Here is a 57,671-nt window from a genome sequence, read left to right on the forward strand (position 1 = left end):
ACTTCGAGGTAGAAATCAACAAACTCCAATATGGATTTTCCTTTGGGGCGGGAGCTTATTTGGGAAAAAGACTTGTAGAATTAAGGTTTTATCAATCTCTCAATGATTTTGTCAATAGTCCGGTTATTCCCAACAGTATCAATCAGGTTCAACTCATTCTAGTATACTAATGAAAAATGTCCTTTTAATTTTCGCTTTTTTGACGCTTCTGCTGTTCAATTCCTGTATGACTGACAGAGAAGCTGAAAATTCATTTTACCTCAATCAAATCAATAAAATTCAAGTGATCTCCTCCAAAACCATCTTTTTTACAGAAAACAGAGAGGAAGATTTCAACCTGACTGTTAGTTTTTTTGACCGGGATAACAGACCTTTTTTGAATAATATTGACGTGCCTTACGTGATTTATTTGGGGGACTCTGTGATCAAAGAACCTTCTCTTGACCTTTCCAAGCCAGGCAAATACAAGCTTAGGGTCATGTTTCCCACCCGTGAACTGACATTTAGCAATGAGGTTGAGATTGAAGTAGTGGAGGGAGATTATATCCAAGAACTGGTCTTGGATTTTTCCAACGAGACCAGAAATCAATTTACACTAGTCAACAACGAACCCTATGATTTCACCCTGAGGGCTTTTGGACCTGATGGGGAAATACCCGGAGTGGAAGAACAAATCAAAAGGAACCTTTCCTTACAGGTCGGAAATGTAAATACAAACCGATTGACTGGCATTCCAATCACTCAAATCGGGTTGATCGATGTGCAAGCCTCTGTTTTTGGTATTGATAGCAATATTCTAAAAATCAATTCCCGACAGGATGTTTCCTATCCAATCAAGGAATTTCAGGTGGTATTCCATGTTTTTTCGAATCTTTTCACCCCTAACCAATCTTCTTTTGAAAGTCAGATAAACAGTTCGAATATTGCTTTTAGCGGTGGCATAAGGAGTTCTTTCAGAAGGAATTTAAATGCAGTGGATGCCGGATTCAGGTTTAGATTGGCAGACAGAAATCCAGATGGCAGTCTGATGGAGACAAAAGGCGTCAACAGGATAATGACAAACAAGGTTTTTCTAGATGCCCAAGACCAAGAACTATTGCAATTAAAGTTTAACAGCCTTTGGGACCCTTCTCAATATATCAATGTTTTTATTGAGGATCTTTCTAGCCTTCAAGCCGCAGGATATGCTTATTTACCTTTTTTGACAAGTCCTGTAGTAGGTGGACTTAATCCAATTTTGGAAGAAGACACAGAGTTATTTTACCCTATAATGGTAGCATTGGACTACAGGTTATTCAATGGCCAATACAGGGACGACAATGTATTGGCGCATGAATTGGGTCATTATCTTGGGCTTTATCATACCTTTCAGGATTGTCAGACGGGTGATTTTTGTGATGATACCCAATCACATACCCTTCCTTCAAATCAATCAATACGGTTCAGTAACAACAGAACAAACTGTTCAAATGAACCTTATATCTCCACAAATTTCATGGATTACATCAGCGTAGTGGACAATTTCACTTTTGACCAAAAGGAACGAATGACAAAAGTGTATGAAAACGCACTCTTTATGCCCAAAGACTTCAATGCCCCGGATTCGAGAATAAAGCCATTTAAAAGAGGACAACTTGATCCAAGCATCAAGCCCATTATTTGTAACTTTTGATAGAATCAAGTCATCATAATTTGTAATTGAAAATCCGGTTTAACCTTCATTTCCGGTTGAAGAGTTTATATTCCATGGTTCTCTCTAAAACAGAAATGAATTAAAGGATTGGATTTCGAAGATTCTGCGATTGTGTCTATATTGGTATTCTATGGCAAGATTCTTCCGCAATATCCGTCAACAGCTTTTGGTCGAAAACAGGTTTACCCGATACCTCATTTACGCTATTGGCGAAATTTTTTTGGTTGTGGTGGGGATCATGATTGCAGTGTATTTCAATAACAAAAACACGGACAAAAAAACCAAATCCGAAACAGACAGGCTTGTTGCTGACCTTGAAAAAGGACTCAAAACCAATCAGTTTTTACTGGATAGATTTTCTGGCCGCTTTGATGCACAGGATTCCATGATGGGATTGCTGATAAATGGGGAGTTGACGGAAGAGAATTTTAGAAGAAACAGGATTTTGAATGACCTGATGGGAAACAGTACCCAATACGCCTGGCTTCAAGATGAAAATATCATCACCATCCTCCAAAAAGAAAGGGATTTTGATCCTACCTATAACCAACTCATCAAGCTGATAAAATCATACAAATCAAGACTCGATGACCTGGAAAAAACTGCCGAAGAATTGAATGAACTAGGCAATTGGAATGAAAAACTTATGGCTGATAATTTTGATTGGTATTCAGGTACAACAAAAGAAGACCGGGACAAAAAAGTCCAATATATTCTCCGGGATCCGTTCTACAAAAACCGCCTCAGTCTATTCCGGAAAAAATTCAAAAATCAGATTTCCAATATTACCTCTATGGTGGCTATCCGTGCAGCCATTATGGGAGAAATAAAGCGGCTAAATGAAGGACTCAATAATGCCCAGCTAGATGAATTTTTTAAGACATTAGGCATGCAGCCTTTCCCTCAATTAGACTGTTCTGAACTAAACAGAGAATGGGAGGACGACTTTTCAGGATTGATTTTTTTCCTTTTCTTCAATAGTACAGATGAATCAGTCACCATATACCGCCTCAGGGAAAATGTGGATGCCTGGGAATCGTTCAAAATCAATCCGGGAGAATATGAAATCTTTGGTCAGGTGCCTGGCCGAGGATTTATGATTGGTTCACCTGATTCCTGTCAGCAATTGTTCGTAGCCAAAAAAAGAGGATATCTATTGATTGAGTAGAAAAAGCCCAATCAAAACCACACATTGATCCAAAACCTAAACTCAATTATTTTTTAAGAATTTTGTGATATGCATGTTTGTTTCCATAACCTATACTCAACATATATACTCCTGAGGGTAGGTTAGAAATATTTATTCTATAACCTTCTGGATATTCCTCAAAGTTGACTGCGTGAACTCTACCCGAAATATCAATTAAATCAGCTGATTTTATAAAGCCACTGATCCCTTTTACAAAAATTTGGTTTTCAGCCGGGTTGGGATAAACGATCAATTCACCGCCAATTTCCATCTTTGCACTGTTTACAATAAGTGTAATTTCATCAGAGATTTCACTGGTACAACCATCGATGGTTACCTGTACAGAAAATACCCCAAAAGAGGTAACTTCCAAGCTCTCGCCTTTAGCACCTGAAATTGGTATCCCATCAAGGAACCATTGGTTACCTACAGGATAGCTTGAATTCAACATTACTGAACTGCTTCCTATACCGGACAGGTTGATAGTCGGTTTTGATGGGTTGATACAAAATTCTCTGCTGATCGATGCCGCAGGAAGGTACTGATCATTTCCATTTTGGCTTGCGATGATGGTGGCTTTACCCGGTTTTAATAGCGTAACTGTTTTTGCCTCTATACTCAAGTGATCATATACACTCTCAAAAGAAACTTCCAAACCGGAATCAGAAACAGCAGTCAATGCAAATGGGGCATCTCCCATGGTTTTGTCCTCAATCTGCCCAAATGTAATTGACTGTTCAAGTTGGACCTGTGCAATTTCACCCTGCCGGATATTATCAAAATACCAAGTATAATCAGCAGAACCATTGCCGACATTACCCAGATCAAAGATCACTACTATTTTTTTGTAGCTGATTGAAGGGTTGAATCCGCTCATATCAAAAGTAATATCAACCCACTTTTTTGATTCAGGAATCGTAACTTCTTTTTCGAATGCCTGCCCTCCATCAAACTCATTTTCAAATTTCAGTAACATTCGGGTATTGACCCTTGGTGCCCAGACAGAAACGGTAAAGTCAGTACCCTTGGAGAAATCAATGGCTGAAGTTTTGGTGAGAAAAGATCCTCCCCAAATTTGCCCTGGCTTCTTCACCATCTTTGCCACTTTAGGACTTTGGTTTCCATTCAAATCCGGATTGTTGATTACCGAAAGGTCACCGCCGTCAAAATTCGTAATCAGGCTATTCCAAGCATAATCTTCCTCAAATGTTATTGGAAAATCTATAACAGGCCCATCTCCTCCAGAACCTCCACCGCCGCCACTAGTACCCTGACAGGTACCCACCACATAAGAAATCCTTTGACCTGAATTATTTTTCTCACCCTGTGTGGGATGAGAATAAGTATAATAAAAATAGACTGTGCTGCCTTCAGCTGCATTCAATCTAAATGGCTCGTTAGGTTTTACCCCATATCCGGGGAAATTTCCATTGGCTGATGTTCCGTAATACAGGATCAAAACTTGATTACCCATTCCTGAGACAGTCGGGATAAATGTCAGAGTGGGATTACTCACATCGTCAGAAAATTCATACCTGAAATCGCCATTTTGGGAAATGCCACTACAGGATGGTGCTTCAGTAAAACGTATCGTTACCGGCGAAGAAGTTGCGGTATTTCCATCATTGTCTGTTGCGAGGGCAGTCAATGCATGTTGTCCGACATCACCCGACCAACTTACTTTCCAAGGCTCTGATGTGGCTAATCCGATACTGTTTTCTCCTGCAAAAAATTCTACCTGATCCACTGAACCATCAAGATCATTGGCAACTGCTACAATATCAATGGGACGTCCTTCAATAGACTCCTGATTATTGGATGGTGAACTGATTGCTACAACTGGCGGAATGTTGGCATCTTTGCTCACAATTACCAAAAGCTTGTCAGAATCATCATATTCCCCATTGCTTACCGTCAATTTAAAACTATAAATCCCCTCTGATAAACCTCCTATGACTGTACTTGCAGCATTTGGCTCGCTTATAGTAACCACACTAGGGCCATATTCCTGCTCCCAAAGGTAGGTCAATTCCCCTCCATCAGGATCCGAACCTAAGCCTGTCAAAGTAGTGCTTGCTTCCGGTAAAATCACAACAATATTGGATCCCGCCTCTGATATAGGCTGACTATAAGGCAACTCTGATTCATAAGTGAAGGTCATTTTCCCAAAGTTCAATTCTCCATTCCCAAAGGAAAGACGTAAAATATTTTCCCCTCCGACGAGTGGAATCCCCTCTACTGATTGAGTTTTCCATTTGTCCCAACCTCCTGTACTGCCAACAACAATATTATCTGTGATTTTTTTGCCATTTAATTCGAACCAAAATGGGCCTCCACCACTGGCATTGCCGGAAGCATAGCGTAATTCCATTTTGTACAATCCTGCTTTTTCCACATTCACAGTATATTCTACCCATTCCCCACTGACTATCCATCCTATGGTGGCACCTTCTCCTGTGATAAAGGCCGCATCTACACTTTCTTCTTTCCTGTAATCTCCCTCATTGTTGACCGAAACATCTGAATAGGAAATTCCCTGCCCTTTGCCTCCTTCAAAAACATCATAATTTCCCGCCTCGATAACTCCCGGAAATGCCCAAGCTGTTCCCAAATAAGGAACTTGGCCTCCAACAACCACAGAAACGATATTGGAGACTCCCAATTTTTCTCCTTCAAAAACCTTCGCATAAAAATCATGCACTCCCAATGGAAGTTGGGCGGCTTTAAGATTAAAAGGTTCTTCGGTCAGTTCTCCGATCTTTTCAGTCCCTCTAAAAAATTCAACTTTTGTTGGGGTGCCTTTTTCTATATTCAAACTCAGATCCACGCTGCCATTGACATAAGCTTGGTTAAAACTGACTGAAAGCTCACTTTCTATGTCCACATCATTATTGGTAACCATGGTGCGGGCCGGGGCCTCCAAGCTAGTGCCGTCCGAAAAAAGGACAGTGATGGCGCTTTTTTCATAGTTGTTGACCACATAGGTCCTCAATCCATCTTTGATAAAAACTGCTGCAGTAGGATAATTTGCAGTGACAGAAGCATCAACCCTTCCCAATGCATTCATAGCATGAAGCCAATAATAAGTTTGGGCATCGGAAACTCCGAATTTCAGGTTTCGGTTAGGATAACTGTCATATAGAGAAATGGCTTTCTGAGGATCTGTAAATGCCAGATATTCCCAAATGATGTCATGCCACAGGTTGTCATTTGCCTCATTTCTTATAATTCCTGTATTGGTTTCGATTTCTTTCCAAAGTTTGGTGGCATACTCAGGATGATGTCCAAGGTATAGCGAACCCCCATGAATAGGATACAATTCTATGCCATAAGATGCTGCGATATCGTTGGTCCAAAAAGTCCCGTTATCGTAGGAATTTCCCCATACCCTTGAAACCAAACTGTACTGCTGTGTAGGTCCAAAATTGCGCTCATGGATATCAAACCAATATTCCTCTATGGCAGTCTGCTCTGTGGTATAAAGATAAATCCCTAAATCCCTGATTTCTTTATTGCCTATGATGGCCCCCCAATGGATCAATGAAGAATTGAACTGCATACTTTCTGAAGTGGATTCCTGATCATTTCCCTGAGGAAAACTCGCAAATCCATTTGCCCAACAATGCCCTGCATAGGGACTGAAATTTCTGAGAAAGGGAAACATTTCATCATTTCTGTCGGGTGAAGCGGCATCTCTGACCAGGAGATTGACCATCTCACCCCAACCTTCAGCCCATCCCGGTTCGAACTGTTCTAAGAATGCTGCCGCATGGATAAAATAGCCCCAATGAAAATGGTGGTCATTCAGATTGGTATCCTGTCCATGTCCTGCCGGATAGCCAAGCATGGCAGACCAATCTTTGTTATAGTAAAATAAGAATGCCACCTGTCCGGAATTCGCTGTAAGCCAATCCTCCAATCTTTCTTTGATGGTCGCAATCATCTTGTCCCGAGATTCCAGATTACCCATCTCGTGGGCAATTCTAGCAGTCTGAATCAAACGGTTCATCATCTGTCCCTCATTGTAGGAATCAGTCCAGGTGCTCAGACCGTCATTTTCGAGCTGTTTTACTTTTTGGTCCAACTCCGCTACACTAAAGCCCTCACTGTAAGTGGCCTGATAGGGAAGAGTGGGTAGAATTCCGTAGTAGGTATTTTCCACACTAAAGGTGGTGCTTGCCATGGTTTTGATTTCTCCCCTGACAGAAGTATAGCTCAAAAGGTCAGGTCTCGGTGAATCCGGAGCCAAATTATCCCACTGATGAGGCAATAGTCCAATCAATGGAAGGGTCTCTTCACCTTCTTTGATATCAGTTTCGATAGTAAAATCAGTTCGGATAATGGAAGTTGATTCGTCAAAATTCCAGGAAGCAGTAGTATTGGCAGGGAAAACATAAGCGTATTTCCTATAAGAAAGTGCAGCTTGTGAAAGGTTGGTGGTGGTCAGCGGCAACATGGCCATGGACCAATAATCTTTCCCGTTCAATGTCGATGAAAAAACTTTGCCGCTTTGGGTCCATGTACTTCCTGAAGGTGCATAAAAAACAAAATCCGCTCCATTCCTGGCATTTTCAATCATCAACATTTCACCCGAAATAGTTGCATTCCCTAGGTTGACAGTTATCTGAAGGTTGTCGTCTGTTTCTTTATTGAAATACAAAAATGGCATGGCGATACCGGAGGTCACCTGCAAATGTTCGCCTCCATCATTCCAGTCTATGGTTACCGTCCAATCCGAATAATCAGCAACCGTTGCACGTTGGGCATTCAATCCTGCCAATCCGACCACAATGGGTTCTTGATCATCATAAACACCCCAAGGAATATAACTGACTACCAATCCTGCCGGCTTTGTTTTTAAAGCCATAGGATAATTGAAAAGGTTACTCACATGATTGCTTTGAAGCAATAAGGACCACCAATCGTTTGTCGGCACAGGTTTCCCGATTGCCTTCTCACTGAGTTGGGGTGTGCCGGGAGGAAATCCATTCCTTCCTGCTGCATCTGTACCGGGAAATGTTGTGGTGTAACTTCCATTTCCTACAGATACAAATTGTGCAGATAAATTTTGAGCTGAAATGAAAAATATTAGAATAAAAAGGCAAAAAAATATTTTGAAAGGATCGGCAGGCATAAACTTTGGTTTTTATTGGGTCAGGAGTGATTAATCAATTATGTAAACATATTCATACCCATAGCCCAAATCAAAAAATCCACTACATCATAAGTACTACATGCCTGAAATTAAAATACTACAAGGTCATCTTGACTTCCCAAAAAATAAGGATCAAAGTCAGCTGAAAATTCCATCCATTCAATTACCGTAATTCAATTTTGATTTGGGTTCTAATGATTATTTGATCCATCAATCTCCACCCAATCGTATTCCATTTAATTGACCAATTGAACCAAAGAATTGTCTTTTTTTCAATTCTTTTAAAAATTCACTTTTTTCAATTGGAGTTTCAAAGTATCTTTTGAAAGATGAAAAACCGGTGGCGTTTTTCTTTAAATACATAACCCTATGCAAAACCACTTCAAACAAAGCAGCAAAAAATTCCTTGGGATTTTTACATTCTCATCTATAGCCCTGTTATTGGTTTTTTCCATTTCTCATACAAATGCCCAAGACGGTAAAACCTGGTTGCAGTTTGAAGGAAAATCAGGTCCTGGCAAAGGAAAACACATCGTCCTTGTCAGCGGCGATGATGAATACCGATCAGAGGAAGGGATGCCCATGTTGGGCAAATTATTGGCTGAACATTATGGGTTTACCTGTACGGTCTTGTTCCCGATCGAACCCGAGACAGGCAACATTGTCCCTTCCTACCAAAACAACATCCCCGGCTTGGAACATTTGGCAAAAGCCGATCTGATGATCTTGCTTACCAGATTCCGAGAATTGCCGGATGAGCAGACCAAATATTTCAACGACTTCATCATGGCAGGCAAACCGATCATCGGAATGCGGACTTCAACGCATGCCTTCCACTATGAAAAGAACAAAAACAGTCCCTATACCAAGTTTGATTGGAGAAACAAAAGCGTAGGTTGGGAAGGTGGATTTGGGCAAAAAATTCTCGGAGAAACTTGGGTAGCCCACCATGGCGAACATGCCAAAGAAGGTGCCCGTGCATTAATCGACGGTCCTGCCCAACTTGCAGACCATCCTATCCTTCGTGGAGTCAATGATATTTGGGCGGCGTCAGATGTGTATACTGTCAAGAACCTGACCCAAGATGCGCAAGTGCTCGTCTATGGCCAACCCACCAAAGGCATGACTCCCGATACGCCTTTGATCTGGGAAAAATCTGTGATGCCTATGGCTTGGACCAAAGATTATCAAATAGAGGGCGGAAAAAAAGGAAAAGCATTCGCTACCACGATGGGCGCTTCGGTGGATTTGCAAAGCGACGACTTGAGGAGACTGATCGTGAATGCTGTTTTTTGGGGATTGGATATGTCAGATCAAATCACACCTGACCTGAACGTGTCCATCGTTGGTAAATACGAACCGACCATGTTTGGTTTTGGAACATTCAGAAAAGGAATGAAAGTGGAGGATTTTAAGTGAAAAAAGACAAGAGATATGAGACTTGAGATTTGAGACCCATACAACTAGAAATAGAAGATGAAACATTAAAAAAACAAAAATTCCAAAAGACTTATCCTTGTCATCTCGACGAAGGAGAGATCTTTTCTAAAAATTTACCTGATAGGAAAGTGTAAAAGCCCTTGACGGTAACCAAGTGGACGCTGCATCAATCCCTGATGAATAATAATTGTCATAGAATTCAATATGCTCATCAAATTGCCAAACAGGCCTTGTACTTAGCCTTGCTTCAGGATCAGCAGCGGAATACGAAGTGATGAAAAACAGGTTATTTGCGATCAGGGAAATTCTGCTTGACACTTTTTTATTTTTGATCAAAAAATCCAAATCCCTCGAAACTGACAAGTAATGCAGTGAAATAAATCCGGATTCTTCGATAAAGTAACTGCTGAACCTATTATAATCAGTCAGGCCCTGATCTTTAAGATTCTGAAATGAGCGGAGCGCATTTTGATTAAAAAACGTCACCCCACCATACATCAGGTTGGTTTCATTGGCATTGACATGCCCAAAAACTCCCCTGAAAAACGCATCCAAATGCCATTTTTTCCATTGCACCTGATGGTTCCAGCCCATCCACCATCGAGGAATTGTTTGACCTTGGGGCACATAATCAGTCCTCCAATCCTGTTGGTTATTGTCCTGTTTCAGGATCCATTGTCCAGTGTTGCGGTCTATTCCCAAATAATCAAGCGCCCGGCCTGTCCCGATTGGCTCGCCAGTCCTAAGGGTATTGTATTGGGTTAGTGGACCTCCTCCAGGAACTCTTGTTTCCCCCGTGTCGCTTCCTTCCAGGCTCGTGAATTCAGCATCCAAGTCTTTCCATTCAGATTTTATAAAAGTGGCATTGATACTGCTTTGGTAAAATACATTACCGATTTTTACTGCATTTAACCCGATAACCCACTCAGAACCTCTATTCCTTATCTCCCCAAAATTCTGATATGTAAACGGATAATAGGAATTCCAGTCAGTATAATCCCAATCATATGCCCGCATCAGATTGATAAAATCTGAAGACCTGCTGGTAAAAAACCTCAATTCCCCTGACAGCTTATTCTGGAAAAAGGAACCACTCCCGCCTATTTCCCATTGATGGGTGTCTTCCCATTTCATATCCGGATTGGCGAAGTGGGTGAAATTCACATAAGGCTCAATTTGCAATATGGTTTTGCTCAGTCCAGTCCGGTCCGGAATTAATCCGGTATGGGAATAGGATGTAAAAACCTGGAATTTTGGACTGAGGCGGTATTTCATATCCAGTCCAAAAAATTGCCCCCAACCTGCATTTTCACCCAAATTAGAAGAACTTTCCGGTTGGTAGAGGAAGTCAAAGTATAATCTTTCCTTCCAATTGGACTTCACAAAAAAACCCAAGGCATTTAAAGTATATTTACCGATTTGAGGAGTCATTGTCTGCTCCACGACTGTATTCTCGGGTTCATAGGGTCTATATAGATTGCTGCCGGATTGGTCATAGGAAATCTTTTGGGAGGTAAATCTTACACCGGGTTTGAATGTTAAGTCATTTGTTTGGATCAAATAATCGGATGAAAACTCCAAATAAGTTCTGTCATCCTTTCTTGTTTTATTCCTCTGAAAGGTTCCGGCATCACTGCTCAAACCAATAATTCCGTCAAAGTAGAATTGGCCTTTGATTGTCCCAACTTTGCCTAATCTTCCCCTTATTGTCCATTGGGGAAGTGGATTGGCAGTAATATTAGCCTGAAACATTTCCATTTTGGAAGCCAATGTATTTTGATCCGCATTCATTCTCAGCCAAGGATTTCCTCTAAAGCCTGTATAAGTACTGACTTGCTGATCCAAGGCTAAAGTAGGATTCATTCCCACCGCTGCCTGAAAAAAATCGGTATTGCCAATTTCGGAATCTCTGTCAACCACCAATGTCGAAACTCCTACTTTGACTTTGCTTTTCAAAAATGAATAATCAATAGCACCATAAACACTTAATTGTTTGAAGCCGGTTTCCTTTTGGATACCTTCCACATTACGGTTACTGAGGATAACTTTAGAATTTAAATAGCCCGTCCGGTAACCGAGTTTCAGACCGGTATTGGTTGACCAAGCCGTTTGTGTCAACCCTTCCAACCAATCCGTATCACTGTTTCCAAAAAATGTCCCCGGCGGCGCCTGATTCCTGTATTCCTGTGCATTCAGGTTGTCATAAGGTCTTTGGTAATTTTCCATACTGACATTTTGAAGAAAGGTTACCGAAAGCCCTTCCTTCCCATTACTTGAAATGGTAGCATCAAAAACTCCGGCTGCGGCTTGTAAACCCATTTCTGCCAACCGACTCCCTCTCCTGACCCCAATAGAATCGATCAAAAAAGGATCTACCATATGCCAAGCCAAACCGGGCATTCCGTCCAACATCGGCATCGGCTGCATTCTGTTCTTGAAAGTATGGTACCCACGGTAAATCATATCAAAGTTGCCATTGGGATTTGATCCCGGTCTTGAGACCAAGAGTCCCGGAATCTGACTTTGTATGGCCTGCGGCAAAGAAAGAATCAAGCCCTGATTGAATGGTTTTTGCTCGATCTTGAGGCTGTCAGATTCTTGGGCTTTAGCAAAAAAAGCCAACTGAAAAAAACTGATCGCGAAAATCAAAAACCGAAGCATTATTATTTGGTTTGGTTTGAAAATTGATATTAAATTTAAGTTTTTTAGTTGATTTATTTTTATACAGAAGTAACTTGAATTTCTTATTTTTAGCAAAACCCTATTAACCCATGAATAAAATCGGATTTAATGTTTTGGCTTGGTCGGCAGCGATGTCTGATGATCTCAAACCAATTTTGGACAGGCTGAAAAAAATTGGCTATGATGGTGCTGAGTTTTTTGTTGGTTCTGACGACATCCCTGCATACAAAAGAATCGGCGAGCACTGCAAAAATATTGGCTTGGAAGTCACCACGGTTTTTGTGCTCAGTCCGGAAGAAAACCTCGTCAGTCCGGATAACGATGTCCGCCAAAAGGGCCTTGAAAAAATCAAGTGGACCATCGACCGATCGCATGACTTGGGCTCGCAGGTGCTTTGTGGTCCTTTCCATTCTGCTTTTGCTACTTTTTCCAAAGCCGCCCCTCAGGATATCGAGTATGCGCGCAGCGCTGAAATCCTCCATCAGGCAGGAGATTATGCCGCACAGGCAGGAATCCTGCTGACACCTGAGGCGCTCAACAGGTTTGAATGCTACCTCTGCAATACCATGGAGCAGCTTTCGCACCTGCTGAAGATCGTCAACCACCCCAATGTCAAGGCGATGTTTGACACCCATCATGCCAATATGGAAGAGAAAAAACTGGGAGAAGCCATACACCGCATCGCACCTTACCTTGCCCACTTCCATATCAGTGAAAACGACCGTGGCACGCCGGGTTCCGGGCATGTGCCTTGGGATGAGACTTTTGCCGCTTTGGCTGCGATCAAGTACAAAGGTTGGCTTACTATCGAAGGATTCACAAGGAATGATCCTGACTTTGCCAATGCGATCGGGGTATGGAGGCAGTTTTCAGAACCTTGGGAAATGGCTGAAAGTGGGTATCGATTTATTAGGGAAATGGGAGAAAAGCATGGGCTGTAGGTATTTGTTATGCAATGACTAGACTTTGGTAATTTCACAATTACCCAAAAAAATATGGGAAGAATTCTGATTTTAACCATCGCTATTATTCTAAGCTTAGATCTCCTTGGTTTTTCTCAAGATGACCGGCCCAATATCATTTTCATCCTCACAGATGATCAAAGATGGGATGCTTTGGGATTTGCGGGAAACCAATTGATCCAAACCCCTGAAATGGACAGGCTTGCCTCAGAAGGGATATTTTTTGAAAATGCCTTTGTAACCACTCCTATCTGTGCAGCGAGTAGGGCCAGTATTTTGACAGGAACTTATGAAAGGACACATGGCTATACTTTTGGACAAGGTGAAATCAAGCAGCCATTTATTGATCAATCCTATCCTGCTATGATGAGAAATAGCGGTTACAACACCGGCTTTTTCGGAAAATTCGGTGTCAATTATTCCGGTTTTGAGGGGCTTTTTGATATTAGCGAGAATTATGACCGATTGGATCGCTACAAAGATAGAAGAGGTTATTTTTATAAAACCCTTGGTATGGATACAGTTCATTTGACCCGATATACAGGCCAAAAAGCCATTGAGTTTATCCGCCAAGCTCCCCAAGAAAAGCCATTTATGCTTTCTTTAAGTTTCAGTGCCCCGCATGCCCATGATCCGTCAGAGGAGCAATATTTTTGGGAGAAGGAATTTGATTCATTGTATGCATCACAATATTTTACCGAGCCTCCTTTAAGTGATCAGGAATATTTTGATGCGCTGCCTCCCTATGTTTGGGAAGGTGAAAACCGTAACCGCTGGTATTGGAGATTCGACACAAAGGAAAAATACCAAAGGAGTATGAAGGGATACTTTAGGATGATTTCTGAAATTGATCATGAAATAGGGTTGATAAGGGAAGAGTTATCAAAACAGGGAAAGGATAAAAATACAGTTATCATTTTTATGAGTGACAACGGCTATTTTTTGGGAGAGCGTCAACTGGCTGGAAAGTGGTTGATGTATGATAATTCCCTCCGGGTTCCGATGATCATTTATGATCCCAGATCCGTCCAAGGCCGAAAAGTAAAAGACCTGGTTTTGAATATTGATATAGCACCCACCATTTTTGACCTTGCCGGTCTTGATAAACCAAAATCTTGGCAAGGTCTAAGTTTAGTCGGGTTTTTAGAAGAAAACAGTCCTAATTTGGGTCGGGAGGATTTTATTTGTGAACACTTATGGCAGGTGGAAATTATACCGCCAAGTGAAGGCCTAAGGACCAAAGACTGGAAATATTTCCGTTACATCAATGATCCTCAGCATGAGGAATTATATGATTTGAAATCAGATCCCTTAGAAAAAAATAACCTTGCGTTGAATCCTACATTTAATGGCAGATTAATAGAAATGAGGAGAAAATTTGATAACAAAGAAAAGGAATTGAGAAATTAAACCTGGATAGATCCATTAGGATTCTTCAACCAATCCCCCACCCTCTCATTAAAATCCTCCAGGTTTTCCCAATGGAAAGCATGGCCACTTTTCTCATAGATATGCAATACCGAATAAGGAATTGCCGTAGCCACTTCCTTGGTCATCCATACAGGCGTAAAAATATCCTCTTCACCACCCAAGACTAAAACCGGGCAATTCACTCTTGCCAAATCCGAAAGTACATCATGAGCCACACAGGCCGCAGCCTGTCCTTCCAATCCGATCAGCGGTTGGGGATTCGGATCCAAAGCGGCATTTTTCCTGTCTTCCAAAAGTCCTGCGTTAAATTCCTGATTGTCCCATGATTGCTTGGAAAAAATCAACAACTGGATATACACGCTGAATTCTTCAGGTTTCAACCTTGCCTTGCAGTCCTTCATGTGTTGGAAAATCGCCTTGGCCGCATTGTCACAGCGTGCCCAAGGACACATCAGCACCATGGCCTTGACCCTTGCAGGAAAATGGATCGCCATCTGTTGGGCGATGATGCTGCCCATGGATACGCCGGCTACTTTGACCGCACCCAAACCCAAGTGATCCAACACGCCGATGCAATCCTGCGCCATCTGAAGGGAAGTATATGGACCTGCAGGTTTGTCGGATTTGCCGACTCCCCTGTTGTCCACGAGGATACAGCGAAAGGATTTTGCCCAATGGGCGACATGCTTTTCCCAGACGCTTCCCGGGGCAGTGATTCCCATGATCAAAAGCAGCGGCTCTCCCGAGCCTTTTTCCTCAAAGTAGATGTTGATTCCGTTGGTGGTGATGGTTGGCATTTTGAAAGAATGGTTATTGGTTATTGGTTATTTGGTACTGGTTGTAATGGTTCTAATTGTTCTAGTTGTTCTAATGGTTCCGGCATATAAGACTAAGGTAAGTGATAGTGCCTTTATCGATGGTTTCGGATTGCCATAATATTCAGAATGCGGTTTCCCGTCTTGAATCTTATGTTTTGTGTCTCGTCTCTCGCTTCTCGTCTCTCGCCTCTCTTTCCCTAAATCTCATGTCGCATGTCTCATGTCTCATATCTCATATCTCCCATCTACCTACCCCTTCAACCCCGGAACAAGCGTTTCCTGAATCCATTTCCCGTCGTGCAAAGTGACAAAGTCAGGATCTTCCAAGGCTTCTTTTCCCTCGTCTTCGCAGATGATCCAACCTTTATAGCCGATTTCCTTGAGCCATTGCGTGATCCCGATCAGGTCGACTTTTCCTTTTCCCATCAGTGCAAACTCCGGATTGCCATCCCAATCTTTGTAATGCACATGGTTGATGATGGATTGGTATTCTTTCATTTTGGCGAGGGGATCCATGCCGCCGTTAATGATGTGGCCGACATCGGGACACCAACCTGTGGCAGACAGGTCAAGTCCCTCTAGGATGACTTTGTAATCGTCTTCTGTCCTCGTGATGGAGGTATGGGGAGAATTTGGGTGGAAACTGCTTTCTACCCCCTTTTCTTTGGCCCTTCGGGAAACAGTGTTCACGATATCTGTCAGGCTTTTTCTCCGCTGCACAATGTCATGCCTGCCGGTTGGAATCTGAACTGTGCAAAGGACCGAGCCAGGAAAACGCTGCAGCAAATCGATCGCATTGTCTGCGACCTTCCGCTCTTCCTCAGTTTCTTCTTTACCGTTCCAGTCCAAAGCCAAGGCTACCGCAGCCAGTTCAATACCCTGTTCCTTGAGTTTTTCCTCCAACAAAACCGGATCAGACAATTTGCCCATCCAGGAAAAAATAGGTTGGATCCCGGTAAAACCTGCTTGGGAAATGATCTCGATCATATGTCCCAACTGGTCTTTGTAGGTTTCCCCGTTGTTGTTCATATACCAGGTATAGACCTCAGCACCGAATTTGAATGGTAGTTTTTGCATGATTTTATTTTTGGGGTTTTTAATTGTTATCGTTCTTAACTCGACATTGGCTTACCTTAACTTCCAATCAAAATTTAAATAATGTCCGTGAAGACACGGACATGGGCGGGGAGCAAAGTTTTGATTTAAATAACAGCATTAAATCATCACTTTCCCTTCAATTCCTCATCAGGGATTGCCATGGTATGGTTTGCCAAAAGTTTGTATTGACCCTTTTCTTTGACATAGGTCCGCATAAAGTGGTAGATGACCGGATTGGTTCCCTTGTCCACTACAGTATAACCACTCACAACAACGGTATTTCCCAAAACCACCACTTTATGGTCACGTGATTTCCTTCCCCTTGTATCGTTTGCCTGACCGGCCTGAATCCGCTTGGCCTTGGCCACAACCGCTTCTTTTCCATCAATCAAATTCGCATGGTTGTGAACCCAGATAAAATCCGCAGCCAACAAGTTCTCCAAAAAATCAACATCAGATTCCAAAAGTGCCTTTTCCCATCCTAGGTCTAGGTCAATAAGTTTTTGCTGTTCCTGAGTTTGAGCCAATGACGGGAAAACAAGAAAGCAGAGTAACATTATTGTGGCAATTTTTTTCATGGCGTTTGGGTATTGCTTATTGGGTTAATGGTTATTGTTGATGGGTTAGGGCATAACTGGTTATTTGGTTCACTGATTTCGGTATGGATCAATCTTCCCACGAGTTTCTTAAAAAGACCTTCGAGGTTCAAAAAAACCTCAAAGGTCTTTTCTATCGCTTCTTGCTTCTTTCCAATTGCACCTTCCAATCTTCCAAACTTTCTACTTCTCCATCGGGTGCTCTTTAAGTAATTCGGCTGGGGAATAGAAACCTTTCTTGTCAGCTACTTTTGCCCTGACTTCTTTAACCTGATCAGGCCTTATTGGCGGAGCTTCATTGCCAAATGAGTTTCTCACATAAGTCAAAACTGCAGCGATTTCATTGTCATTGAGCATGCCTTCGTAAGGTGTCATCGGAACCTGTCCAGGATATTCCCTACCCAACACAGTAATAGGCCCCATCAGTCCTTTCAACACAATCTTAATCAACCTTTCCTCACTGCCCAACACCCAAGGTGTACCCACAAGAGGTGGAAACAAAGAAGCAGAAAGTCCACGTCCGTCATTTTGGTGACAGGTACTGCAAAATCCGTCTCTCGCATAGATTTCTTTGCCCATGTTATACAGTTCGAGGTCACTGCCGGTCAATTTGGACTTGATGGTTTCCTCTTTTTTCTCTCTCACCGAGAGGCCATTGATATGGGCCACGGCTGCTTCATGGGCATGCACCGACCATTTGTCCAAAGGCATTTTTTCTGCTTCCGCCAATATTGGCAGTCCTTTTTCCCTTGGCAACCAAGATGCTGCCACTATCGCTTCCAAACGTACCCTGCTATTTTCATCTTTGACTGCCTGCATCAGTAAATTGGCCTGGTCATTTACCTGATGTCCTGAGTAGCGCAACACTCTTACCGCTGCTGTCCTTGCTCTGAAATCCTTAGCCTTTAGCAATTGCTTCAGTAATTTTTGGTCAACTTTATTCAATCCCCAACTTACCCAAAGCCCTTCCAAAAGGTAATGTTCGTAGTTAGGATCATTTTTGTCCAACTTTGAAACCCAATATTCAATCGCAGGGAGCACTTCTTTTGGATCTCTTCCTCTTAGTTCACGTCGGGTTCGATATCGTGTCCTGAATTCCGGCAGCTTCAGATTGTCAAGCAATTCGGGAATGGATGCGCCATAAACTTTCGCAGGTGTGACCAAAGGACGGGAAGGATAGGTAATCCTGTAAACCCTTCCATGGACGTGGTCACGGAGCGGGTCACGGGCATTGTGCTGCATGTGTCCGATCAGGACATTGTGCCAATCGATAAAATAAAGCGAACCGTCAGGTGCAAACTCCATATCTACTGGGCGGAAATTACGGTCAGATCCTTTCACAATGTCTTGTCTGAATTTGGTGATAAAACCTGTCCCTTCGTCCAAAACCTGATGCTGCTTCATCCCCAAAAATCCAATCGTATTGGCGATCAGCATGTCTCCCTGAACTTCATCGGGAAAATGACGGCTCGAAACGAACTCCAAACCCGAAGTCGGGCGGACTTTATGTTCTTCCTCGATCAGGTTTTCGGATTTGTGGGTAGCTTCACCATATCTCGGCAATACCGATCCTGGCATCATCCACCTCACATCAGGACCGGAAGTTTCGGCAAAGAAATTTTGCCCCCAATCGTCAAAAGCAATTCCCCAAGGATTGGGTATCGACAACTGCGCCGTACGCTCAAGATGGCTTCTGGCAGGATTGAATCTGTAAAATCCTCCGTTGGTCGCCCTGACTGGGCCATAGGAAGTTTCCACATTGGTATGCAAAAAGACCCCCTCAGCCATGTAAATAGCCCCGGAAGGATCCGCTGCAAAAGCCGAAATCACGTGGTGCGTATCATGGTCATCAAATCCACTCAAAAGTGTTTCAATCTTGTCGGCTCTGTCATCCCCATCTGTGTCAATCAGGATTTTGAGGTTGGTGCCCTGAGAGATATAAACCCCCTCAGGAGCAATCTCAAAACCCATTATCAGGTGCAATCCATCCGCAAAAATGATTTGCTTATCGGCTTTGCCGTCGTTATTGGTATCTTCTAAGATAATGAGCTTGTCATTTGGTCTTGCATCACCAGGCCTGTAATGCGGGTAACTCGGAACAGTGGCTACCCACAGTCTGCCTTTGTTGTCAAAGCTCATCTGCACAGGATTGGCCAAGTCAGGAAATTCAACTTCCGAAGCAAAAAGCTCGATTTTGTAACCTTCGGGAACAGTAAGTTTGTCCAAAGCATCCTGACCGTAGAGGTATTCTGTACTTCCGTTTTGTTCAGGGTTGTAATTGGTCTCGACGGGAGGTAATGTTCTGGTGTTTTTGTCCGCCGCAGCAAGGTCCATTTTCTCCCCTTTTGCTGCTTTCCAGATGGCCTCATCACGGATGGCAGTCATTTGACGGATTTTTTCCAATTCAGCAGGATAGTTGTCCGGGCCAAACGGAGCGTAGCGACGGCCAAAAACATGGACCCCATTGGGGATTTTGTAGTCATTGTGCCACATCCAGTTTTTCTCCATCACCATGTCATGGATCAACCCGCGGTACTCTTCAGCTTTGGGTGAATCCTCCCCAAACACAGCATTAGCAAGAAATACTCCGAATATTTTATATCCTTCTTCATTCAGCTGAGAACCGTCAATGGTCAAGGGCTCTGCACTCGAATCATACCAATCCTGAGAAGGTGCAAATGCATCGACAAACATGACCTTATTCCTTTTGGCAACCTCCCTCATCGCTTCAGTGTAAAGCGCCAGGTTTTCATTTTCTTTTTTGCCATTTGGCAAATCCCGGATATCCGAAAGGTCCTCAAAAGCAATGGGAGAAATGATGGCCAGTTTTGGAGCGGACTTACCGTTATATTGTTGTTTTAAAGTATGCATGATAAAAGCATCAAGCTCGCCTTTGAAATTATCAAGGCCATCAGGCCCTTGAAAAGATTCATTGTAACCAAAAAATGCCAGGACCACATCAGCCTGATGTCTGGTTAGCCACTCATCAGGTGATTCAAAATGACCCTCAGAACCTGAATTGTTGGCATATTCGGTCTGGAACTCTTCTGCTCCGGGAAATGCCCAAGGAGATTCCCTACCTGAATGAGGCCGGAACCCAGGCGTATCTCCCCCGTCTCCCATATTGCGGATGTATAGCAAGCTATCAGGATAGCGCACATGCATTTCTGTCTCAAACTGCCCATATTCCATCATCCGAGAGGCAAGGTTGTTTCCGATCAGGATAATGTGGGAGCCTTTGTTGAAATCAAGTGATTCAGATTTTTTGCATTGGTAAAAAATCGTAGACAATAACAAAATCAGGGTGATTGTCAGCAATCTTTTGATGCTGTTTTTGATTGGGTTTATCATATTGTGCTTTCCTTTAATATGTATTGCTCTTGAGGGTTCTCTAGTGCTTTGGTGGTTTTTTCAAATGTTAAAAGTTTTTTTTAATTCCCGCTTTTCTATCCTGTGTTGTCCTGTTTGAGGGAGGAACTCGATTGGTGAATTTCCCTTTAAGGTATAAACAGGGAATTCAAATAGCAAACGGGAATTGGCAGTCGGCAAAAAGCTATTTTGAATATTCTGCAGAAAAAGAGAAACGTGAAGGTACAGGATGGATTTTTATGTAAAAGAGAAGAAAATTAGGATTGCGATTTCTTAATCCATTCAATTGAGTTAAATTTTAAGATGATTTCAGAAGGCTTTTGGCTTTGGCAGTTTTTGGGGAGGCTCCATCCTATGGTGGTGCATTTTCCTATTGCCCTGTTGCTTTTTGGAGCTTTTTTGGAATTGTTCACCATCGGTAAATTCCAATCCAAATTACGTCCCGGAATCAACCTCATGGTTTTGGCAGGGGCTCTATCTGTCTTGATAGCTGCGGTTTTTGGTCTTTTGCTGGCCTCCAATGAAGCTGTGGAAGGTGAACTCTTAGATCTTCACCGATGGTTGGGAATTGGATCTGCGGTTTTTAGTATAGCTGTACTTTACTTTTTGAATCAGGTTGGGAAGAAAAAACAAACTGGAAAAATCAAAGCTTACCGGGCAGTGCTATTTATAGCCGCATTTGGAGTCGGATTTTCGGGACATTTTGGAGCATCCTTGACACATGGCGAGGATTTTTTGACAGAAACTTTCCCTTGGAAAAACAGCAATTCCTATAATTCCGGCAGTTTTGACTTGGCTGCTTACGAAAGCGGCGCATCGGGATTAAGTCCTGAAAAGGAAATGCAACTGATCGGAGAAGTCCGGACTGTCTTGGCGCATAACTGTTACAAATGCCACAGCGGCGCAAAGACCGAAGGCGAGCTGAGGTTGGATGAGAGGGAATTTGTTTTTCAAGGAGGAGAATCCGGAGCGGTTATTTCACCCGGAAATCCTGATGAAAGTGAGCTCTTCCGCAGGATCAACTTGCCAAAAAACCACAAGGATGTCATGCCTTCCAAAGGAAAGCATTTGAGCAGGGAGGAAATTGACCTGATTGGTTTTTGGATAGAAAAAGGAGCACCTTGGCCCGATGGCGCCGAGCAAAAAAGCGTTTATCGGGTAGCGGAATTGGCACCGAGAAAACCGGTACTCCCACCTCCATCTGCCGGACTTGAAAATCCCATCGACCTTTGGGTGAATGCTTATTTCAAAGAAAATGAGCTAAAATGGCAGGCTGCTGTGGATGACAGGACTTACCTCCGTAGGATTTACTTAGATGTGGTTGGATTGGTTCCGAGCCCTGAAGAATTGGAATTGTTTACCACGGATTCCAATCCTGACAAAAGAGCGGTTTGGCTTCGGAAGCTGCTGGACAGAAATGATGATTATGCCACTCATTGGCTTACATTTTGGAATGATGCCCTGCGAAACGACTACACCGGAACCGGATACATCACCAATGGCCGATACAATATCACTGATTGGCTCTACAAATCCCTGCAAAGCAACAAACCCTATAATGTTTTTGTCAAAGAATTATTGAATCCGACCGACGCTTCCAAAGGCTTTATCGAGGGAATCAGATGGAGAGGTACAGTCAATGCAAGCCAACGAACTGAGATGCAGGCCGCCCAAAATGTGGGTCAGGTGATCTTGGGACTCAACCTCAAATGCGCCTCATGCCACGACAGCTTTATCAGCGATTGGAAATTGGAAGAAGCCTATGCATTTGACAATATTTTTGCGGATTCCACTTTGGAAGTCAGCAGGTGCGAAAAACCTATCGGGAAATTGGCAAGTACCAGAATCCTTTGGGAAGAACTTGGCGAGATGGACAGCAGCGCCACCCGCTCAGAAAAATTGAGGCAGTTATCAGAATACCTCGTCCAACCGGCCAATGGTAGGATGTACCGTACCATCGTCAACCGGATCTGGAAACAGATGATGGGCCGCGGCATGGTCGAGCCCGTGGACGAAATTGACAATGAACCTTGGAGTCAGGATTTGTTGGATTGGCTCGCATCGGATTTTGTAGAAAAAAACTATGACCTGAAGGAATTGATCTACCTGATTGGCACTTCCAAAATCTACCAATCGCAATCATCCGGGGTGAAAAGTGCCGACCTTTTGGCTGCCTCCGATTTTACTTTCAACGGGATGGTGAGGCGGAGAATGACTGCCGAACAATTTTCTGATGCAGTCAGTCAGGTTTTCAGTCCTGTTTTTGAAGAAAAAGACCTCAAATACAATCCAAGTCAACTTCTTACAGAACAAAGTTCCAATACCCACTTTACCCGGGCTTCCCTTGTAGCCAACAACAGCTTTCTCACCGCTTTGGGAAGACCAAACCGGGAAATTGTCTCTACCAATCGTGACTCACAGGCGAGTTTGTTACAGGCTTTGGAATTGACCAATGGCGAGCGGCTCAACACTGTTTTGCAAAAAGGAGCAGCGCAGTGGAAAGAAAAATACAAAGAGGGACCAATCATTATTGAAGAGGTTTACAACAAAGCTTTGCTCCGAAAACCAAGCAAAAAAGAAAGTGAAATCGCCTTAGCGGCTTTAGGCAACTCTCCGGATGTGGGTCAGATACAGGATTTCTTTTGGGCAGTAATCCTGCTCCCTGAATTTCAGCTTATTTATTAAAAGGAAACGATGAGAAACGACCTGAACAGAAGGGATTTTTTGAAAAAAACCAGCGCCGCCGCCATCGCTGCCATGGCTGCCGGGGCTCCTTTTGCAGGTTTGATATCCTCTTGTAATTCAAAAATCTCCATTCCTGCTACAGCGGACACAGTCATTTTGCTCTTTATGGCGGGAGGAATGGCCCACACCGAAACCTTCGATCCCAAAAAATATACGCCTTTCCGAAAAGGCATGCAATCAAGTGAAGTGCTGAGTACTTTCCCTTCAGTGCCAACTGTTTTGGACGGCATCCATTTTTCCGAAGGACTGGAATCCATCGGAAAAATCATGGACAAAGGAACCCTGATCCGCTCCTATGTTGCAGCAGACCTTGGCCACATCCTCCATACCCGCCACCAATACCATTGGCATACTTGCTACGAACCACCACAGTCGGTGGTCGTGCCCCATCTCGGATCGTGGATTGCCAAAGAGTTGGGTCCACTCAATCCTGTCATACCACCTTTTATCAATATCGGTCAAAGATTTACTGTCGGTGAAGGAGAAGAGCTGAAGGCATTTCACAGTGCGGGATTTCTTGGAAGTGAGTTTGGACCTTTTCTGATTCCTGATCCAACATCAGGTCTGGAAAGTGTAAGACCGCCGGTGGGAATGTCTACCAAAAGGTTTGAGTCTAGAAACCAACTCTATGAAAACCTGATCAAGGAAAGTGCCATGGGGGAATTTGGCAGTGATTACCAAAAGGAATCCCTCAAAAGATCCATGGAACAGGCTTATATGCTGTTGAATTCGCCCGAGGCCAAGGCTTTTGACCTGACTCAGGAACCTAAGGAAAGCTACGACAGATACAATACAGGGAAGTTTGGATTGGGATGCCTTTTGGCAAAAAGACTGGTCGATCAGGGAGCAAGATTTATCAGTGTGACGACGGAATACGAACCTTTTTTCGGTTGGGATACCCATGACAATGGCCATACCCGATTGAAAGACATGAAGAAAATGATCGATGCACCAATAGCCCAATTGATCAAAGACCTGGATGAAAGCGGCAGGCTGGAACGAACAATGGTCATCGTCGCGAGTGAATTCAGCAGGGATATGCTTACTGAAGGCAGACCTGACCTGAAAGTCTTGGATCAGGTAGAAGTTCCGGAAATCATCGAAGACATGAAAAATTATGGCATGCACCGGCATTTTACCGATGGATGCTCGGTATTGATGTTTGGAGGAGGAATCAAAAGAGGTCATGTTTTTGGCAAAACTGCCGATGAGCGCCCCTGCAAAACCATAGAAAATCCCATCAAAATAAATGACCTCCACCAGACAATTTACCATGCATTAGGCATTGCTCCTGACACGAATTATATCATTGAGCAGCGGCCTTTCTATACCACGCCGGACGGACACGGAAAAGCGGAAATGCAATTGCTGAAGGGATGAGCTCTTAAACCAACTTGAAAAATTATATCCATAAGCGGTTTCAATGAAAAATCTATTTGAGTTAACTTGAAATGAAATTTCAATTACCATAAATCCCAATGAAATAAACCATCAACCGAACAATTTCAATCCCAAAAAAATATGTCCTACACCAAATTAACCTTAAAATTCCTCAGCCTTTTTTTAATCACGGGAATTCTCTTTTCCTGTGGCAAAGGAACAGAAGAAGAAAGTAAACCCCTCCACCCAAAAGTTGCCAAATTAAAGCTTCCTGAAGGTTTCAAAGCCGAGCACATCTACAGTCCGGGTGAAAACGAACAGGGATCTTGGGTTGGGATGACATTCGATGACAAAGGCCGAATGGTCGTCACAGACCAATACGGGTCTCTGTACCGTCTGGAAATTCCTGCAATTGGATCTGACTCTTTGGCTCCAAAAGTAGAAAAACTGAAAATCGGTACCGGACCTGAGGACAAGATCGGGATGGGTTTTGCACAGGGCGTACTCTTTGCTTTCAATAGCCTCTATGTCACCGTCAATCATAATGCGAATGAGACATTTGACAAAGGAACCGGTCTTTACAGACTTCAGGATCTGGATGGGGACGACCAATATGAGCAGATTACCTTGATTAAATCGCTTCAGGGCGAACCCGGAGAACATGGTCCGCACAGCATGATTTTGTCTCCCGACAAGAAGTCTATTTTTATTGTGGCTGGAAACCATGTAGATGTGCCTGAAATGAATGCCTACAGAATTCCAAGGGTTTGGAATGAAGACAATGTATTTCCCGTGATCAAAGATCCCCGTGGACATGCCAACAGCCGCATGGCTCCCGGAGGATGGATTGCGCAAATCGATCCTGAAGGAAAAAATTGGGAGCTTTTTAGCGTAGGTTTCAGAAATGCTTATGACATTTCTTTCAATGAAGCCGGAGAATTGTTTACCTATGATTCGGACATGGAATGGGACTTTGGGATGCCATGGTACCGACCCACACGAATCTGCCATGTGACGAGTGGAAGTGAGTTTGGCTGGAGAACAGGCAACCAAAAATGGTCTCCCAATTATCCTGACAACCTTCCGGCAACTTTGAATATCGGACAAGGATCCCCCACGAACGTGATGTTTGGAACGGGTGCAAAATTTCCTGAGAAATACCAAAAAGCGCTGTATGCTTTTGATTGGAGTTTTGGGATCATATACGCTGTTAGCCTTACCCCATCCGGTGCTACTTATTCGGCCACAGCCGAGGAATTTATTTCTGGTTCGCCACTTCCCTTGACAGATGGAGAGATCGGTCCCGATGGAGCAATGTATTTTATGACAGGAGGGCGAAGGTTGGAATCAGATTTATATCGAGTATACTATGCCGGTGATGAAGATACCGAAGTAAGCAGCGCATCAACTGAAGTTCCTGAGGCCATTCAAACCCGAAGAAAACTGGAAGAATTCCATACCGGCGGGCCAAAAGCAGGTGCGGTGGATTTTGTATGGCCTTATCTCAAGGATGAAGACAGGTTTATCCAATATGCTGCAAGGGTCGCTTTGGAACACCAGCCAATCAATGATTGGAAAGACAAGGCTTTGGCTGAAAAAGATCCAAAAATTCTGACCCAAGCCATGATTGCCATGGCAAGACATGCTGACAAATCGCAGCAGCCACAGATGCTTCAGGCAATAATGGGTGTAGATTATGGAAGTCTGAGCAATATGGATAAGCAAAACCTGATCCGTGCCTTTGAACTGACGCTCTTCAGACAAGGTGTCCCTGCCGGAGATTTAAAGTCTCAGCTAGTGGCTTACCTGAATCCTAATTTCCCTTCAAATGACAATCACCTAGACAGGGCTTTGAGTAAAGTCTTGGTCTACATCGATGCACCTGATGCCGTTTCAAAAAGCATTACTCTGTTAAAAACAGCCAAAGACGATGCGGATTATCAGAAGACATTTACTTCTTCTTCGGATCTGATTTTGAGAAATCCCCAATACGGATTGGATATCGCCGAGATGCTTTCGAGTGTCCCTCCTGCACAACAATCCTATTTGGCTACAGTATTGGGAAATGCCAAAGTCGGTTGGACACCGGAATTGCGAGAAGAATATTTCACCTGGATCCACGATGCCTTCCAATACAAGGGAGGCGTAAGTTATGTTGGATTCGTGGACAGGGCCAGAAAAATGGCTTTGACACATGTGCCAAAATCTGATTTCGAGAAATACAATGAAATGTCTGGGGCTTCCCTGCTTACTGGAAGTGGCAATGACCTTATCGTCAGTGATGTACAGCCTGTCGGCCCGGGAAGAAGATGGACTGTAGAGGAAGCATTGCCGCTGATGGCGGATCTCAAAGGAAGGGATTTGGTAAAAGGAAAAGCCATGTACGCCGCTACTTTATGTCAATCCTGCCACACGATGAAGGGTGAAGGAGGAATAATCGGACCCGATTTAACCCAGTTGGGCACGAGGTTTTCAGCAAAAGACATTCTAGATGCGACCATCAATCCAAACAATACCATCTCCGATCAATATGCTGCCACCATTTTCTATATGGCTGATGGAAGCTCGGTTTTAGGGAAATTGACAAATGAGGATGCGGATAAATATTTCATTTCCCAAAACCCATTCGCTCCGGATATACTCAGGGAGATACCAAAAAAAGATGTCAAGAGTAAAAAACTTTCTGAGATTTCGATCATGATGCCGGGAATGATCAACAGGCTCAATGAGGAAGAGTTGAAAGACTTGATGGCTTACCTGATCTCTGGTGGAAATTCTGAGCATGAAGTGTATAAATAACAAGAGATATTTTCCATAATTAATTTAAAAACCAAATGAAAAAGTCAGCCTTTTGGCAAAATACTTTTCCAGTGATGACCCTTGTTTTTATTGGGTTGGCAGGATGCAACAATCCCGGACACAATACCGAAATGAAAAGTGGGGAAACCGGACATGTCACCCCGACAGTGATTCATGAGTCTGAAACCATAGAATTTATTCCAATTTTCGATGGTAAAACTCTAACAAACTGGGAAGGGGATTCAACATATTGGCGTGTAGAGGACGGTAATATTGTAGGTGAAATTACGCCCGAGACCATTCTTGACGCAAATTCATTTTTGATCTGGCAAGGCGGAGAACCTGCGGATTTTGAACTCAAACTTGAAGTCAATATCACCAAGGACGGCAATTCTGGGATCAATTACCGGAGTGAGAGATTCACAGAACTTCCTTTTGCATTGCGCGGCTATCAGGCGGATATTGATGGTAAAAATGCCTATACAGGTCAAAACTACGAAGAAAGAAAGCGTACCACTTTGGCATATATCGGGCAAAAAACCACCATCGATCCCCAAACTCCTGCAGGAGAATTGCGGGCTAACATTGAGAGAAATGCCTGGAAAGGCCTTCGCGTTACTGAAGAATTGGGAGATGCGGATTCCCTGAGGAAATTGATCAAAAGCGAAGATTGGAATGCTATCCACCTTGTGGTGCAAGGCAATGTGATGAAGCACTATGTCAATGGCGTGCTGATCAGTGAAGTGGTGGATGAAGACACTGTCAACAGAAGTATGAAAGGGTTATTGGGAATTCAGGTCCATGTCGGTCCTCCGATGCAGGTCAAATTCCGGAATATCCAACTGAAGGAGCTTTAGAGTCTCCTATTTGACAGCAATAAAAAAGTCCAACATGAAAAAAACATGTTGGACTTTTTGTTTCAAATATTGCTGATTTAAATATCCGAATAGTCAGTCGGGTAAAGCAACCGGGTATCATTTTTTGAAACCGTATTTTGATATTCCTCCATCACCTTCATCCTGTCCCAATCAGGATCTGTCCCAAAGGCTTTCCAATGCGCATCCCTTGATTCCATATTGGTAAATGTGGTCATGTACATCAGATTGGGCATTTGGGCACCGGCCAAGGTTTCGGCAAAAAATACAGGATTGAAATCCAATTTTAGAAAAATATCAATTTCTCCCTCATTGAACATTTTTACTTTCTGTCTGTACAATCTTTCGGTCGCAGCCTCATAACTTCTCAATTCATATATTCTGTCTTTTTTCGGCCCTTCTACATTTGATTCTGTGAATCTTGGTGTGCTGGAAAAAGCCTGCATCAAAGAAGTTTCTATCCTTTTGTAAGGAGGGTTATTATGCGGTGCATTGATATAGTCTTTTCCCGCGGCTAGGTATGCGGCATCCTTATCCAATTTGGATTGAAGGCCCACATATTGCTTCAAGGACTTATACGGAATCCATACATATATTTTTTTACCGGCATCGGTTTGGGTCGCAATCGGTTTGAAAACACCGACTTTTTCTATTCCATTTCTATGCAAAGCGGGCAGCAGGGCATTTTGCAGGTAATTGTCAATCTGGGTTTCCTGATTTTTGCTTTCTATGTGATATATCTTCAATTCGTAATAGTCCCTTTTACTGCTTTGGGCAGAAAGATCCAGAACAAGAAAAAAGCAAATGATCCCAAAGAGAACCGGAAGTGATGTGTTGATTTTCATGGTTTTTTTAGGTTTAAAGCTTTTTCAATGTACTGAAATCCCCATTTGGATTGGGAAGAAATTGATAACGAGCATGAGAATTTTATAAATGGATAAAAATTTACAAAATGTCTTATGTACTTTTTGGTTCATCATATCTGTAGGTTAAAATACACCGGAATAACTATTGGAATATTCTGAAAATCCGGAGTTTTTATGCCCGGAAAAAGTTAAACTTGGCTTTTTTGAAAGTTTTAAATGGTTAATTTTAAGGGAGATAAATTTCATGCCTGACAGAACAGGATACCGACATAGATTTCAGATGATAAATTGAAATTTGAATATTTAACCGGATTTATGAGTGATTTGAACGAGCTGAAGCAGTCCAATTGGAAAGACAAGATCTCCAACCCCATGCAGTTGGGAGGGATTGAAACATCCGTTTTGGATAATGGATTGGGCAAGGGAGTTCGGATCGCCTGGATCAATACCGGAACAGGCCTGAGATACAAAGTGGTACTCGACCGAGGAATGGACATTGCCGATGCCTTCTTCAATGCACACAGCCTGGCTTGGATCAGCCATGCAGGAGTCACTTCTCCCCAACCTTTTTCAAATAAAGGGATAGATTGGCTGAGGACATTTGGAGGAGGATTGTTGACCACATGTGGGCTTTCACATGTTGGCGGTCCCGAATCCGATGAATTTGGAAATAGAGGATTACATGGAAATGCAAGTAATATCCCCGCAGAAATCACATCCATCATTCAACCTGATCCACTTAATGGAAACATGGAAATGAGCATTACCGGCATCATACGGGAGACAACTTGCTTTGGTCCTTCATTAGAGATGAAAAGAACCATTTCGGGAATATTGGGCGAGCCTGTGATCAAGGTCAAGGATGAAATCACCAACCTTGGCAATACGCCTGCACCTCACATGTTGCTCTATCATTTGAATTGTGGTTGGCCGCTGATAGATGAAGGAACAGAAATCGTCTGGGAAGGAAAATGGAATTCCATGGACAACGATCCGAACAACAGGATTTTCAACCCAAAAAACAACTTCAAAAAATGCCCAGCTCCAATGGATGCCCATGCGGGATTTGGCGAAGATGTAGCCTTTATTGATCCCAAAGCCGATAAAAACGGGAAAAGCACCTGCGGATTTGTCAATCAAAAACTTGGAATCGGTTTATCTCTTACCTTCAACAAGAACCAGCTTCCTTGGCTGATCAATTGGCAGCATTGGGGAAAAGGTGAATATGTTACAGCCTTAGAACCTGCCACCAATCCTCCTATCGGGCAAAGTGGGGCAAGAAAAAACGGGACCTTGATCCTTTTGGAACCCAAAGAAAAAAGAATCTATGACTTGGAAATCAGAATTATTTCTTCAAAAGAGGGAATTGAAAAACTAATCTAATTAATCAATAACCTCTTTTTTCAATATCCATTAATATCAAATATCAATTAATATCATATAGAAATATATTAAGCTTATTTATCAATTAATATCATATAGAAATATATTAAGCTTATTTATCAATCAACACAACCCAATAACCAATAACAACCATGAGTTTGGCAAAAAAAGCATTAGAACAAGGAGAAGGAATCTTGAGACTGACCCCAACATGGGTGCCGCGTTCTTTTTGTGTTCCGGGAAGGCGCATCAAACTCCATCCTGACGATTATTATGCACTTGGGGGAGCCCGGGGAGGAATTGACGAGCGTTGGTTTTCTTCGACCACTCCAGCACAAAACGGCCCCTTAACAAGTAAAAATGAAGGTCTCAGCCATATCGCTTTGGAAGACGGTGGCAAAACCGAGCTTTTCTTATTGAAAGATGCCATAGCCGATATCGGGGCCCAAATCATTGGTGAGAGGTTATGGGACAAATACAAATCATGGCCGATGTATTCCAAGTTTTTTGACAATATGGGCCCTCTTCCTCACCATATCCATCCGAGTGATGAATTCGGTGCGCTGACAGGACAAAACGGCAAGCCCGAAGCTTACTATTTCCCTCCACAGGTGAATAACCACGGCGGGGATTTTCCCTATACATTCTTCGGAATTGCCCCGGGGACATCCAAGGAAACCATCCTTGAATGTTTGAAAAACTTCAACAAGGGCGACAACAAGATCACCAATTATTCGCAGGCATTCAGGCTACAACCCGGAACAGGTTGGGATGTTCCTCCCGGAATGCTGCACGCTCCCGGAAGCCTTTGTACTTACGAACCACAAAAAGCTTCAGATATTTTTGCCATGTACCAGTCTTTGGTCAATGAGGCAATCATTCCGGATGAACTCCTATGGAATGCCACGCCAAAAGACCGGATTGGAGATTATGAGCTGCTTTTGGAGATGATAGATTGGGATTTGAATGTCAATCCAAACCTGATGGACAACCACTACATGGAACCAAAGCCCGTGGATGATGCTGAGAAAATGCATGCTGCAGGATACCATGAGACTTGGATTTGCTATCGCTCTCACGATTACAGTGCCAAAGAACTGACCGTCTTCCCGGGTCAGACCGTAACCATCACCGACAATGCCGCTTACGGCATGATCATGATGCAGGGCCATGGGAAAATGGGGGTTTGGGATATCGAAACACCAGCCTTGATCCGATTTGGACAGTTGACCCATGACGAATATTTCGTCAGCGAAAAGGCCGCTATGGCCGGAGTTAAAATCACAAATCATTCAAAAACCGATCCCATTGTCATGCTGAAGCATTTCGGTCCTGACAATCCTGATTTGAAAGTTTGACTTTTGGAGTACCAAGTATAGTGTACCAAGCTTCTTAGAAAGGAACTAGAGCAATGAGGAAAGTAAAACTCGGATTCCAAGATCAGTTAAGCAGTTAACCAAATAACCAATAACCTACTAACCGAATAACCATAATCCATTCAATAACCATTAACAAATAACCAAAATAACCATGTCCCAAAATAACTATCCAAAACTACACAATGCGACTTGGCCGGGTATTGTGGGGAAAGGCCCCGACTCAGAGCCAATCATTTCATTTGATGACATGCTGCAATACACCGCCGCCGCAGAAGTCAATGGGGTAAAGTTTGACGGTATTGATATCGGGCTTTTTGATCCACATATCGATCTGGATATGTCCGATGACGGTATCAAGATATTGGCAGAAAAAGTCCAGAAACTCAATCTGAACATCGGAAGCCTTGTAGCCCCAATATGGGGTGGACCCGCTATGGGAAGTAAGGAAGACCGGGCACTGTTTGTGGAAATGGTGCGAAAATCATGTGTTTTTGGTCAAAAACTCAAAGAACTTGGCGTGAGGCCTTATGGAATAGTAAGGATTGATTCTGCCAGCAGTGTTGAAAGCTGGGCCAAAGATCCGGTCAACAATACCAAACTGATTGCACAGACATTCAGAGAAGCCTGTGATGTGGCTGCGGATTTTGGAGAAAAACTCGCTGCCGAAGGTGAAATCTGTTGGGGAGGCATGCACAGTTGGAGAGCAATGGTGGATACTCTTGACCAGACCAATAGGCCAAACATCGGATTTCAGGCAGATATGTCGCATACTTTCCTTTACATGTTGGGTTACAACAGCCCTGATGACAGGATTCTTCCAATAAACTTTGATTGGAATGACAGAGAGACATTGGACGAGGCATTCAAAAAATTGACAAAAGCACTCCGACCTTGGACCATTGATTTCCATGTGGCACAAAATGACGGGACAGTTTTCGGTTCAGGTTCGCATGACAAAACCGGAAGACATTGCCTTGCAACCGATCCAAATGGAAAGCTTGACATTGTAAGAGACGCAGGCTATTGGTTGAGAAATGCAGATGGAAAACTCACCAAAGCCTTCCAGCATATTTGTTGGGATGGCTGTATGTTTCCCAATGCCGTGATGGGCAAGCAGCAGACTTGGAACGATATCCTTGCCAAAATGATCGAAGTGCGCAATGCACACGGATGGGTTGGGTAAGGAGGAAGTGGGAAGTTCGAAGTGGGAAGTATTAAGGAGGATTTGAAATTCTTTCCAACTTTTGAGCCTTGAAACTTTTAAACTTTCTAACCCTTTGAATCTTCCAATTTTGAAATTTTCAGATAATAAACCAGAATAACACATGAGCAAAAAACATATAAGAATCGGACTCATAGGAACGGGCTTGATGGGAAGAATACACACCAACGCCTACAAACGAATCCCTGACTTTTTTCCAGAATTTGAATTTCAACCTGTTCTTCAGGCTGTATGCGCAAGGAGGGAAGACAAAGTCAAAGCTTTTGCTGAACAATGGGGCTATGTCTCCTACGAAACAGATTGGAAGAAACTGATTGCGAGAACCGACATCGATGCGGTAGATATTTGTACACCTAATGCTTTTCATGCCGAAATAGCCATTGCGGCAGCTGCTGCAGGAAAGATGATCCTTTGTGAAAAACCGCTTTCCAAAACTTTGGAGGAAGGCGAAAAAATGGTCAAAGCCGTGGAAAAGGCAGGTATTGCAAACACTGTTTGGTATAATTATAGAAAAGTCCCGGCCGTGACTTTGGCCAAGCAAATCGTCGACTCGGGAAAACTGGGAAAAATATTCCATTACCGCGCCAATTTCCTTCAGGACTGGACAATCAATCCCGAACTGCCCCAAGGTGGAGATGGGTTATGGAGACTTGATGTGGATGCTGCAGGTTCGGGGGTGACTGGAGACCTTTTGGCGCATTGCATCGATACGGCCATGTGGCTTAACGGAGGCATCAAAGATGTGTCAGCCATGACCGAAACTTTCGTCAAGGAAAGGGTTCATCAGGGAAGCGGACAGGTTCAGAAAGTAGGCATTGACGATGCCTGTATTTTTCATTGCCACTTTGACAATGGTTCTTTGGGATTGTTCGAAGCCACCCGGTATGCAAGGGGGCACAAAGCCCTTTATACCTTCGAGATCAACGGGGAACATGCTTCGATCAGGTGGGATTTACACGACATGAACTGGCTGGAATATTTTGACCATAAAGATGATCCTCATGTCAGGGGATGGAGAAAAATCCACATTACTGAAGGAGAACAACCTTACATGAAGAGGTGGTGGATTCCCGGAACTAGCATCGGGTATGAGCATTCATTTATCCATCATGCAGCAGATTTTTTCCAAAGTTTAGAAACCGGTAAACCCTGTTCGCCGACTTTCAAAGATGCCTACGAAACCCAAAAAGTTTGTCAGGCAGTCCTTGACTCTGCAGCCTCAAAAAGCTGGAAAGATACAGGTGTAGATTGGACAGAGAGGTGAAGTTAAAGGCAATAAAAAAACCTCCATAAAGGAGGTTTTTTGTTTTTGAATTGTAATGAGGGAGTAATCAAAAAGCTCCTTTGAAGCCTTCCATTTTTTGGTCCACCTGAGTGTCAACCATAAATGACAATCTTACTTTTTCCCACGCCATAGTCACCTTGGCCACTTTGTTGTTTTCTGCAGAGATGGCGTAAGAAAGTCTTTCCTGAGAATCCGCTGTCATTACGGGAGTTACTTTGATAGCAACTGCATCATCTTTTGCCATTGCTTCCTCGTCGATTTTGCCGTCTTTCATGTAGGTAAAAACTGAATTGGCTTTACCGTTAAGGTGAACAGTCCACTCGCCAGAAGCCATTGGTGTGATGAAAATGGAATATTTTCCGGCACGCAGATTTTTACCTCCAACGCTTACTCCTGTGCTAAATTCAATGATGGTTGTAGCATTGGCACCTGCTCTCCAGGTTACTCCATACTTTTCCAACTCTCCAAAAATCTTCCTTCCTTTTACAGCTGGAGAGGAATAGTCAATGCTGATTTTTGTAAAACCAACATTTTGAGATACAAATGCCGCGGGGCTGGCTGAAGGAGACTGTAATTGGGCATGAGACTGCACTGAAGCTGCCAAAAACAACATCAAGGTTAATGCAAAGAAATAGATTCTGGTGTTTTTCATAATTTTTTGATTTGGATTTTTGGATTTTGAACGGTGAAGATACGATAAGGAATTCAAGTTAATTTAATGGTTTCTAAAAATCCATAATCTTTTTTAATGATTGCTATAATATTTTTTCGATAATGCTTGCATTCCCAAAATACAAATACTAGATTTTCCAATAATAATACTATTTTTTATACCCAAAATAACTTAGTTATGTCAGTCACAAAATCGCTAAATAACCAATCAGCGACAGGATCTTCGCAATCAATCAATGATTATTGGATAAAAAAGCTTGGAGGGATCGAAGAATTACAGCTACCAAAGTATCCTTCAAAATCTTTAACAAAAGGAAAAAACACACTAAGCTTCTTTTTAGATAAGGCTATCCTCGATACTATTAATGCCCACTTTACAGGAAATACCCTCTCGTCATCTTTGGTCCTGTTCGCAGCCCTGAAAGTTTTACTTTATAGATACAGTAGCCAAGATGATTTTTGCATTGGTACCACCGTCAAAATATCGGGTCTTCTAAACCCAAACGGGGAGAATTTACAAAAAGATTTTTTGGATATCCTTCCCATTCGCTCCAAAATAGATGGCAGCATGCAATTTGGGGAGTTTGTCCAAAAATCAGGGGCCGATTTAGCTGAAGCCAGTTCCTACAATCATATCTCTCTTGATCAATTAATTTCTGCTTTAGGAATAAAGAACGAAAAAGATTTAAGCATACTTTTTCCAGTTATCTTTGACTATCATAAGACTTTTGATCTAGATTCCCCTAGCCTTTCATCCCAAATAAACCTTGAAAAGTTCAATTCGCCTTTATGGTTCAGAGTTGTAGAAAATGGAGATACAATTGAGGCGACCATCACCTTTGACACTGGATTTTATTGCCTCGAAGCAATTCAGAGGATGGCCTCCCATTTTCTTACACTTCTTCAATCTATTCATTCCAATTCTTTCTTAAATCTCGGTTTCTTAAATATTCTTCCCGATGAGGAAAGAACCTACCTGCTAGAGACTTTAAATACCACTGAGACGGCATACCCAGACGACAAGACCGTCGTGGATTTATTTGAGGAACAGGTAAATAAAACCCCGGATGCAGTTGCATTAAAGTTCAAGGGTACGGAGTTAAGTTACAAGGAGCTAAATGAATGGTCCAACAAGCTTGCTCATTATCTGATTTCAAAATACAAATTAGAGAATAAGGACTTAGTAGGAATTAAACTTGAGCGCAGTGAAAGGATGATTATAAGCGTTCTGGCAGTATTAAAAACCGGAGCCGCCTATGTTCCGATTGATTTGGACTATCCTGAAGATCGGATTGCCTTTATGGAACAAGATAGTGGTTGTAAGGTAATATTAGATGAAGAAGAATGGGTCACATTTGATTCACAAAGCGACTTATACTCTGTAGAAAAATCTAATGTTGCGATAGGGCCAAAGGATGCGATGTATGTGATTTATACTTCAGGATCAACAGGAAATCCAAAGGGTTGTGTGTTGAACTATGAAGGAGTAACAAACTACCTTAATTGGACCTTGGAATACAGTAGAGATATTAGTTATAGTGAAGTAGATTTTTTCAGTAGTTTATCTTTTGATTTTACTGTTACTCCTTTGTTTGGAGCATTGACACAGGGAAAGACTTTGCGCATATATAATCAGTCGGAAGATTTATTAAGTCAACTGAAGCAAATAGTATTAAATCCCGCGAGTGGATGGATTAAATTAACCCCTGCCCATATTAACCTTATAGAACCACAAACACTAGAAGATGCAAGAGCCAAGGTTTTTGTGTTGGGAGGTGAGGCATTGACAACGGAGCAGATAAGACACTTACGGAACAATGTCGGTTGCAGGATATACAATGAATACGGTCCAACAGAGGCAACTGTCGGGTGTATTGTAAATGAAGTAAGCGATAACAATGAGACCTACATTGGCAGACCTATACAAAACACCCAGACCTATCTTTTAGACGCTAACCAACAATTGGTACCATTTGGGAGTGTAGGAGAAATTTGTATAGGAGGCATAGGCCTAGCTAGAGGTTACTTAAACAGAGAAGAACTTACCCAAAAGAAGTTTATCGAGAACCCATATAAACCAGGAGAGCGATTATATAGAACCGGTGATATTGGTAAATGGCGTGAAGACGGTAATTTGGAGTATTTGGGTAGAATGGATGACCAAGTAAAGATTAGGGGGTACAGGATAGAATTGGGTGAGATTGAACAGGCATTGGCGAGTTACACAAAAGCAGGACAGAGTGTAGTCATCGCCAAAGCGTTAAAAAATTCTATCGACAAAGAGCTGATAGCATATATCACCGGAGAGGCTACAGCCGAGGACCTGAAGGCCTACTTAATAAAGAAGCTGCCTCAGTACATGGTACCAAATTATTATGTGAAGTTGGAGAATATTCCGTTAACCATAAATGGCAAGATAGACAGAAAGGCACTTCCCGAGTTCGGTGCAGGGGATTTGGGGTCTTCCCAATATACCAAACCGGAGTCAGATCTCGAAAAAGAGCTTGCCGCTCTCTGGCAAAAACTCCTCGGCATAGAAAGGGTGGGCATCCACGATGATTTCTTTGCTCTCGGTGGGAATTCCCTGCTCGCTATGCGGACCGTCGCCACCATCAGGAAAGAATGGGGCACTGAAATCAGAATACGCGAATTCTTCTCTGCTCCCACTGTAACCGGCCTTGCCCAGGTCATTCTTTCACATGGAGGTAGTATTTTCCACCCCGTTCTGCTTCCTGCGGAAAGGCCAGAATCAATCCCGCTTTCCTATAACCAGCAGAGTCTCTGGTTTATCCACCAGCTCGAAGGCAGCATCCAGTACCACATCCCACTGATCTTCAACATCTCAGGAAAACTTAATATTCCTGCCCTGGAAGAAGCGTTCAAAACCATTGTCAACCGCCACGAGGCACTCCGGACCGTAATCAGGGAAAAATATGGGACCGATTGCCAGACCCTTTTGGCCAAAGACCTATGGAAGCTGGAAAGAATAGAACTGCAGGACCCGAAACTCCTAAAAAATGAAATTACGAGACTGATCAGGATACCTTTTGACCTCGTCAACGACCATATGATGAGGGCCTGTCTCATCACCAAAGCCCAAGGGGATTATTATCTGGTGATCACCATGCACCACATTGCTTCCGACGGATGGTCTTCCAACATCCTGAGAAAAGAACTCATGGATTCCTATTATGCCATCGTCAACGGAACCCAACCTTCTCTCCCGCCTCTTCCCGTTCAATACGTTGACTATGCACTCTGGCAAAGAAATTTCCTCAACAGTGATTCCATCCGCAACAAAATCGACTATTGGAAGACCAAACTCCAAAACGTCGCACCACTTCAGTTGCCTACCGATTTTGTAAGGCCTACCGAAATCAACAGAGAAGGGGGAACAGTTCGGTTTTTTATTAAAAAAGAAATAATTACCGACCTGAATAGGATAGGATTAAAACTCAATGCTACCCTATTCATGACGCTTTTTTCGGCATTCAAGGCGTTGATGTACAGGTATTCCTGTCAAGAAGATCTGTGTATTGGAACCCCTGTCGCGGGAAGAGAATATCAGGAGCTTGAAAACCTTATCGGATTTTTTGTCAATAGTATTCCCCTTAGAAGCCATGTAGATAGTAAAATGAAATACGATGAGTTGCTCATGCAGGTTCAATCCAATACGATCGATGCGTTTGACAACAGCGAAATTCCTTTTGAGCAAATCGTGGAATCCCTCGAAATCAAGAGGGATATGACCAGAAACCCTGTATTTCAGGTGTTTTTTGCCCTCCAAAATTTACCCGAAAATCAAGGTTCTGCAGGAAATCTATTGTGGTCTGAAGAAATTCAGGATAAGTTTTCATCAAGGTTTGACCTAAGTTTTGACCTTACTGAGGTCAATGGGAATGTAGAAGGAGTAATAGAATTCAGCAAAATTCTGTTCAGGCAAGAGACTGTTGAAAGAATGGCCGGACATTATGCCCGCCTTTTGGAATCTATAATAGAAAACCCGACCAATACCATCGGAAGATTTGAAATTCTGGGAGATATTGAAAAATCCCATATCCTCCAAAACCTCAATGATACTGATTCTCCATTACCTGAGGATAAAACTATTTTGGATTTATTTGCAGGCCAAGTTCAAAACCAACCAAATGGAATTGCAGTTGAATTTGATGGAAAACAACTTTCTTACAGGCAATTGGATCTCCAATCAAACCAGCTAGCCCATTTTTTAATCAAAAACGGACTCAAATCCGAAAGCCCTGTGCCGATCTGCATTGACCGCTCCCTGGAGATGGTAATAGGCATTTTTGGAATCCTCAAATCCGGTGGTGCCTATGTTCCGATCGATCCTGCCTTACCCAAAGACAGAATTGATTATATGGTTGAAGATACCAAAGCCGATTTTGTAATCTGTTCTTCAAAAACAGTCCAGAATTTCGGTGATAAGATAAGAACTATCATCATGGACCAAGAAATGGAGGCGATTCTAAGCATGCCATCTGACGAAATTTCGGCTTTGCCATCCTCGGAAAACCTTGCATATATCATCTACACCTCAGGTTCTACGGGAAGACCCAAAGGGGTTATGATCGAACACCGAAACCTCATCAACTTCTTGGTCAGTATGACTAAAAATGTTGAATTTGACAAATCATCAAGCATCCTTTCAGTCACTACCTACAGTTTTGATATCTTTTACCTAGAACTTTTTCTTCCTCTTGTAAGCGGTGGAAGGGTATTTTTGGTAAGCAGGGAAGTTGCCATGGACGGATTCAGTCTATCCAAAAAACTGGAAGAAGTCCGTCCTACCCATATGCAGGCAACGCCATCCGGTTGGCAAATGTTACTGAACTCAGGTTGGACTAATCCCGGTAACATCAAAATGCTGGTCGGAGGAGAAGCCCTTGGAGAGGAATTAAAAAATACCCTTGTGCGATTGGGAACCCTTTGGAACATGTATGGGCCAACGGAAACAACCATCTGGTCAACATTCAAAAAAATGGAGGTGGGAGAAAAAATAAGCATCGGAAAGCCCATCGACAACACCTCAATTTATATATTGACGGCAGACGGAAGCCTTAACCCCGAGGGAGTACCCGGGGAACTCTGTATTGGGGGAAAAGGAGTCGGAAGGGGTTACCTCAACAGGCCCGAACTTTCCTCCCAAAAATTCCTTCCTGATCCGTTCGGCAACGAAGCCCGTGAAAGGATGTACCGCACAGGTGACCTCGCAAGGTGGCTTCCCGACGGAAACATCGAATACCTCGGCAGGATGGACGACCAAGTCAAAATCAGGGGATACCGCATCGAACTAGGCGAAATCGAATCTGTTCTGCTCCTCCACCCTGGGGTGAGACAGGCAGTGGTCGTGGCACGGGAAAACGGAAATGGTGACAAAAGGCTCGTGGGGTATGTGGTCTCCGACGGGGATTTCGACAAAGAATCAGCAGGTGCCTTCCTCCGGTCAAAACTTCCTGAATACATGGTCCCTGCCCTCTGGCTTCAGCTGGAAAAACTCCCACTCACCTTTAGCGGAAAAATCGACAGAAAGGCACTTCCCGAGGTCGGTGCCGAGAACTTGGGGACTGCCCAGTATACTGAACCCAGAACAGATTCCGAAAAACAGCTTGCCGCTCTCTGGCAAAAAATCCTCGGCCTTGAAAGGGTAGGTATCCATGATGACTTCTTTGCCTTGGGAGGACATTCCCTGCTTGCGATGCGTACCGTCGCCGCCATCAGAAAAGAAATGGGTGCTGAAATCAGCATCCGCGAATTCTTCTCCGATCCCACTGTTGCCGGTCTTGCCAAGGTCATTTCCTTGAAAGGAATGAATATTTCCCATCCTGTTCTGCTGCCTGCAGAAAGGCCCGAAGCCATCCCCCTTTCCTATAACCAGCAGAGTCTCTGGTTTATCCACCTGCTGGAAGGCAGCATCCAGTACCACATCCCCCTGATCTTCAACATCAGAGGAGAACTCAATATCCCTGCCCTCGAAGATGCATTCAAAACCATTGTCAACCGCCACGAGGCACTCCGGACGGTGATCAGGGAAAAGGATGGCAACGATTGTCAGTACGTGCTCGGAAAAGATCTTTGGAAGCTTGAAAGACGGGATTTGCCTGATCCGGGACTCCTTAACACTGAAGTTACAAGACTGATCAGGATACCCTTCGACCTCACCAGTGACCATATGATGAGGGCCTGCATCATCACTTTAGCCCCCAACGAATATTGTTTGGTAATTACACTGCACCATATAGCGTCTGATGGATGGTCCGCAAACATCCTGAGAAAAGAACTATCGAAATGCTATCAAGCCATTACCAAAGGAAGGCCCATAACGCTGCCTCCACTTCCACTGCAGTATATTGACTTTGCTATTTGGCAAAAAAACTTCCTTAGAAGTGATTCATTCCAAATCAAAATCGACTATTGGAAAAACAAACTCAAAAACGTAACCCCTCTACAGCTTCCTACAGATTTTGTGAGGCCTGCGATGCATAGCAATAATGGCAATAACTTCCGCTTTTCGATAGATAGTGTTTTGGTGTCCCAACTCAAAGAATTAGGAAAAAATCACCAATCCACACTGTTTATGACTTTACTTGCCGCATTTAAAACCTTACTATACAGGTATAGCGGTCAGGAGGATATCTGCGTCGGAACACCTATTGCAGGAAGAGAAAGTCACGAAATAGAAGATTTAACAGGGCTTTTTGTAAACACTTTGGCGCTAAGAACTAGTATAGGTGGAAATATGGCCTTTTCTGATGTCCTCAAAGATATCCGAAACACCACCCTTGAGGCTTTTGAAAACCAAAAAGTCCCCTTTGAAATGGTCGTAGAAGCACTTGGACAGGAAAGAGACTTAAGCCGAAATCCTGTTTTTCAGGTTTTATTTGTTTTACAGAATGTTCCACAAAATGAGGTTTACTTGGAAGATGCTGTAGTTTCAGAAAAGCCTTATGAGCATTTCACCTCAAAATTTGACATGACTATTGACCTTACGGAGATTGAATCCGGCATAGAAGGGATATTAGAATACAATACAGACCTTTACAAACATGAAACGATTGCGCATTTGGCGGGTCATTATACTCATTTATTAAAATCAATTCTTGAAAACCCAAATGAGGAAGTTGGAAATTTAAAAATCCTTTCTACAGCAGAAGAAAAAGAATTAATTGAATCTTTTAATTCCAAAACCCAAGATCTTCCCTCTCAAATAACAATTCTGGATATGTTTGAGGAGCAAGTTGAAAAAACTCCTGAAGCCATTGCGGTAGAATTTGAAGGCAAGAAACTCACTTACAGCGAATTGAATAAGAGGTCCAACCAGCTTGCCAACTATCTCCTAAAGAAAAATATCCAACCTGAAAGTCTGGTCCCTATCTGTCTTGACCGTTCTTTTGAAATGATCATCGGCATATTGGGGATTTTGAAAGCGGGTGGGGCATATGTACCTGTTGACCCAACTTACCCAAATGAAAGAATTGAGTATGTCTTTACTGATACTCAGGCAAACATTATTATCACGACGTCTGACTTAAAAACAAGGCTTCAAAACCGGGGAGAATTAATCATTCTTGATGAGGAATGGCCAGAAATTGAAAAGATGTCTGAAGAGATGGCCCCTTTGGATATCCGTAATAACCAATTGGCATATATCATTTATACCTCAGGATCTACGGGAAAACCAAAAGGTGTAATGATCGAGCATGGAGGTTTGATGACATCCACATTGGCTAGAAAATCATACTATAATGAAAGCGGAGCTGTTTTATTGATACCTTCATTCGCATTTGATTCCTCAGTTGCGGTAATCTTTGGAACCCTCACCACAGGTGGTAAACTGATTCTTTGCAAAAGCGAACTGATAAAGGATCCTCACCATATCAAAGGACTGCTTCACGATACTGAAACCATCCTTTGCGTCCCTTCCTATTATAGGTTCTTGTTGGAGGAAGACCTATTGGCAAAAGCCAAACTTTCCAATGTCATTGTCGCAGGAGAAGCTCTAGATGAATCATTGGTAAAACTTCATTTTGAAAAATCAGGGAATGCTTCTCTTTACAATGAATATGGGCCTACCGAATCCACTGTTTGGGCTTCTGTTGCAAAAATTCATACACCTTCTGAAAAAGTGACCATTGGAAAACCAATAGATTACTTGAAAATACACATTATCAGCAAGGACAATCAATTAAATCCGATCAATGTACCCGGGGAATTGTGTATTTCCGGACATGGTCTTGCGAGAGGATATTTGAACAATCCGGAATTGACTATGGAAAAGTTCGTCAAATGTCCTTTTGGTAATCTGGAGGAAGAAAAGATGTATAGGACTGGAGATCTTGCCCGATGGCTACCTGATGGAAATATTGAATATTTGGGAAGGATAGATGACCAAGTCAAAATCAGGGGATACCGCATCGAGCTCGGAGAAATTGAATCCACAATTAACAGTCTTGAAGGGGTAAAAGAATCAGCAGTGATAGTTCGGGAAGATGTGCCCGGACAAAAACAACTGGTAGGATATGTTGTATGCCAAGAACCTCTTCAAACAATAGACGGAAAGAACTTGGTTTTCCAAATAAAGGAAAGATTACATGAGGTATTGCCCAATTATATGGTGCCCGGAAACATCGTTCTTTTGGATCATCTTCCGTTAACAGCCAACAATAAAATTGATAAAAAAAATCTTCCAAAACCTTTAGAAAATACCTCCGAAAAAACAGCGCCAACAACAAGTCTGGAAAAGACAATATCAAAAATTTGGTGTGGCGCTCTCAAAAAGGAGACGATAGGTATTGAGGCAGATTTTTTTGAATTGGGAGGAAATTCCCTCCTTGCTGTAAAAGTAATGACAGCCCTTGAAATAGAGCTAGGTTCAAAAATCGCCATCAACCAATTATTCAAACATCCGAATATCAAAGAGCTAGCAAAAGCAATTGAAAATTTCGGTCAAAATCAGTCGGGTTGGAATTCCCTCGTCCCAATAAAACCTTCAGGCAAAAAACCTCCTTTGTATATTGTCCACGGTGTAGGATCGACAGTTTCAATTTATTACAGCCTGGCAAAATATATTGAAGACGACCAGCCCATTTATGGATTTCAGCCAAAAGGCTTGGATGGGATAGCGGTCCCAAATCAATCCCTGAAAGAAATGGCTTCTTACTACATTTCCCTGATGATCGATCAGAATCCACACGGACCTTACAATATTTCAGGCTATTCCTTTGGTGGATATGTGGCCTACGAAATGGCCAAGCAGCTTCGTTCAATGGGAAAACAAGTCGGAAAGCTCATTTTGTTTGACACCTCTGCTTACGAATCCGACGAGAAACTTTCAACCTTTGATAAAATTAAACTCAGGTCAAAAATTATTCTCAATGAGATAAACTTTGTCCTGAATGAACCACAGGGGTATTTTGAAAAAAAATTAAGGTCTTTTCAAAGAAAAAGAGATAAACTTCTTGTCAAAATGAAACTGAAACCCGACCCAAAATTTTTGGTGGACTCCACAAGTGTTCTGAAAAGGGTAGCAAAGAATAATGCTGATATCCTAAATAAATATAAGATAGGTCCTTACAATGGCCCCCTCCATTTGTTCCGGGCAAAAACCCAGGGTTTTTATGTCAAAGAACCAAGGTATTACGGTTGGGTTCCTTTTGTGGAAAAGGTAAATGTTGTCAATGTTTCCGGCCATCACGATAATATTTTCCACAAACCTGCGATTTTAAAGGAGATGGCTGAAAAAATCCAAAAAGTCCTTGATGAAAAACCCGGTTCATGATTTTCAATAAATCAATCAATTGGCAGGAAACAAATCCAAATTGGGAAAAATTCAAGGAGGGAATTCTCTTGGATGAAATCCATGTAATCCGGATCAGGATTTCTCAGAATTTGGATTGGATCCTTTCCAAAAAAGATTTGCTTTCCCAAAATGAAACAGAAAAATCAGAAAGATTTGCGAGAGAACAGGACAAATACAGTTTTCTTGCCAGCTCGTTTATGAAAAAAATTCTTTGCAGCTATTATATCGGGTGTGAACCCAAATCGGTGGAATTTGAGGTGAATGAATTCAACAAACCCAAAATCAGAAATCAAGAAAACATCCATTTCAATACCTCGCATTCAGGAGATTGGCTCGTTTTTGCCTTTTCGGGCCATCCCTGTGGCATTGATATAGAAAGAATCAATCATGGTTTTGATTATTCCTCAATTTTGGAAATGTCTTTTCATCCTGATGAAATTGATTTTATCCAAAAATCAAATCAACCGGTCAATCAATTCTTCAAAATATGGACTATCAAAGAATCCATTTTAAAAGCCGAGGGAACAGGATTGATGGATAACCTCTATGAATTGAATACACTCCAAGATTTTGCTAAATTGCCGGACAACACCGATCCTTGGTATACCAAAAGCTTGTTGATCGAAGAAGATTATTGGTGCAGCCTGTGCTTTAAAAACGCTTCTCCAAAAATTAAATACTTTGAAATCTAAAATTCTGCCATACCCTTTTCTTTTAAAATTTAACCAATCCCTATGAAACCCTATCATTCCCTGAAGCTGTTCTTGGTTTTCTTTGTTTGCCTTTTCATTTCCAATATACAAGCCCAACAAGGTGATATCAAATGGTCAAATGATGGCACGGCGTATTTCAGTGTCGAACAAAATGAAATCGTCCAATACACACTTCCTGCAAATGACAGAAAAATACTGGTCAGCAAACAACAACTGACTCCAAAAGGAAAAAGTGAGCCGCTTAAAATTGAACTTTATGCTTTTTCGGATGACTATAAAAAACTGCTCATTTTCACCAACTCCAAACAAGTATGGAGGATCAATACTAAGGGGGATTATTGGGTTTTGGACCTGACAGACAACAGCCTAAATCAATTGGGAAAATCAAGGCCTGAATCTTCGCTCATGTTTGCTAAAATTTCTCCTGACGGTACCAAAGCAGCCTATGTCAGCGAATACAACATCTACTTGGAAGATCTAGCCACTCAGAGCATCACCCCACTTACCAAAGACGGAAACAGAAAGTTTATCAACGGAACTTTTGATTGGGTATATGAGGAAGAATTTGCCTGCCGTGACGGTTTCCGTTGGAGTCCTGACAGCAAGTCGATCGCATTTTGGCAATTAGATGCAGAAGGAACAAGGGATTACTACATGATCAACAATACTGATTCGGTGTATTCAAGGATCATTCCTGTGGAGTATCCAAAAGTCGGCGAAAGTCCTTCAGCGGCAAGGATTGGTGTCATTGACATTGCAACATCCAATACTAGATGGATGGAAATCGAGGGTGATCCTAGACAACATTATCTCGTGAGGTTAGAATTCATCCCAGGTACAAATGAGTTTTTGGTTCAACAACTTAACCGTAAACAAAACGAAAGCAAAATCCTGAGGGTGGATGCGGCTACCGGAAAAACAAAACTTATCCATTCAGAAAAAGATCCTGCTTGGGTAGAAGTGATGGTTCCGGGGGAAAATACTTACGATATCGATTTCAAGCATCCCATGCATTGGCTTACCGGTGGCAAAGAATTCCTTTGGTCAAGTGAAAAAGGAGGATGGAGACAATTGTACAGGATCAGTACTGATGGGACCAAAGAGCTTTTAGTCACGCCAGGAAACTATGATGCCATTTCATTAAAAGGCTATGATGAAAAAAGCGGATTGGTATATTTCATTGCCTCACCCGAAAATGCTACCCAAAAATATCTTTACCGTACCAGATTGGATGGCAAAGGAAAATTGGAAAGGGTTTCTCCCGTAGGATTTGAGGGAACGCACAGCTACAACCTTTCTCCCAATGCCAGATTTGCACAACATCGTTTTTCCAACCACTACACAAAACCTTTGGCTGAAATGGTGAGTCTGCCAAAGCATCAGGCTTTGAATGAAAAGGAAAGCATCGCAGCTAACTTAGCTGCTGCGCAAGTGGAAAAGACAACAGAGTTTTTCAAAATCACAACCGAAGAAGGCGTCGAAATGGACGGTTGGATGGTAAAGCCCGTAAACTTTGACCCATCAAAAAAATATCCTGTTCTATTCTATGTCTATACCGAACCTTGGGGAGCGACAGTTGCAGATGCTTATGGTGCTACCAGAAATAGGTATTACAAAGGTGACATGCGCCAAGACGGATATATCTACATCTCCTTGGACAACCGGGGCACGCCTGCGCCAAAAGGGAGCGCCTGGAGAAAATCAATCTACCGCAAAATCGGCGACATCAATATCCGTGATCAGGCTTTGGGTGCCAAAGAAATCCTGAAGTGGTCATTTGTGGATCCCGAAAGAATCGCAGTTTGGGGCTGGAGTGGCGGGGGTTCAGCTACACTCAACCTGATGTTTCAATACCCTGAAATCTACAAGACAGGTATTTCCGGCGCAGCAGTAGCTAACCAACTGACTTATGATAATATCTATCAGGAAAGATATATGGGATTGCCTCAGGAAAATTTGGAAGACTTTGTTAACGGTTCTCCGCTATCCCATGCCAAAAACCTACAAGGTAATCTGCTTTATATCCATGGTACAGCTGATGACAATGTGCATTACCAAAACGCCGACATGCTCATTAATGAACTGATCAAGCATAACAAACAATTCCAGGTTATGCCCTATCCCAACAGGTCTCACGGAATCTCAGGTGGAGATGCTGCTTACCTTCACTTATCGACACTGTATACCAATTATTTGAAACAATATTGCCCTCCGGGGGGAAGGTAAAATGGTTTATTTAACAGATTAAAACTCATATGATTTAAATCATCTTTTTGAAACCGTATACCCAACTCTGGATTAAAATTTTCTATTCGGTCATTTCACTTTATCGTGAAATGACCGAAAATTGAGCCAAATAAAGGATTTTTTAAGATCCTATAAATTTTGCCTACAAAAATAGGATCTGAAAATGTCAGGCAATTTAAAGATTGCATTAACCCTTCAAAATCGATCTCGCCCATATTTTCAAAAAAACCATTAACTTTAAAATGCTGATTTATTTGACCCAAATAACAGTCTAGACCATGGACAAAATAATAGATTTAGATAAAGCCAAAGCCTTTCTTTTTGAACTGTTAAAACAAGAATCCGATCCAAAATCCATTGAATGGCTCTTGCTTCAAAAGGAAAAAATCCAGCATGAATCTTCTTATCTGAAGTTTTATATGGCCTTTGGTCAGGCTTCGAGGTATTTCAAAAAATACCTTTTACAGCCTTCGGAAAGTCAAAAAACCGAGGCAAATACTTTGCTTCAAGGTTTCCGTCCCGATACTTGGGACCAACTGCAGACAGCAAGAACTTACCTTTTGCTTCACTTTGAAGAAAGAGACCCGACCTCTTGGGTGACGGCGATGAATAAACTGTTTGAAACCGGCGACATGCACGAACAGCAGTCCCTTTATGCCGCCATTCCTTTGATGCCTTTCCAAAAAGAAATGAGGGACCGTGCCATCGAAGGTCTTAGAACCAACATCAGTTCTATCTTTGATGCCATTGCTCTGAACAATCCATATCCTGCTGCCAATTTTGATGAAAGGGCTTGGAATCAGATGGTGATTAAATCTATTTTCCTACTCCGTCCTTTATACCAAATCGAAGGAGCAGATGAAAGGGCCAATCCTCAACTTGCCAATATCCTGATAGATTTTGCTCATGAAAGATGGGCTGCAGGGCGTAAAGTGATGCCTGAGCTTTGGCGTTTTGTCGGGCCTTTTATCAATGAAGAATACATAAAAGACATAGAGGTAGTGTTACAGACCGGAGACCTGCTTCAGGAAAAGGCCGCGCTTTTGGCTTGCAGCAAAAGCAGCTTTGACAAAGCGAGAAATCTGCTCGATGAAAACCATGTCATCAAGGAAGCAATCGAAACTGGTGGAATTACCTGGGAATCCATCGGAAAGGAATTTCAGGAAACGCTGCCGAAATAGGCTTCAAGTAAATATTCCTAACAGGTTTTGAAGTTAAATTGACCTGCAGTAGACTATGGACTGCTGACAGTGGACCTTTTAAAAAAAATTATATAGTCAACCCACATAAAAATATCACACAATGGAAATGTTTATAGATCCCCATATTCATGTTGTTTCCAGGACTACTGATGACTACGAAGCCATGCGCAAAGCAGGTATCGTGGCGATCATCGAACCGGCTTTTTGGTTGGGTCAGCCACGAACTGAGGTGGGAAGCTTCAAAGATTATTTCAGCACCTTGGTTGGTTGGGAGCGGTTCCGCGCCAAGCAATTCGGTATCGTCCATTATTGTACGATGGGACTAAACTCCAAGGAAGCCAATAATGTGCCTTTGGCCGAAGAAGTAATGGAATTGTTGCCTTTGTATGTAGGCAAAGAAGGCGTCGTGGCCATTGGTGAGATCGGCTATGATGACCAAACGGAAGCTGAGGACCGTTTTTACCGCCTTCAACTTGAACTGGCCAAGGAAGTGAACCTCCCTGTTTTGATCCATACCCCACATAGAGATAAGAAAAAAGGAACTTGCCGCAGCATGGATGTCAGTGAGGAACATGGCCTTCCACCAAGCATGGTCATCGTCGACCACAACAATGAAGAAACAGTCAAAGAGGTTTTGGACAGGGGTTATTGGGCAGCATTTACTATCTATCCCCATACCAAAATGGGAAGTGAGCGGATGGCCGAGATAGTAAAGCACTATGGTCCCGAAAGGATTATTGTAGACAGTGCCGCGGATTGGGGTATCAGTGACCCTTTGGCGGTTCCAAAAACAGCCGCTTTGATGCGTAAAATGGGAATTCCTGAAGAACATATCCGTATGACTTGCTACCAAAACGCCCTGACAGCCTACTCCCAAAGTGGACAGATGGATGAGATGGATTGGCTCAAACCCGAACCAATTGATCAAAGAGAAAGGCAATTTGGCAACTCAGTTCTCAGAGGCGGACAGACCCCAAGAGTCGAAGGATCTGACATTGTGGAGAATTAAGCATGTCTAAAATCAAAGCCTACCTTCAACTCACCCGCCCCGCAAACATTATCACAGCCATTGCTGATATTTGGGCAGGCTTCGCCATCGCAGGCGGAGCCTTGGTTATTTTTGCTGACGAGACCAAATTGATAAACTCACCCGTTTTCCAAAACCTTCTTTGGCTGACACTTTCCACCATCGGATTGTATGGCGGCGGTGTGGCATTCAATGATGTGTTCGATGCTGAATTGGATGCAAAAGAAAGACCTGAAAGACCGATTCCCAGCGGAAGAGTTTCCAAAGGAAAAGCTGCTTTGATGGCTTTTCTGTTGCTTATGATGGGAATTATTGCCGCTTGGAATGTCAGTACTCTCAGCGCATTGATTGCTTTGACTGTCGCTGTTTTGGCGGTGTTGTATGATTATTGGGGCAAGCACCAGTTTATTTTTGGCCCGATCAATATGGGACTTTGCCGTGCCGGAAACCTGCTTTTGGGAATCAGCGCCTTCCCCGTCATGCTTCAGAGCTATTGGTATCTGGGATTTATACCGCTGATTTTTGTGGCAGCAATCACCATGATCAGTCGTGGGGAAGTCCATGGTAAAAACAGAAGAGCCCTGAAAGGTGGTTTTTTGATGTACATTTTCATCATACTTTCTATTGCTGTTTTAAGTATTCTGGAAGGAAATCGTTTTCTTCATGTCATTCCATTCATCGCACTTTTTGCTTACATGATATTCCCTCCTTTGATCAAGGCTATCCGTGAACAAATCCCCCAACTGATAGGAAAGGCTGTCAAGGCAGGTGTAATTTCTCTGATTATCCTCAATGCTTCCCTTGCAGCTGCATTTGCCGGATGGCAATTTGGTATAATTGTATTATTGTTATTGCCCATTTCAATTTACCTTGCCAAAAAATTCGCCGTCACTTGAAATTTTTTGCAATCATATTCAGTTGCAGATTAAGAAAACAAAAAGGCCATATTTGAGATTGAATAGAGACTTTGATAATTTAAGTTTATAAAAATGGAAAAGATTATTGAACAGACCTTCACCGTGCCGTTTCGGTATCAGGTTTGTTTTTTGGAAGGAATTTTTAATGTCAATAACCCAATGCTTGCTGATTTTCTGGACAACGGAAAAAAAGCAAAAGCCTTTTTTGTGGTGGACAGCGGTGTATCAGATGCTTTTCCAAATCTCCTCAACGATATCACGGAATACGCAAAAGCATACGAAAACAAGTTTTTGTTAAACTCAGAACCTTTGGTAGTCCCCGGTGGGGAAATATCCAAAAACGATGAACCCATTTTCAAGAAAATCGTGGATGCCACAAGCATTTACGGAATTGACAGACATTCCTATATCGTGGGAATCGGGGGCGGAGCAGTGTTGGATATGGTGGGTTTTGCGGCGGCTATTTCCCACAGGGGAATCAGACATATTCGGATCCCGACTACCGTACTATCTCAAAATGACTCAGGTGTAGGCGTCAAAAACGGCATCAATTCCTACGGAAAGAAAAATTACCTCGGTACTTTTGCACCTCCATATGCGGTGATCAATGATTTTAATTTCCTTATAACATTGGATGACAGGGATTGGAGATCGGGAATTTCAGAGGCTATCAAAGTCGCTCTGATCAAAGATTTGAGCTTTTTTGAGTGGTTGGAAAAACATGCCGATCAGCTTGCCAAAAGGGTGATGGAACCAATGCAGGAACTGATCATCAAATGCGCCCAAATGCACATGAACCATATCGCGGGCAAAGATCCTTTCGAAACGGGTTCGGCAAGACCTTTGGATTTTGGACATTGGGCAGCCCATAAACTGGAGCACCTTACCCACTATCAGGTAAGACATGGTGAAGCCGTCGCAATTGGAATTGCTTTAGACAGTACCTATTCTTATCTCAAAGGAATGATCAGCCAAGCCGATCTGATGCGGATCATCAACCTGATCAAAACCTTGGGTTTTGAAATCTACCATCCGGAATTGTCGGGTCAGGCATTGCTGAAAGGCTTGGAGGAGTTCAGAGAGCATCTTGGAGGAGAACTCACCATTACTTTGTTGGAATCTATGGGCAAAGGGGTTGAAGTCCACCAAATGGACAATGAACTGATTCTGAAGTCCATTGATCAGCTTAAATTGTTTCACCAAGAAAATCTTGTTGCCCGTTCCTGATTTTTGGGTTTAATTTGATTCATCCCTTAAACTCATGTATAAAAACGGTCACCATTTAACCTATTGTACCAATATCCATCCTGGAGAAAGCTGGGAGGCAACTTTTCAAAACCTCAAAGAATTTATCCCTAGGATAAAAGCTGAGTTTTCTCCCAATGCGCCTTTTGGAATCGGACTCCGGTCATCCCACGAGGCTAGCCTGGAATTGGCAAAAACCGAAAACCTGGAGGAATTCAAAGCTTGGTTAGCAGCAAACGACTGTTATGTTTTTACCTTCAATGGATTTCCATACGGAGGTTTTCACAATCAGGTAGTAAAGGACGAAGTCCATCAACCAGATTGGACGACTCGTGAGAGATGGGCTTACACAGACCGACTTTTCGATATCCTTGCAGCGCTCATTCCCGAAGGCATGGATGGCGGCATATCCACTTCTCCCCTATCATACAGATTTTGGCACAAAACCAAAGAGCAGTTGGATGCCGCCATACATACTTCAGCTTTGCACCTTGCCAAAATCGCTGAAAAGCTATATTTAATCCATAAAAATTCAGGCAAACTCCTCCACCTTGACATCGAACCGGAACCAGACGGAATCTTAGAAAATACACAGGAAGTGCTAAATTTCTATCAAAATTGGTTGATCCCTGTTGGTGGAAAATACCTGACAGAGAAACTTGGAATCTCTTCCCAAGAAGCGGAATCCTGTCTCAAAGAACATATTCGGATCTGCTATGACGTCTGTCATTTTGCGGTAGTTTATGAAAAACCTTCTGAAATATTTCAGGCATTCCGATCAGCAGGAATCAAAATCGGTAAAATCCAGATCAGTGCGGCCTTGAAGGTAAATATCCCCAAGGACCAATCTGCAAGGAAAGAACTCGAATTCCTGCTTAGCCCATTTGCAGAGTCAACGTACCTCCACCAAGTCGTAGCCCGATACTCAGACAGCAGCTTGGTTTCTTTCAATGATTTGCCGGAGGCCATGCAGACTTTGTATAGTACGAATGCAGAGGAATGGAGAATCCATTACCATGTCCCTGTTTTCCTAGCGGACTATGGAAAAATCTCCTCCACACAACAAGACATCCTTGATGTTTTGAATTACATCGACAATGACCCTGTCTGCAATCACCTCGAAGTGGAAACATACACTTGGGAAGTGTTGCCGGAAAGCATCAACCTTGATTTGGGTGGATCGATCATCCGGGAACTGCAGTGGGTCATACAAAACAGCAGCAATCCATGAAAAAAACAGTAGTCATAGATATCGTCGCTTTGTCCGGTCGTGTGATCGGCGAGCATACCCCATTTTTAAGAGATTGGATCGCAAATGGTCAAAGCGCCACCATCGAGCCGGTTTTGCCTGCCGTAACTTGTTCGGCTCAATCCGTCTACCTGACAGGAAAATGGCCTTCCGAAAACGGCATCGTCGGCAACGGTTGGTATTTCAGGGACGAATGCGAAATCAAGTTTTGGAGGCAATCAAACCACTTGGTTCAATCCGAAAAAATCTGGGATGTGGCTAAAAAAATCAATCCTGATTTCACCGTTTCCAATATGTTTTGGTGGTACAACATGTACTCCAATGCGGATTATCAGGTTACTCCAAGACCGCTTTATCCGGCCAACGGCTTAAAATTACCGGATTGCCACAGCCATCCTATGGATCTGAGGGACAAGTTACAAACCGAATTGGGACAATTTCCGCTTTTTTCCTTTTGGGGACCCAATGCAAATATTACTTCAACCAAATGGATTGCGGACGCTTCCAAAAAAGTGGACGAATGGCACAATCCTACACTGACGCTGATTTATTTGCCACATTTGGATTATAAGCTGCAACAGTGCGGCATTGATTTTTCAAAAATCGGAAAAGAACTGACTGAGATAGATGAAATTGCCAAAGACCTGATCGGGTACTATGAAAAGCAGGGTGCCAAGGTGATTTTGCTCTCCGAATACGGCATCACATCAGTCCATCACCCGATCCACATAAACAGGATTTTAAGAGAAAAAGGCTACATCGCTGTCAAAAATGAATTGGGATTGGAGACTTTGGACGCCGGAACATCTAAGGCTTTTGCCGTTTCTGATCACCAATTAGCACATATTTATGTCAAAGACAAAAAGGATATTCCGGCAGTCAAATCTTTGTTAGAAAGTATTCCAGGTATAGAATCGGTCTTGGATGAGGCAGGCAAAAAAGCCTTTCACCTTGACCATGAAAGATCAGGGGAATTGGTGGCAGTCGCTGACAAAGATTCCTGGTTTACCTATTATTTTTGGTTGGATGATGCCAAAGCACCGGACTACGCACGCTGTGTGGACATCCACCGCAAACCTGGATATGATCCTGTGGAAATGTTTGCCGACCCAAAAATCAAAATGCTGAAAGCCACTGTCGGCCTCAAAATCCTGAAGAAAAAACTTGGTTTTCGGTACCTGATGGACATCATTCCTTTGGATGCTACTTTGGTCAAAGGTTCCCATGGTGCCATTCCCAAGGACAGCTTAGACCACCCTGTATTTATCAGCCAAGATCCGTCATTGAATTCCAAAGAAAAACTCTCTCCGATCGAAATCCAGGATTTGATTTTGAAATCTGTTTTTGGCAATTGAGAAATTTGAGAAATTAACCGCAATGAGCGCAAAGGTTTCGCAAAGTGCGCCGCACCTTCATTTCACCGCCATTGTCAGTGTCTCCACTGACAATGTTGTAAAGTGAACTTTCGAAAATTCAGTGAAGACACTGACTTGGGCAGTTGGGATAACATTTGCATCTAAACTCCAAAAAACTACAACCCCGTCGCCCTCGTATTCTCTCCCCTAATTTGGATCAGTTGCTTTCGGATTTCATGTTGTCTGTAAAAGGAAATGGGTTCCAAAGCCCCGCCTGATTGCAGCCGGGCTTCTTTCAATAATGGCCTCACGTCTGTCAGGAAGGCTTTTTGCAGGATTTCCTGCGCCATCACCACATCGCCATTAAGTTGGTAATCTGTAAGTTTCGCCCGATCCACCAATAAGGATTTGGCATAGGCAATCTTGATCGCCTCCAAAGCCTGTATCAGGTCTTCCAAGGGATCTTTGGTATTGTGGCTCGCATCGATCATCCAAGAGATACTTTCCCATGCTTGACAGCCATCTTCTGTTCCGGCGACCAATTCCAGGAAAATCAGAAACAACTGATAAGGTTTGATACTGCCTGTCGTCAGGTCATCATCCCCAAACTTGGAATCATTAAAATGGAATCCCGCCAACTGATTTTGTCCCAATAAAATCCCCACAATCTGCTCAATATTGGTATTGGGAAGGTGATGTCCAAGATCTACAAGGACTTTGGCGCGGTCTCCCAACTGCTTGCACAGCAAATGCGAAGTGCCCCAATCCGGAATCACCGTACTGTAAAAATTCGGTTCGTAAGGTTTGTACTCCAGCAGCAGTTTCCAGTCTTCAGGTATGGCCGCATAGATTTTTTGGAGGGATTCAAAAGTATTGTCCAAAGCCCTTCGGAAACTTTGCTGACCGGGGAAGTTGCTTCCATCGGCCAACCAAACTGTCAGTCCTTTGCTACCCAACTTTTCCCCAACTTCAATCACTTGTTTGTTATGGGCAACTGCCTGTTCTCTGACCTTTGGGTCATTGTGACTCAGCGAACCGAATTTGTAACTTTTCTCCTGCCCATAATCCTGAAAGGTGTTGGAATTGACCGCATCAAAACCGATGTTGTGGCTTTTGGCAAGCTGCATGATTGCGGCATAATCCGATGGGATGTCCCAAGGAATGTGCAGGGAAACAGTATCTGTACTTTTGGTGAGTTTGGCCAACAGGCCGATGTCTTCGATTTTTTCTTCCAAAGACCTCGGTTCACCGCCGATTCCAAATCTTCCAAATCTCGTTCCTCCGGCACCCAAGGCCCAACTTGGCACCGCAATCTGAAAACTGCGGATTTTCGAAAGTATTTTCTCCACAGAAATTCCCTCATGTTCCAATTGCGAAGCCAAAGCATAAAAAGACTTCTGATGAAGGGCTACATATTTGGAATTCGATTCCTGTATATTTTCAGTTGTCAGCCACATTGTCTTTGTCCGTTTTACTGTTAATCCAAAAAGGCGAAGTCCCAAACCACAAAACCATCCCGACCGCCATCAGGGTCGTATTGGTCTGAATGTCAATTTTACCCAAAAATACCAATACCGATGGGATAATGGACAAGGCCAAACCGATGTAAGAAATGATGATCAATAGGATTTTCATACGAGCGCCTCCTTTCCTTTTGAGTATAATGTTTTGGATAAAATCAAAAATGTGAATACGGCGATAAACCATCCGGGTAAACCAAGGAAGAAAATGTCGATTCCGAATCCAAGATTCATTCCCAGACAGATTCCCAAAGTAATCAGCCAGGTAAAGAAAGTGGCACTTGAAAAGGAGATGTTCCGATTATACGCCATTTCCTGTGTAATCCCAAACCTTGGAGAAAGGTAAAAATCCGCAAATATCACCGCTCCCATCGGCATCAATACCAAGCCATACAAGGCTACAAAGTCCAAGAGCTTCATCACCAAAGCCGGAAAGCACGCGGCAATGCTTGTCACCGCGCCGACCCAAGCGGTCACTTTCCAGGTTTTCATTTTTGGGAAAACACCCTGCAAAGCCAGTCCTGCACGGTAGATCGTAGGATTGGCTGTGGACCAACCTGCAACTACCACACATACTGCCCCCGCCACGCCAGCAGCACCATAGGCTATCGGTCCGGGGGCAAATTCAGTGGAGAAATTGCTGCTTTGAAGAAATGCTGCGTACAATATTCCCGAAGAAATCCATGCAATGAAATGCCCGATAAACATCCCTGAAAATGAAAGAAATCCATATTTCCAGGATTTTGCATAGCGGAGAATCGTCAGGTCAGACATTCCGATGTGCATTGCCATATTGCAAAACCAGGCAAAGAACAGCACATGCCAAAAGGAAAATTTGGTCACTCCCTCCAAAGGAATACCCGTCCAGATCACTTTATTGGCAACAGCCCAAAACTCTGAAAAACGCGTAACTCCAAGTTCCGGCAAAATCGCCAAAGCCGCAGCCATAAATATCAAAATCATCCAAGGTGCCGCCACATTCGCAAATCTTGCCACCTGATTATATCCCTTGATTGCCACTAAGGTGGTCACAAATCCAATTACCAATACCGCCAAAACCCATCCCACCGAAGTTGGAAGCCAGGAAGTCAATGTCGGCATGGTCAGGTTAAAAGGAATGCCAACTGCTGTCGCTGATACTGCGATCATTGATCCCGCCAAGAAGCAAAACATCAGCGCATTGACCACATTGTAGATCGACACCATCTTGTACCCACAGATCCGCTCCAATTGGTAATACAGCGTCATTCTTTTGGAAGTCGCAATCGGCGCCGTCATCAACCCCCAACTCAATACTGCCAAGATATTTCCCAAAATCAATCCTGCAAAAAAATCAAAAA

The 57,671-nt window shown here is 42.9% G+C and carries 34 protein-coding genes (2 of these 34 cut by a window edge); 23 read left to right on the top strand and 11 right to left on the bottom strand.

Translation table 11 applies throughout. The features are described from left to right. The 3 genes from NK987_RS16765 to NK987_RS16775 all read left to right on the top strand — a co-directional run. On the top strand, positions 1-170 hold the end of the coding sequence (locus tag NK987_RS16765; RefSeq protein ID WP_259264783.1) for a PorT family protein. 490 nt of this gene lie to the left of the window's left edge; the window shows 170 of its 660 coding nt (coding positions 491-660); its start codon lies off the left edge, out of view; the stop codon is at positions 168-170. A 56-nt stretch (positions 171-226) separates the two neighbouring features. After that, positions 227-1,672 carry a M43 family zinc metalloprotease gene (locus NK987_RS16770; protein WP_259264784.1) on the top strand — a complete coding sequence of 482 codons (1,446 nt, stop codon included), beginning with the start codon at positions 227-229 and terminating at the stop codon, positions 1,670-1,672. 151 nt (positions 1,673-1,823) lie between these two features. Continuing rightward, on the top strand, positions 1,824-2,861 hold the full coding sequence (locus NK987_RS16775) for a hypothetical protein (RefSeq protein ID WP_259264785.1): 1,038 nt from the start codon (positions 1,824-1,826) through the stop codon (positions 2,859-2,861). Positions 2,862-2,907: 46 nt separating this feature from the next. Here NK987_RS16775 and NK987_RS16780 read toward each other — a convergent pair whose 3' ends face one another. Then, on the bottom strand, positions 2,908-8,016 hold the full coding sequence (locus tag NK987_RS16780; protein ID WP_259264786.1) for a glycosyl hydrolase: 5,109 nt from the start codon (positions 8,014-8,016) through the stop codon (positions 2,908-2,910). Between the two features lie 390 nt (positions 8,017-8,406). Here NK987_RS16780 and NK987_RS16785 point away from each other — a divergent pair, with 390 nt between their 5' ends. Next, positions 8,407-9,456, top strand: a complete 1,050-nt coding sequence (locus NK987_RS16785; protein WP_259264787.1) for a ThuA domain-containing protein — start codon at positions 8,407-8,409, stop codon at positions 9,454-9,456. Positions 9,457-9,582: 126 nt separating this feature from the next. Here the strand turns inward: NK987_RS16785 and NK987_RS16790 are convergent, their stop codons facing one another. Next, a complete protein-coding gene (locus tag NK987_RS16790) occupies positions 9,583-12,138 on the bottom strand; it encodes a TonB-dependent receptor plug domain-containing protein (protein WP_259264788.1) in 2,556 nt (851 codons plus the stop codon). A gap of 110 nt (positions 12,139-12,248) precedes the next feature. On the opposite strand from NK987_RS16790, the gene NK987_RS16795 reads away from it, so the two are divergent. After that, positions 12,249-13,100 (top strand): sugar phosphate isomerase/epimerase family protein, encoded by an 852-nt coding sequence (locus NK987_RS16795; RefSeq protein WP_259264789.1) that lies wholly within the window; start codon positions 12,249-12,251, stop codon positions 13,098-13,100. 54 nt (positions 13,101-13,154) lie between these two features. Beyond that, entirely contained in the window at positions 13,155-14,531 is a 1,377-nt protein-coding gene (locus NK987_RS16800) for a sulfatase family protein (protein ID WP_259264790.1), read from the top strand. On the opposite strand, the gene NK987_RS16805 is transcribed toward NK987_RS16800, so the two are convergent. The 4 genes from NK987_RS16805 to NK987_RS16820 form a co-directional block, all read right to left on the bottom strand. Continuing rightward, positions 14,528-15,349, bottom strand: coding sequence for an alpha/beta fold hydrolase (locus NK987_RS16805; RefSeq protein WP_259264791.1), 822 nt, complete (start codon positions 15,347-15,349; stop codon positions 14,528-14,530). The two genes, NK987_RS16800 and NK987_RS16805, sit on opposite strands and share 4 nt — an antisense overlap. Positions 15,350-15,619: 270 nt before the next feature. Continuing rightward, positions 15,620-16,447, bottom strand: a complete 828-nt coding sequence (locus tag NK987_RS16810) for a sugar phosphate isomerase/epimerase family protein (RefSeq protein WP_259264792.1) — start codon at positions 16,445-16,447, stop codon at positions 15,620-15,622. Positions 16,448-16,593: 146 nt separating this feature from the next. Further along, on the bottom strand, positions 16,594-17,046 hold the full coding sequence (locus tag NK987_RS16815) for a nuclear transport factor 2 family protein (RefSeq protein ID WP_258423855.1): 453 nt from the start codon (positions 17,044-17,046) through the stop codon (positions 16,594-16,596). Between the two features lie 201 nt (positions 17,047-17,247). Beyond that, a complete protein-coding gene (locus NK987_RS16820; RefSeq protein WP_259264793.1) occupies positions 17,248-20,415 on the bottom strand; it encodes a PVC-type heme-binding CxxCH protein in 3,168 nt (1,055 codons plus the stop codon). Between the two features lie 321 nt (positions 20,416-20,736). On the opposite strand from NK987_RS16820, the gene NK987_RS16825 reads away from it, so the two are divergent. From NK987_RS16825 to NK987_RS16840, 4 genes are all read left to right on the top strand, one after another. Then, positions 20,737-23,118: a DUF1549 domain-containing protein gene (locus NK987_RS16825; protein ID WP_259264794.1), complete on the top strand. Its 2,382-nt coding sequence runs from the start codon at positions 20,737-20,739 to the stop codon at positions 23,116-23,118. Between the two features lie 9 nt (positions 23,119-23,127). Then, positions 23,128-24,558 carry a DUF1501 domain-containing protein gene (locus tag NK987_RS16830; RefSeq protein WP_259264795.1) on the top strand — a complete coding sequence of 477 codons (1,431 nt, stop codon included), beginning with the start codon at positions 23,128-23,130 and terminating at the stop codon, positions 24,556-24,558. Positions 24,559-24,699: 141 nt separating this feature from the next. Beyond that, a complete protein-coding gene (locus NK987_RS16835) occupies positions 24,700-27,357 on the top strand; it encodes a c-type cytochrome (RefSeq protein WP_259264796.1) in 2,658 nt (885 codons plus the stop codon). A gap of 35 nt (positions 27,358-27,392) precedes the next feature. After that, a complete protein-coding gene (locus NK987_RS16840; RefSeq protein WP_259264797.1) occupies positions 27,393-28,214 on the top strand; it encodes a 3-keto-disaccharide hydrolase in 822 nt (273 codons plus the stop codon). Between the two features lie 77 nt (positions 28,215-28,291). Here the strand turns inward: NK987_RS16840 and NK987_RS16845 are convergent, their stop codons facing one another. Then, positions 28,292-29,077 carry an NIPSNAP family protein gene (locus NK987_RS16845; protein WP_259264798.1) on the bottom strand — a complete coding sequence of 262 codons (786 nt, stop codon included), beginning with the start codon at positions 29,075-29,077 and terminating at the stop codon, positions 28,292-28,294. A 336-nt stretch (positions 29,078-29,413) separates the two neighbouring features. Here NK987_RS16845 and NK987_RS16850 point away from each other — a divergent pair, with 336 nt between their 5' ends. From NK987_RS16850 to NK987_RS16865, 4 genes are all read left to right on the top strand, one after another. Beyond that, entirely contained in the window at positions 29,414-30,481 is a 1,068-nt protein-coding gene (locus NK987_RS16850) for an aldose 1-epimerase family protein (protein WP_259264799.1), read from the top strand. A gap of 152 nt (positions 30,482-30,633) precedes the next feature. Next, the gene (locus NK987_RS16855) at positions 30,634-31,839 is read left to right on the top strand and encodes a cupin domain-containing protein (RefSeq protein WP_259264800.1); all 1,206 of its coding nucleotides are present in this window, start codon (positions 30,634-30,636) and stop codon (positions 31,837-31,839) included. 172 nt (positions 31,840-32,011) lie between these two features. Continuing rightward, the gene (locus NK987_RS16860) at positions 32,012-33,043 is read left to right on the top strand and encodes a sugar phosphate isomerase/epimerase family protein (protein ID WP_259264801.1); all 1,032 of its coding nucleotides are present in this window, start codon (positions 32,012-32,014) and stop codon (positions 33,041-33,043) included. Positions 33,044-33,185: 142 nt separating this feature from the next. Then, on the top strand, positions 33,186-34,346 hold the full coding sequence (locus tag NK987_RS16865) for a Gfo/Idh/MocA family protein (RefSeq protein ID WP_259264802.1): 1,161 nt from the start codon (positions 33,186-33,188) through the stop codon (positions 34,344-34,346). A gap of 67 nt (positions 34,347-34,413) precedes the next feature. On the opposite strand, the gene NK987_RS16870 is transcribed toward NK987_RS16865, so the two are convergent. Then, positions 34,414-35,019: a DUF2911 domain-containing protein gene (locus tag NK987_RS16870; RefSeq protein WP_113925696.1), complete on the bottom strand. Its 606-nt coding sequence runs from the start codon at positions 35,017-35,019 to the stop codon at positions 34,414-34,416. A 198-nt stretch (positions 35,020-35,217) separates the two neighbouring features. Here NK987_RS16870 and NK987_RS16875 point away from each other — a divergent pair, with 198 nt between their 5' ends. From NK987_RS16875 to NK987_RS16915, 9 genes are all read left to right on the top strand, one after another. Further along, positions 35,218-44,835, top strand: coding sequence for a non-ribosomal peptide synthetase (locus NK987_RS16875; protein ID WP_259264803.1), 9,618 nt, complete (start codon positions 35,218-35,220; stop codon positions 44,833-44,835). After that, a complete protein-coding gene (locus tag NK987_RS16880; RefSeq protein ID WP_259264804.1) occupies positions 44,832-45,548 on the top strand; it encodes a 4'-phosphopantetheinyl transferase family protein in 717 nt (238 codons plus the stop codon). The genes NK987_RS16875 and NK987_RS16880 overlap by 4 nt, the downstream gene beginning before the upstream one ends. A 42-nt stretch (positions 45,549-45,590) precedes the next feature. Further along, a complete protein-coding gene (locus tag NK987_RS16885) occupies positions 45,591-47,795 on the top strand; it encodes a S9 family peptidase (protein WP_259264805.1) in 2,205 nt (734 codons plus the stop codon). A 299-nt stretch (positions 47,796-48,094) separates the two neighbouring features. Then, positions 48,095-48,997 carry an EboA domain-containing protein gene (locus tag NK987_RS16890; RefSeq protein ID WP_259264806.1) on the top strand — a complete coding sequence of 301 codons (903 nt, stop codon included), beginning with the start codon at positions 48,095-48,097 and terminating at the stop codon, positions 48,995-48,997. Between the two features lie 121 nt (positions 48,998-49,118). Continuing rightward, positions 49,119-50,027 carry a TatD family hydrolase gene (locus NK987_RS16895; protein ID WP_259264807.1) on the top strand — a complete coding sequence of 303 codons (909 nt, stop codon included), beginning with the start codon at positions 49,119-49,121 and terminating at the stop codon, positions 50,025-50,027. 2 nt (positions 50,028-50,029) lie between these two features. Next, positions 50,030-50,941: a UbiA-like protein EboC gene (gene eboC, locus NK987_RS16900; RefSeq protein ID WP_259264808.1), complete on the top strand. Its 912-nt coding sequence runs from the start codon at positions 50,030-50,032 to the stop codon at positions 50,939-50,941. A 93-nt stretch (positions 50,942-51,034) separates the two neighbouring features. After that, on the top strand, positions 51,035-52,189 hold the full coding sequence (locus tag NK987_RS16905; RefSeq protein WP_259264809.1) for a 3-dehydroquinate synthase: 1,155 nt from the start codon (positions 51,035-51,037) through the stop codon (positions 52,187-52,189). 34 nt (positions 52,190-52,223) lie between these two features. Continuing rightward, positions 52,224-53,438: a metabolite traffic protein EboE gene (eboE, locus tag NK987_RS16910; RefSeq protein ID WP_259264810.1), complete on the top strand. Its 1,215-nt coding sequence runs from the start codon at positions 52,224-52,226 to the stop codon at positions 53,436-53,438. Then, entirely contained in the window at positions 53,435-54,811 is a 1,377-nt protein-coding gene (locus NK987_RS16915; RefSeq protein WP_259264811.1) for an alkaline phosphatase family protein, read from the top strand. The genes eboE and NK987_RS16915 overlap by 4 nt, the downstream gene beginning before the upstream one ends. 176 nt (positions 54,812-54,987) lie before the next feature. Here NK987_RS16915 and NK987_RS16920 read toward each other — a convergent pair whose 3' ends face one another. The 3 genes in view from NK987_RS16920 to NK987_RS16930 are tightly spaced (each overlapping or abutting the next) and all read right to left on the bottom strand, a layout consistent with a single transcriptional unit that may run on beyond the window. Next, positions 54,988-56,268 (bottom strand): sugar isomerase, encoded by a 1,281-nt coding sequence (locus NK987_RS16920; protein ID WP_259264812.1) that lies wholly within the window; start codon positions 56,266-56,268, stop codon positions 54,988-54,990. Next, positions 56,252-56,446 (bottom strand): hypothetical protein, encoded by a 195-nt coding sequence (locus NK987_RS16925; protein WP_259264813.1) that lies wholly within the window; start codon positions 56,444-56,446, stop codon positions 56,252-56,254. Before NK987_RS16925 ends, NK987_RS16920 begins: the two co-directional genes overlap by 17 nt. Continuing rightward, positions 56,443-57,671: the 3' portion of a purine-cytosine permease family protein gene (locus NK987_RS16930; RefSeq protein ID WP_259264814.1), read on the bottom strand. 172 nt of this gene lie beyond the right edge of the window; only the last 1,229 of its 1,401 coding nucleotides appear in the window; the start codon falls outside the window, past its right edge — the gene reads right to left on this strand; the stop codon is at positions 56,443-56,445. Before NK987_RS16930 ends, NK987_RS16925 begins: the two co-directional genes overlap by 4 nt.

Source organism: Aquiflexum gelatinilyticum, from assembly GCF_024813435.1.
GTDB lineage: Bacteria > Bacteroidota > Bacteroidia > Cytophagales > Cyclobacteriaceae > Cognataquiflexum > Cognataquiflexum gelatinilyticum.

What these genes read in the sequence shown, in the direction of transcription:
- NK987_RS16770 (WP_259264784.1), top strand. Translation starts at nt 227, where the DNA reads ATGACTGACAGAGAAGCTGAAAATTCATTTTACCTCAATCAAATCAAT.
- NK987_RS16775 (WP_259264785.1), top strand. Translation starts at nt 1,824, where the DNA reads ATGGCAAGATTCTTCCGCAATATCCGTCAACAGCTTTTGGTCGAAAAC.
- NK987_RS16780 (WP_259264786.1), bottom strand. Translation starts at nt 8,016, where the DNA reads ATGCCTGCCGATCCTTTCAAAATATTTTTTTGCCTTTTTATTCTAATA.
- NK987_RS16785 (WP_259264787.1), top strand. Translation starts at nt 8,407, where the DNA reads ATGCAAAACCACTTCAAACAAAGCAGCAAAAAATTCCTTGGGATTTTT.
- NK987_RS16790 (WP_259264788.1), bottom strand. Translation starts at nt 12,138, where the DNA reads ATGCTTCGGTTTTTGATTTTCGCGATCAGTTTTTTTCAGTTGGCTTTT.
- NK987_RS16795 (WP_259264789.1), top strand. Translation starts at nt 12,249, where the DNA reads ATGAATAAAATCGGATTTAATGTTTTGGCTTGGTCGGCAGCGATGTCT.
- NK987_RS16800 (WP_259264790.1), top strand. Translation starts at nt 13,155, where the DNA reads ATGGGAAGAATTCTGATTTTAACCATCGCTATTATTCTAAGCTTAGAT.
- NK987_RS16805 (WP_259264791.1), bottom strand. Translation starts at nt 15,349, where the DNA reads ATGCCAACCATCACCACCAACGGAATCAACATCTACTTTGAGGAAAAA.
- NK987_RS16810 (WP_259264792.1), bottom strand. Translation starts at nt 16,447, where the DNA reads ATGCAAAAACTACCATTCAAATTCGGTGCTGAGGTCTATACCTGGTAT.
- NK987_RS16815 (WP_258423855.1), bottom strand. Translation starts at nt 17,046, where the DNA reads ATGAAAAAAATTGCCACAATAATGTTACTCTGCTTTCTTGTTTTCCCG.
- NK987_RS16820 (WP_259264793.1), bottom strand. Translation starts at nt 20,415, where the DNA reads ATGATAAACCCAATCAAAAACAGCATCAAAAGATTGCTGACAATCACC.
- NK987_RS16825 (WP_259264794.1), top strand. Translation starts at nt 20,737, where the DNA reads ATGATTTCAGAAGGCTTTTGGCTTTGGCAGTTTTTGGGGAGGCTCCAT.
- NK987_RS16830 (WP_259264795.1), top strand. Translation starts at nt 23,128, where the DNA reads ATGAGAAACGACCTGAACAGAAGGGATTTTTTGAAAAAAACCAGCGCC.
- NK987_RS16835 (WP_259264796.1), top strand. Translation starts at nt 24,700, where the DNA reads ATGTCCTACACCAAATTAACCTTAAAATTCCTCAGCCTTTTTTTAATC.
- NK987_RS16840 (WP_259264797.1), top strand. Translation starts at nt 27,393, where the DNA reads ATGAAAAAGTCAGCCTTTTGGCAAAATACTTTTCCAGTGATGACCCTT.
- NK987_RS16845 (WP_259264798.1), bottom strand. Translation starts at nt 29,077, where the DNA reads ATGAAAATCAACACATCACTTCCGGTTCTCTTTGGGATCATTTGCTTT.
- NK987_RS16850 (WP_259264799.1), top strand. Translation starts at nt 29,414, where the DNA reads ATGAGTGATTTGAACGAGCTGAAGCAGTCCAATTGGAAAGACAAGATC.
- NK987_RS16855 (WP_259264800.1), top strand. Translation starts at nt 30,634, where the DNA reads ATGAGTTTGGCAAAAAAAGCATTAGAACAAGGAGAAGGAATCTTGAGA.
- NK987_RS16860 (WP_259264801.1), top strand. Translation starts at nt 32,012, where the DNA reads ATGTCCCAAAATAACTATCCAAAACTACACAATGCGACTTGGCCGGGT.
- NK987_RS16865 (WP_259264802.1), top strand. Translation starts at nt 33,186, where the DNA reads ATGAGCAAAAAACATATAAGAATCGGACTCATAGGAACGGGCTTGATG.
- NK987_RS16870 (WP_113925696.1), bottom strand. Translation starts at nt 35,019, where the DNA reads ATGAAAAACACCAGAATCTATTTCTTTGCATTAACCTTGATGTTGTTT.
- NK987_RS16875 (WP_259264803.1), top strand. Translation starts at nt 35,218, where the DNA reads ATGTCAGTCACAAAATCGCTAAATAACCAATCAGCGACAGGATCTTCG.
- NK987_RS16880 (WP_259264804.1), top strand. Translation starts at nt 44,832, where the DNA reads ATGATTTTCAATAAATCAATCAATTGGCAGGAAACAAATCCAAATTGG.
- NK987_RS16885 (WP_259264805.1), top strand. Translation starts at nt 45,591, where the DNA reads ATGAAACCCTATCATTCCCTGAAGCTGTTCTTGGTTTTCTTTGTTTGC.
- NK987_RS16890 (WP_259264806.1), top strand. Translation starts at nt 48,095, where the DNA reads ATGGACAAAATAATAGATTTAGATAAAGCCAAAGCCTTTCTTTTTGAA.
- NK987_RS16895 (WP_259264807.1), top strand. Translation starts at nt 49,119, where the DNA reads ATGGAAATGTTTATAGATCCCCATATTCATGTTGTTTCCAGGACTACT.
- eboC (WP_259264808.1), top strand. Translation starts at nt 50,030, where the DNA reads ATGTCTAAAATCAAAGCCTACCTTCAACTCACCCGCCCCGCAAACATT.
- NK987_RS16905 (WP_259264809.1), top strand. Translation starts at nt 51,035, where the DNA reads ATGGAAAAGATTATTGAACAGACCTTCACCGTGCCGTTTCGGTATCAG.
- eboE (WP_259264810.1), top strand. Translation starts at nt 52,224, where the DNA reads ATGTATAAAAACGGTCACCATTTAACCTATTGTACCAATATCCATCCT.
- NK987_RS16915 (WP_259264811.1), top strand. Translation starts at nt 53,435, where the DNA reads ATGAAAAAAACAGTAGTCATAGATATCGTCGCTTTGTCCGGTCGTGTG.
- NK987_RS16920 (WP_259264812.1), bottom strand. Translation starts at nt 56,268, where the DNA reads ATGTGGCTGACAACTGAAAATATACAGGAATCGAATTCCAAATATGTA.
- NK987_RS16925 (WP_259264813.1), bottom strand. Translation starts at nt 56,446, where the DNA reads ATGAAAATCCTATTGATCATCATTTCTTACATCGGTTTGGCCTTGTCC.